This window comes from Neorhizobium huautlense, assembly GCF_030811685.1.
GTDB classification, from domain to species: Bacteria; Pseudomonadota; Alphaproteobacteria; order Rhizobiales; family Rhizobiaceae; genus Neorhizobium; species Neorhizobium huautlense_A.
The window spans coordinates 114034-169809 of sequence record NZ_JAUSRF010000010.1; the positions used below are offsets into that span (position 1 = coordinate 114034).

Annotated in this window: 54 protein-coding genes (1 of these 54 only partly in view); 26 read left to right on the forward strand and 28 right to left on the reverse strand. The window is 59.6% G+C overall.

All coding sequences use genetic code 11. The annotated features are described in order from the left end of the window. The first annotated feature begins 27 nt into the window (after nucleotides 1-27). Nucleotides 28-447 (forward strand): HIT family protein, encoded by a 420-nt coding sequence (locus tag J2T09_RS15940; protein ID WP_306836386.1) that lies wholly within the window; start codon nucleotides 28-30, stop codon nucleotides 445-447. Between the two features lie 30 nt (nucleotides 448-477). After that, nucleotides 478-1431, forward strand: coding sequence for an NAD(+) diphosphatase (nudC, locus tag J2T09_RS15945; RefSeq protein ID WP_306836388.1), 954 nt, complete (start codon nucleotides 478-480; stop codon nucleotides 1429-1431). Nucleotides 1432-1509: 78 nt separating this feature from the next. Here nudC and J2T09_RS15950 read toward each other — a convergent pair whose 3' ends face one another. Both J2T09_RS15950 and J2T09_RS15955 read right to left on the reverse strand, forming a co-directional pair. Further along, nucleotides 1510-2364, reverse strand: coding sequence for a prephenate dehydratase (locus J2T09_RS15950; protein WP_306836607.1), 855 nt, complete (start codon nucleotides 2362-2364; stop codon nucleotides 1510-1512). 5 nt (nucleotides 2365-2369) lie between these two features. Beyond that, nucleotides 2370-3122 (reverse strand): 3-deoxy-manno-octulosonate cytidylyltransferase, encoded by a 753-nt coding sequence (locus J2T09_RS15955; protein ID WP_306836391.1) that lies wholly within the window; start codon nucleotides 3120-3122, stop codon nucleotides 2370-2372. A gap of 153 nt (nucleotides 3123-3275) precedes the next feature. Here J2T09_RS15955 and J2T09_RS15960 point away from each other — a divergent pair, with 153 nt between their 5' ends. Further along, nucleotides 3276-3848 carry a c-type cytochrome gene (locus J2T09_RS15960; RefSeq protein ID WP_306836393.1) on the forward strand — a complete coding sequence of 191 codons (573 nt, stop codon included), beginning with the start codon at nucleotides 3276-3278 and terminating at the stop codon, nucleotides 3846-3848. A gap of 67 nt (nucleotides 3849-3915) precedes the next feature. Here the strand turns inward: J2T09_RS15960 and J2T09_RS15965 are convergent, their stop codons facing one another. Then, on the reverse strand, nucleotides 3916-4860 hold the full coding sequence (locus tag J2T09_RS15965) for an AEC family transporter (protein WP_306836395.1): 945 nt from the start codon (nucleotides 4858-4860) through the stop codon (nucleotides 3916-3918). A gap of 87 nt (nucleotides 4861-4947) precedes the next feature. Then, entirely contained in the window at nucleotides 4948-5625 is a 678-nt protein-coding gene (locus J2T09_RS15970) for an HAD family hydrolase (protein WP_306836397.1), read from the reverse strand. A 240-nt stretch (nucleotides 5626-5865) separates the two neighbouring features. On the opposite strand from J2T09_RS15970, the gene rpiA reads away from it, so the two are divergent. The 3 genes from rpiA to J2T09_RS15985 all read left to right on the forward strand — a co-directional run bounded on the left by rpiA (nucleotide 5866) and on the right by J2T09_RS15985 (nucleotide 8564). Further along, nucleotides 5866-6582: a ribose-5-phosphate isomerase RpiA gene (rpiA, locus tag J2T09_RS15975; RefSeq protein WP_306836399.1), complete on the forward strand. Its 717-nt coding sequence runs from the start codon at nucleotides 5866-5868 to the stop codon at nucleotides 6580-6582. Further along, entirely contained in the window at nucleotides 6579-7139 is a 561-nt protein-coding gene (locus J2T09_RS15980) for a DUF2059 domain-containing protein (protein WP_306836401.1), read from the forward strand. Before rpiA ends, J2T09_RS15980 begins: the two co-directional genes overlap by 4 nt. Nucleotides 7140-7571: 432 nt before the next feature. After that, entirely contained in the window at nucleotides 7572-8564 is a 993-nt protein-coding gene (locus tag J2T09_RS15985) for an adenosine kinase (RefSeq protein ID WP_306836403.1), read from the forward strand. On the opposite strand, the gene J2T09_RS15990 is transcribed toward J2T09_RS15985, so the two are convergent. Continuing rightward, on the reverse strand, nucleotides 8557-9102 hold the full coding sequence (locus tag J2T09_RS15990) for an SH3 domain-containing protein (protein ID WP_306836405.1): 546 nt from the start codon (nucleotides 9100-9102) through the stop codon (nucleotides 8557-8559). The two genes, J2T09_RS15985 and J2T09_RS15990, sit on opposite strands and share 8 nt — an antisense overlap. Before the next feature lie 191 nt (nucleotides 9103-9293). Here J2T09_RS15990 and J2T09_RS15995 point away from each other — a divergent pair, with 191 nt between their 5' ends. Further along, the gene (locus tag J2T09_RS15995; protein ID WP_306836406.1) at nucleotides 9294-10310 is read left to right on the forward strand and encodes a 2-hydroxyacid dehydrogenase; all 1017 of its coding nucleotides are present in this window, start codon (nucleotides 9294-9296) and stop codon (nucleotides 10308-10310) included. Between the two features lie 10 nt (nucleotides 10311-10320). Here J2T09_RS15995 and J2T09_RS16000 read toward each other — a convergent pair whose 3' ends face one another. The 3 genes from J2T09_RS16000 to recF are packed head-to-tail and all read right to left on the reverse strand — an operon-like array spanning nucleotide 10321 to nucleotide 12722. After that, nucleotides 10321-10794 carry a GNAT family N-acetyltransferase gene (locus J2T09_RS16000; protein WP_306836408.1) on the reverse strand — a complete coding sequence of 158 codons (474 nt, stop codon included), beginning with the start codon at nucleotides 10792-10794 and terminating at the stop codon, nucleotides 10321-10323. After that, nucleotides 10791-11561 (reverse strand): molybdopterin-synthase adenylyltransferase MoeB, encoded by a 771-nt coding sequence (locus J2T09_RS16005; protein WP_306836410.1) that lies wholly within the window; start codon nucleotides 11559-11561, stop codon nucleotides 10791-10793. Before J2T09_RS16005 ends, J2T09_RS16000 begins: the two co-directional genes overlap by 4 nt. A 39-nt stretch (nucleotides 11562-11600) precedes the next feature. Continuing rightward, on the reverse strand, nucleotides 11601-12722 hold the full coding sequence (gene recF / locus J2T09_RS16010) for a DNA replication/repair protein RecF (protein ID WP_306836412.1): 1122 nt from the start codon (nucleotides 12720-12722) through the stop codon (nucleotides 11601-11603). Nucleotides 12723-13627: 905 nt separating this feature from the next. Here recF and J2T09_RS16015 point away from each other — a divergent pair. Beyond that, nucleotides 13628-15121, forward strand: a complete 1494-nt coding sequence (locus J2T09_RS16015) for a globin-coupled sensor protein (protein WP_306836414.1) — start codon at nucleotides 13628-13630, stop codon at nucleotides 15119-15121. Between the two features lie 150 nt (nucleotides 15122-15271). Here the strand turns inward: J2T09_RS16015 and J2T09_RS16020 are convergent, their stop codons facing one another. Continuing rightward, on the reverse strand, nucleotides 15272-15475 hold the full coding sequence (locus J2T09_RS16020; protein ID WP_306836416.1) for a hypothetical protein: 204 nt from the start codon (nucleotides 15473-15475) through the stop codon (nucleotides 15272-15274). 48 nt (nucleotides 15476-15523) lie between these two features. Between J2T09_RS16020 and J2T09_RS16025 the strand changes: the two genes are divergently transcribed. Continuing rightward, nucleotides 15524-15766 carry a SlyX family protein gene (locus tag J2T09_RS16025; RefSeq protein WP_306836418.1) on the forward strand — a complete coding sequence of 81 codons (243 nt, stop codon included), beginning with the start codon at nucleotides 15524-15526 and terminating at the stop codon, nucleotides 15764-15766. 12 nt (nucleotides 15767-15778) lie between these two features. On the opposite strand, the gene J2T09_RS16030 is transcribed toward J2T09_RS16025, so the two are convergent. Continuing rightward, the gene (locus tag J2T09_RS16030) at nucleotides 15779-16957 is read right to left on the reverse strand and encodes a low temperature requirement protein A (RefSeq protein WP_306836420.1); all 1179 of its coding nucleotides are present in this window, start codon (nucleotides 16955-16957) and stop codon (nucleotides 15779-15781) included. 151 nt (nucleotides 16958-17108) lie between these two features. Between J2T09_RS16030 and J2T09_RS16035 the strand changes: the two genes are divergently transcribed. After that, nucleotides 17109-17738 carry a LysE family translocator gene (locus J2T09_RS16035; RefSeq protein ID WP_306836422.1) on the forward strand — a complete coding sequence of 210 codons (630 nt, stop codon included), beginning with the start codon at nucleotides 17109-17111 and terminating at the stop codon, nucleotides 17736-17738. Between the two features lie 61 nt (nucleotides 17739-17799). Here J2T09_RS16035 and dnaJ read toward each other — a convergent pair whose 3' ends face one another. From dnaJ to J2T09_RS16055, 4 genes are all read right to left on the reverse strand, one after another. Next, complete coding sequence (gene dnaJ, locus J2T09_RS16040) at nucleotides 17800-18927, reverse strand: molecular chaperone DnaJ (RefSeq protein ID WP_306836424.1); 1128 nt, start codon at nucleotides 18925-18927, stop codon at nucleotides 17800-17802. 98 nt (nucleotides 18928-19025) lie between these two features. Beyond that, entirely contained in the window at nucleotides 19026-20927 is a 1902-nt protein-coding gene (gene dnaK / locus J2T09_RS16045) for a molecular chaperone DnaK (RefSeq protein WP_306836427.1), read from the reverse strand. A gap of 210 nt (nucleotides 20928-21137) precedes the next feature. After that, nucleotides 21138-23747 carry a transglycosylase domain-containing protein gene (locus J2T09_RS16050; RefSeq protein ID WP_373458482.1) on the reverse strand — a complete coding sequence of 870 codons (2610 nt, stop codon included), beginning with the start codon at nucleotides 23745-23747 and terminating at the stop codon, nucleotides 21138-21140. 184 nt (nucleotides 23748-23931) lie between these two features. Continuing rightward, nucleotides 23932-24339, reverse strand: coding sequence for a DoxX family protein (locus J2T09_RS16055; protein WP_306836430.1), 408 nt, complete (start codon nucleotides 24337-24339; stop codon nucleotides 23932-23934). 244 nt (nucleotides 24340-24583) lie between these two features. Here J2T09_RS16055 and J2T09_RS16060 point away from each other — a divergent pair, with 244 nt between their 5' ends. The 3 genes from J2T09_RS16060 to J2T09_RS16070 all read left to right on the forward strand — a co-directional run bounded on the left by J2T09_RS16060 (nucleotide 24584) and on the right by J2T09_RS16070 (nucleotide 25949). Then, nucleotides 24584-24841 carry a DUF982 domain-containing protein gene (locus J2T09_RS16060; RefSeq protein WP_306836432.1) on the forward strand — a complete coding sequence of 86 codons (258 nt, stop codon included), beginning with the start codon at nucleotides 24584-24586 and terminating at the stop codon, nucleotides 24839-24841. Between the two features lie 298 nt (nucleotides 24842-25139). Continuing rightward, entirely contained in the window at nucleotides 25140-25349 is a 210-nt protein-coding gene (locus tag J2T09_RS16065; protein WP_306836433.1) for a hypothetical protein, read from the forward strand. A gap of 234 nt (nucleotides 25350-25583) precedes the next feature. After that, the gene (locus J2T09_RS16070) at nucleotides 25584-25949 is read left to right on the forward strand and encodes a hypothetical protein (protein ID WP_306836435.1); all 366 of its coding nucleotides are present in this window, start codon (nucleotides 25584-25586) and stop codon (nucleotides 25947-25949) included. On the opposite strand, the gene J2T09_RS16075 is transcribed toward J2T09_RS16070, so the two are convergent. Next, complete coding sequence (locus J2T09_RS16075) at nucleotides 25943-26434, reverse strand: YbaK/EbsC family protein (protein WP_306836437.1); 492 nt, start codon at nucleotides 26432-26434, stop codon at nucleotides 25943-25945. The two genes, J2T09_RS16070 and J2T09_RS16075, sit on opposite strands and share 7 nt — an antisense overlap. 492 nt (nucleotides 26435-26926) lie before the next feature. On the opposite strand from J2T09_RS16075, the gene J2T09_RS16080 reads away from it, so the two are divergent. Next, the gene (locus tag J2T09_RS16080) at nucleotides 26927-27136 is read left to right on the forward strand and encodes a cold-shock protein (RefSeq protein ID WP_112729523.1); all 210 of its coding nucleotides are present in this window, start codon (nucleotides 26927-26929) and stop codon (nucleotides 27134-27136) included. A 343-nt stretch (nucleotides 27137-27479) separates the two neighbouring features. On the opposite strand, the gene J2T09_RS16085 is transcribed toward J2T09_RS16080, so the two are convergent. Both J2T09_RS16085 and J2T09_RS16090 read right to left on the reverse strand, forming a co-directional pair. Next, nucleotides 27480-28871: a dipeptidase gene (locus J2T09_RS16085; protein ID WP_306836441.1), complete on the reverse strand. Its 1392-nt coding sequence runs from the start codon at nucleotides 28869-28871 to the stop codon at nucleotides 27480-27482. Between the two features lie 79 nt (nucleotides 28872-28950). Beyond that, on the reverse strand, nucleotides 28951-29382 hold the full coding sequence (locus J2T09_RS16090) for a MarR family winged helix-turn-helix transcriptional regulator (protein WP_306836443.1): 432 nt from the start codon (nucleotides 29380-29382) through the stop codon (nucleotides 28951-28953). A 422-nt stretch (nucleotides 29383-29804) separates the two neighbouring features. On the opposite strand from J2T09_RS16090, the gene polA reads away from it, so the two are divergent. Beyond that, nucleotides 29805-32795: a DNA polymerase I gene (gene polA / locus J2T09_RS16095; RefSeq protein WP_306836609.1), complete on the forward strand. Its 2991-nt coding sequence runs from the start codon at nucleotides 29805-29807 to the stop codon at nucleotides 32793-32795. 865 nt (nucleotides 32796-33660) lie between these two features. On the opposite strand, the gene J2T09_RS16100 is transcribed toward polA, so the two are convergent. The 9 genes from J2T09_RS16100 to mepA all read right to left on the reverse strand — a co-directional run bounded on the left by J2T09_RS16100 (nucleotide 33661) and on the right by mepA (nucleotide 42620). After that, complete coding sequence (locus J2T09_RS16100) at nucleotides 33661-33951, reverse strand: hypothetical protein (protein WP_306836444.1); 291 nt, start codon at nucleotides 33949-33951, stop codon at nucleotides 33661-33663. A gap of 112 nt (nucleotides 33952-34063) precedes the next feature. Continuing rightward, complete coding sequence (locus J2T09_RS16105; RefSeq protein WP_306836446.1) at nucleotides 34064-35197, reverse strand: alpha-D-ribose 1-methylphosphonate 5-triphosphate diphosphatase; 1134 nt, start codon at nucleotides 35195-35197, stop codon at nucleotides 34064-34066. Beyond that, the gene (locus tag J2T09_RS16110; RefSeq protein ID WP_306836448.1) at nucleotides 35197-35907 is read right to left on the reverse strand and encodes a DUF1045 domain-containing protein; all 711 of its coding nucleotides are present in this window, start codon (nucleotides 35905-35907) and stop codon (nucleotides 35197-35199) included. Before J2T09_RS16110 ends, J2T09_RS16105 begins: the two co-directional genes overlap by 1 nt. Nucleotides 35908-36254: 347 nt before the next feature. Continuing rightward, entirely contained in the window at nucleotides 36255-36890 is a 636-nt protein-coding gene (locus tag J2T09_RS16115) for a 2,3-bisphosphoglycerate-dependent phosphoglycerate mutase (protein ID WP_306836450.1), read from the reverse strand. Between the two features lie 27 nt (nucleotides 36891-36917). Further along, the gene (gene dapB, locus J2T09_RS16120; RefSeq protein ID WP_306836452.1) at nucleotides 36918-37754 is read right to left on the reverse strand and encodes a 4-hydroxy-tetrahydrodipicolinate reductase; all 837 of its coding nucleotides are present in this window, start codon (nucleotides 37752-37754) and stop codon (nucleotides 36918-36920) included. Between the two features lie 29 nt (nucleotides 37755-37783). Then, the gene (locus tag J2T09_RS16125; RefSeq protein ID WP_306836611.1) at nucleotides 37784-39541 is read right to left on the reverse strand and encodes an ABC transporter ATP-binding protein; all 1758 of its coding nucleotides are present in this window, start codon (nucleotides 39539-39541) and stop codon (nucleotides 37784-37786) included. 207 nt (nucleotides 39542-39748) lie between these two features. After that, complete coding sequence (locus J2T09_RS16130; protein ID WP_306836454.1) at nucleotides 39749-40771, reverse strand: glucokinase; 1023 nt, start codon at nucleotides 40769-40771, stop codon at nucleotides 39749-39751. A gap of 8 nt (nucleotides 40772-40779) precedes the next feature. Further along, nucleotides 40780-41160: a methylglyoxal synthase gene (locus tag J2T09_RS16135; RefSeq protein ID WP_306836456.1), complete on the reverse strand. Its 381-nt coding sequence runs from the start codon at nucleotides 41158-41160 to the stop codon at nucleotides 40780-40782. A 419-nt stretch (nucleotides 41161-41579) separates the two neighbouring features. Next, nucleotides 41580-42620, reverse strand: coding sequence for a penicillin-insensitive murein endopeptidase (gene mepA, locus J2T09_RS16140; protein ID WP_373458483.1), 1041 nt, complete (start codon nucleotides 42618-42620; stop codon nucleotides 41580-41582). A 184-nt stretch (nucleotides 42621-42804) separates the two neighbouring features. On the opposite strand from mepA, the gene J2T09_RS16145 reads away from it, so the two are divergent. The 8 genes from J2T09_RS16145 (at nucleotide 42805) to pncB (ending at nucleotide 51327) form a co-directional block, all read left to right on the forward strand. Further along, nucleotides 42805-44658: an extracellular solute-binding protein gene (locus tag J2T09_RS16145; RefSeq protein WP_373458489.1), complete on the forward strand. Its 1854-nt coding sequence runs from the start codon at nucleotides 42805-42807 to the stop codon at nucleotides 44656-44658. A gap of 130 nt (nucleotides 44659-44788) precedes the next feature. Further along, complete coding sequence (locus J2T09_RS16150) at nucleotides 44789-45868, forward strand: microcin C ABC transporter permease YejB (RefSeq protein ID WP_306836458.1); 1080 nt, start codon at nucleotides 44789-44791, stop codon at nucleotides 45866-45868. Beyond that, on the forward strand, nucleotides 45868-47016 hold the full coding sequence (locus J2T09_RS16155) for an ABC transporter permease (RefSeq protein ID WP_373458484.1): 1149 nt from the start codon (nucleotides 45868-45870) through the stop codon (nucleotides 47014-47016). The genes J2T09_RS16150 and J2T09_RS16155 overlap by 1 nt, the downstream gene beginning before the upstream one ends. A 64-nt stretch (nucleotides 47017-47080) precedes the next feature. After that, on the forward strand, nucleotides 47081-47356 hold the full coding sequence (locus J2T09_RS16160) for a hypothetical protein (RefSeq protein ID WP_306836460.1): 276 nt from the start codon (nucleotides 47081-47083) through the stop codon (nucleotides 47354-47356). Next, nucleotides 47356-47820 carry a type II toxin-antitoxin system VapC family toxin gene (locus J2T09_RS16165; RefSeq protein WP_306836462.1) on the forward strand — a complete coding sequence of 155 codons (465 nt, stop codon included), beginning with the start codon at nucleotides 47356-47358 and terminating at the stop codon, nucleotides 47818-47820. The genes J2T09_RS16160 and J2T09_RS16165 overlap by 1 nt, the downstream gene beginning before the upstream one ends. Further along, nucleotides 47817-49445 carry an ABC transporter ATP-binding protein gene (locus J2T09_RS16170; RefSeq protein ID WP_306836464.1) on the forward strand — a complete coding sequence of 543 codons (1629 nt, stop codon included), beginning with the start codon at nucleotides 47817-47819 and terminating at the stop codon, nucleotides 49443-49445. The genes J2T09_RS16165 and J2T09_RS16170 overlap by 4 nt, the downstream gene beginning before the upstream one ends. 94 nt (nucleotides 49446-49539) lie before the next feature. Beyond that, entirely contained in the window at nucleotides 49540-49848 is a 309-nt protein-coding gene (locus J2T09_RS16175) for a hypothetical protein (RefSeq protein WP_306836466.1), read from the forward strand. A 174-nt stretch (nucleotides 49849-50022) separates the two neighbouring features. Continuing rightward, the gene (gene pncB, locus J2T09_RS16180) at nucleotides 50023-51327 is read left to right on the forward strand and encodes a nicotinate phosphoribosyltransferase (protein WP_306836468.1); all 1305 of its coding nucleotides are present in this window, start codon (nucleotides 50023-50025) and stop codon (nucleotides 51325-51327) included. A 59-nt stretch (nucleotides 51328-51386) separates the two neighbouring features. On the opposite strand, the gene J2T09_RS16185 is transcribed toward pncB, so the two are convergent. Continuing rightward, complete coding sequence (locus tag J2T09_RS16185) at nucleotides 51387-51782, reverse strand: DUF1236 domain-containing protein (protein WP_306836470.1); 396 nt, start codon at nucleotides 51780-51782, stop codon at nucleotides 51387-51389. A gap of 367 nt (nucleotides 51783-52149) precedes the next feature. Between J2T09_RS16185 and J2T09_RS16190 the strand changes: the two genes are divergently transcribed. Both J2T09_RS16190 and J2T09_RS16195 read left to right on the forward strand, forming a co-directional pair. Continuing rightward, the gene (locus J2T09_RS16190) at nucleotides 52150-53253 is read left to right on the forward strand and encodes a carbohydrate kinase (protein ID WP_306836472.1); all 1104 of its coding nucleotides are present in this window, start codon (nucleotides 52150-52152) and stop codon (nucleotides 53251-53253) included. Between the two features lie 11 nt (nucleotides 53254-53264). Next, complete coding sequence (locus tag J2T09_RS16195; RefSeq protein WP_306836474.1) at nucleotides 53265-54191, forward strand: pseudouridine-5'-phosphate glycosidase; 927 nt, start codon at nucleotides 53265-53267, stop codon at nucleotides 54189-54191. Between the two features lie 59 nt (nucleotides 54192-54250). Here the strand turns inward: J2T09_RS16195 and J2T09_RS16200 are convergent, their stop codons facing one another. Continuing rightward, complete coding sequence (locus J2T09_RS16200) at nucleotides 54251-55189, reverse strand: nucleoside hydrolase (RefSeq protein ID WP_306836476.1); 939 nt, start codon at nucleotides 55187-55189, stop codon at nucleotides 54251-54253. A gap of 214 nt (nucleotides 55190-55403) precedes the next feature. On the opposite strand from J2T09_RS16200, the gene J2T09_RS16205 reads away from it, so the two are divergent. After that, nucleotides 55404-55776, forward strand: the 5' portion of a protein-coding gene (locus J2T09_RS16205) for an MDR family oxidoreductase (protein ID WP_306836478.1). 623 nt of this gene lie beyond the right edge of the window; the window shows 373 of its 996 coding nt (coding positions 1-373); the start codon lies at nucleotides 55404-55406; the stop codon falls past the right edge of the window.

The window sequence follows — 55776 nt, forward strand, 5'->3', positions numbered from 1 at the left end:
GACTGAAAATACCGGAGGATTTCCCCCATGCCATCGTTGCAAAAGGCAGCGTTTCAACTGGACGAGCGATTGGCGCGCGACACCGTGCTTGCCACCGTGACGGGCCTGTGCCAACTCAGGGTGATGAAGGACGGCCGCTGGCCCTGGGTCATGCTGGTGCCGCAGCGCGGCGGTGTTTCCGAGACATTCGAACTCACTCCGCTCGACCAGACCATGCTCACCTTCGAAACCAACATGGTTGCGTCAGCGCTGAAAAAGGTCACGGGCGCGAAAAAGATCAATGTCGCGGCGATTGGAAACATCGTCAGCCAACTCCATGTCCATATCGTCGCACGTTCCGAAGGCGATCCGAATTGGCCGGGTCCGATCTGGGGCTTTGGCTCAGCCGAGCCGCGCAGCGAGACCGACATGAAAGATTTCATCAAAGCGTTGACCGAAGCGCTCTGACTTTAAGAACGCGATCATACGAAGGCCGACATGACGAAAACGCTGTTCGATACCGACGCCCCTCATCCCGAACCGGGCAGCCTGACGGCCTTTGCCGGCAACATGCTTGATCGTCAGGCCGAATACCGGGCGGATGATTGCGTGGAAAAGGCTTTTGCCATCGAGGGCACGCATATTTATGCATTTTCCGGCGCAAAGCTCATCCTCAAGCATGATGACCGGGTGCTGGATCCGCTGTTCTCGGCCTATGAACTGGCCGATCTGCAACCGGATTTCGATAACGCCGTCCTGCTTGGCTACAAGGAAAGTGGAGAGCCGCGTATCGCCGTCCCTGTCGGCATTGCTGCGGATGAACTCGCCAGTCATTTCAAACCTGCCGATGCTCGCGCGCTTTACCGCGACGCGCTGCTGGAAGGCGAAATTCTGGGCGAGGTGGCGCAGGCCGTCAGCCTGCTGAACTGGAATGCCGCCAACCGCTTTTGCGGAAAGTGCGGATCGCCGACCGAACCGAAAATCGGCGGCTACAAACGCGTCTGCACCGCCTGCGATCACATGATGTTCCCGCGCACCGATCCGGTCGTCATCATGCTGACGGTGGATATTGAAAACGACCGCTGCCTGCTCGGTCGCAGCCATCATTTCCAGGAGGGCATGTATTCCTGCCTCGCCGGTTTCGTGGAACCGGGGGAGACGATCGAACACGCCGTGCGCCGTGAGACGTTCGAGGAAGCCGGTATCGAGACCGGCCGCGTGCGTTATCACGCCTCGCAGCCTTGGCCGATGCCGCATTCGCTGATGATCGGCTGTTATGCCGAGGCGACCTCGTCCGACATCACCATCGATCCGCAGGAAATGTCGGATGTGCGCTGGTTTTCCCGCGCAGAGGTGACACAAATGCTCGATGCCGGACCGGACAGCACGTTTTTTGCCCCGCATCCGGGCGCCATCGCCTATCGGTTGATGCGCGACTGGATCGAGTGGTAAAGCCGTGACGGTTGCCCAAAGCAAAGGAAGGCAACGCCCGAAAACGCCGCCTTCCAAAAGCTCGCCAATGCCAAGCGGTTACAACGTTCCACGCATGGCATGGCCCTTGTAAACGCCCAGAATGCGCACCTTCTCCGAAAAGAACCGCAATTCCTCCAGCGCGCGGCGCAAGGCCGGATCGTCGGGATGTCCCTGCACGTCGGCGTAAAACTGCGTGGCGATAAACTTTCCGCCGATCTGATAGCTTTCCAGCTTGGTCATGTTGATGCCGTTGGTGGCAAAGCCGCCCAGCGCCTTGTAGAGCGCTGCCGGAATGTTGCGCACGTTGAAGACAAACGTGGTGACGATCACTTCCGCCGGGTCCTCGCGCGTTGCCCATGCCTCGTCCCGCGACAGGATGACGAAGCGCGTCACGTTGTTTTCCGAATCCTCGACATTTTCGGCGAGAATATCCAGACCATAGAGATCGGCGGCCAGCCGCGGCGCAAGGGCTGCCATCGATCGGTCGCCCGTTTCTGAAACCAGTTTGGCGGCACCGGCCGTATCGCCGGCCACCACGGCCTTCCAGCCATTGCTGCGAATGATTTTGCGGCACTGGCCAAGCGCGTGGATATGGCTGTGCACGGTGCGGATCTCGTCGTGGCTCACGCCCGGCATCACCATCAGCTGGAACCGGATCGGCATGAAATATTCGCCGATGATGTTGAGCCGCGATTCCGGCAGCAGGTGGTGAATATCGGCCACGCGGCCGGCCAGCGTGTTTTCGATCGGGATCATCGCCAGATCGGCTTCGCCGTTTTCGAGCGCGTTGAACGCGTCCTCGAAGGTCGGGCAGGGCAGCGGCTCCATGGTCGGAAACATGTCGCGGCAGGCCATGTCGGAATTGGCGCCGTAATCGCCCTGGAAGGAAATGCGGTTGGTCACGATCATGATGTCCTTCACTTGGTGCGGCCGGCGAGAATCGCGCGGGCCTTTTCGAGATCGGCAGGTGTATCGACACCCAGCGGCACCGAATGCACGATTTCCACATCGATGCGCATGCCGGCTTCCAGCGCACGCAGCTGTTCCAGCTTTTCACGGCTCTCGAGAACGGATGGTTTCATCGACACGAAACGCTCCAGCGCCGCACGGCGATAGGTGTAGAGGCCGATATGGTGGAAAAGCGGGCCGTCGCCATAGGGCGCGGTCGTGCGGGTAAAATAGAGCGCTTTCAGCCGCGTGTCGGAAATCGGTGAACCGACCACTTTCACCACATGCGGGCTGGCCTTTTCATGCTCGTCGGTGATCTCGACCGTCAGCGTGGCGATATCCACATCCGGGTTTTCCATTGGCTTCAGCGAGGCCTGCACCACCTCGGGCTCGATGGTCGGCAGGTCGCCCTGCACGTTTATGATGAATTCGGCTTTTGCGTCCGGGTCCACAAGTTGCACCGCCTCGAAAATCCGGTCCGAACCGGATTGATGATCTGCACGTGTCATCACGACTTCGAAGCCGGCAGCCTTCACGACATCGAACACGCGCTGGTCATCGACAGCAACGATCACGCGGCCCACATTGGCCTCGGTAGCGCGCTTCGCTACCTGGATGATCATCGGTAAGCCATTGATATCTGCCAGGGGTTTGTCCGGCAGGCGGGTCGATGCCATCCGCGCCGGGATAAGAACCAGCGTCTTGTCGGAAGCCAAAGTCATGATGGTAAGCCCTTCAAATCTGGTGCGAATAGTGGCAAAACGTCTCAGTGGCGAGTGCTACATTCGAATTGCACGCGTGGTGCAAAAGACATAGCTTCTCCGCAATTTCAATAGTCCGTCGGCAGTCTGGCGGTAAAGTGGGAGGGTGTCGTCGTGAATCCCTATGTGAATATGGGCGTGGGGGCCCTGTTGGCTTCGGTCTTTGTCCTGATGTCGGTGTCTATCGCATCGGAAGGGCTGTTCCATTCGCCGGTGCCTGAAAAGGCCGGTTTCGAAATCGTCGCGGAAGAAGTGGCAAGCGGCGGCGGGGAGGCCGCAGCACCGGCCGCCGTGCCGATCGCCCAGCTTATGGCGAGTGCCGATGCAACAGCCGGCGCAACCGCCTTCAAGAAGTGTCAAAGCTGTCATGACGTGAGCAAGGGAGGGCCCAACAAGGTTGGCCCCAATCTCTTCGGTCTCGTCAATCGTCCGATCGCAACGCATGAAGGCTTCAGCTATTCCGCTGCCATGAAGACTTATGCCAAGGGCGGTGAGGAAAAGTGGACCTATGATCACCTCAGCCACTTCCTGGCAGCTCCGAAGGCATACATTCCGGGCACCGCCATGGGTTTTGCCGGAGTGAAGAAGGATGAGGAACGCGCCAACCTGATCGCTTACCTGCGCACGCTGGCCGATACGCCGGAACCTCTCCCGGATCCGGCAGCCCCGCCGCCGGCCACCAACTGATCAACTGCTGGAATGCAGAAAAGCCCGGTTCGAAGCCGGGCTTTTTTCATGGCGGATGAATGGGCCGTCAGCCCAGCAGCCACATCCAGAAGCTGACGGTAAACACGCCGAACAGCGTGGTGATGCTGATGGTCGAGGCCGCCATGCCCTGGCCGGCGCGAAACCGCATGGCGATCAGCCAGGCATTGATACCCGTCGGCACCGAGGAGGTGATCACGATTGCCATCGTCCAGGGGGGGGAAAGCTCCAGAAGATGTGCCACCGCAAACACGCAGGCCGGCATCAGCATCAGTTTCAGCGATGCCGTCACGGTGGCAAGACCGAGATTGCCGCGAATGGGGTATTGCGTCAGCGTCATGCCGAGTGAAATCAGCGCCAGTGACGCGGTGGTGGAAGCGATCTGGTCGACAAGGTTCTTGATCAACGACGGCAAGGTCAGATCAAGGCCGTTCAACGCCAGGCCGGCAAACAGCGCGATGACCAGCGGATTGCGGATGAGGTTGGAGCCGACCTGTTTCAGCACGGCTCCGATGCTGCGGCGTCCGCCGCCATCCACTTTTGCAGCCGCACTTTCCATCAGAACCGTGCCGATCACCATCATCAGCGGAAGATGGATGGCGATCAGAATGGAAAGGGCGACGATGCCGTCATTGCCGACAGACAGGCCCACCAGCGGCAGGCCGATGAAGACATTGTTGGCGAATGCGGAAGACATGCCGGCGATCACGCCGATCTTGGCGTCGCGGCCAAACAGATAACGCGCCGCCAGATGCCCTACCGTCCAGGTAATGGCGACGCCGGAAAAGTAGGCGATCCACAAGCGGAAGGGCGAGGCGCCATGAAAATCGGCCTCCGCCAGCGTGCGAAAGATCAGCAGCGGCAGCGGCAGCTTGAAGACGAATTCGCCCAGCGCATCACCGGCCTTGCCGCTGACGAATTTGGTTCTCGCCAGTGTCCAGCCCAGAAGAATGAGAAGGAAGACCGGGGCGACATTCAAAAAGACAGCTGACACGGACAATGCTTTCGGGAGACGGGGGTATGAATGCGTCTATCGCATAAAGCCCGTCGCCACAAATGTATTGCCCGTCTAGCGGCGCCTCTATTTCGCTTCGATCAGCCGTAGCACCATGTCCACCGCCAGTTCCTCGTAACGGTCGATGATGACGGTCGGATTGAGGTCTGCCACCGGCACGTCGGAATAACCGAAGCTGACCGCCACTGACGGCAGATTGGCATTCTGCGCGGCCAGAATGTCGTTGACGCTGTCGCCGATCATCACGCTGCGGGCAGGGTCGCCGCCGGCCTTTTCTATGGTGCGCAAAACGTGGCGGCCGTCGGGTTTGCGAAATTCGAATGTATCACCACCGGTGATCGCCGAAAAACGATCGATCAGCCCGAGATGCGTGAGCAATGGCAGCGCCAGCGCTTCCTGCTTGTTGGTGCAGACGGCTAGGGTCATGCCGGCCGCCTCTAGTCGGTCCAGGCAATCGAGAAAGCCGGGATAGGCTGTGCTCTTGCCCGGCATGCCGGCCTTGTAATGGGCGATGAAGGTGACGAACAGGCGCTCGAGCTCTTCGTCTCCCAGCGGCTTCTTCTTGAGGTCGAAAGCACGGCGGATCATCACGCGGGCGCCCTGTCCGACCAGATGGGTCAGGTCTTCATAGCTCACCGGCTCCATGCCGATCGAGGCTATCGTTTGATTGAGGCTTTCAAGGAGATCGTAATGCGTGTCGATCATCGTGCCATCGAGATCGAAGACGACCAGGGGTGCTTTCACTGCGGGATACCTCGGTTATACGGGATGCGAACGAGTTTGCTGTGGCGGGACTGCGATGGATTTTGCAGTCGTTTTTAGGCAGGGCGTAACCAGATTGCAAATGCCCGCAAAGTATTCGCCAGCAGTCAATGGCCAGTCATTTGAGTGAAAAGCCTGTCGAAATCGTAAGGAACAAGGTCTTTTGTTTGTGGCACCAGCCGTGTAAACAGCAGCAACGAAACGAAAGGGAGCTTCTCGCGCATGGACGCCCGGGAAATGAAGATCAAGGCGGCTACCGCCGCGCTTGAACATGTCGAAGACGGTATGCGCCTCGGCATCGGCACCGGTTCCACCGCGGAAGAATTCGTGCGCCTTCTGGCCGAAAAGGTGGCGGGTGGCCTGAAAGTGCAGGGCGTGCCGACTTCGGAGCGCACCGCACGTCGTTGCGTCGAACTCGGCGTTCCGCTGAAATCCCTCGATGAACTGCCGGAACTCGATCTGACGATCGATGGCGCCGATGAAGTCGACGGCAATCTTGCCCTGATCAAGGGCGGCGGCGGCGCGCTGCTGCGTGAGAAGATCGTCGCCGGCGCGTCCACGCGGATGATCGTGATTGCCGACGAAAGCAAGGTTGTCGAAACCCTCGGCGCCTTTGCGCTACCGATAGAAATCAACCCTTTCGGTTCCGTGGCGACCCGTATCGCCATCGAAAAGCTGGCTTCCAGACTTGGCCTTACGGGCGAGCTGAAGCTGCGCCGTGCCGGTGAGGAAGTCTTCACCACGGACGGTGGACATCATATTTTTGACGCATCTTTTGGCCGTATTCCTGATGCAGAGGCGCTTGCGGGCGCCTTGAACTCTATTCCCGGCGTCGTGGAACACGGGCTTTTCATTCATATGGCGTCTCTCGCGATCATTGCCGGACCGGCAGGGGCGCGGACGCTCAAGGCGAACAACACAGGAGCTAACCTTTCATGATCAGACTAGCGGTTTTCGGCCGTGCTGCCGCCCTGGCAACGCTCGTATCCGGCCTTGCGCTCGGTGGCGCAGCACAGGCACAGGAAATTTCCGCCTCGCACCTGCAGGCAGCTCGCGATGTGATCACCTCGATCCAGGCAACCGAACGTTTCGACAATATCCTGCCGAACCTGGCGGAGCGCCTGAAGGCCGAGTTCATCCTGTCCTCGCCCAACTTCCAGGACAAGATTTCCGAGACCGTCGACGCCGAGGCCATCGCTCTTGCGCCGCGTCGCGCCGATCTCGAAAAGGAAGCCGCCACGGCCTATGCCAAGGCTTTCACCGAGGATGAACTGAAGCAGATCGCCGCATTCCACAGCTCGGCTGCCGGCAAGAAGTTCCTGAGCACGCTGCCGCTGGTTCAGCGCGAACTGGGCCGTGCCGCCGAAATCTGGGCCAATGGCGTTTCGCGCGATCTCACCAGCCAGAGCACAGCCAAGCTGCGCGACGTCGTTGCCGTCGCGCCGAGCCAGCCGTCGGGCGCGGAAGCCGTCAACCCGGCCCCGACACAGCCGTAACAGGCCGGTCTTAGCCGAAATCTCGAACCCGGTATTGCCGGGTTTCGATCCTGAAAAACCTCCGGCGCAATCCGGAGGTTTTTGTTGGCGCATTGGTCTTCGGATAAGCGCGAGACCCAAAACAAAACCCCGCCAGCGATGACGGGGTTTGTCGTCGGACAGTCGGTAATCCTCTGTCCCTCCCGGTCTCGGCCGGGCATCCGGTTCAACTTCCGCCAGTACATCCGTGGTCGGGCGCAAAACCGGTAACGGCGGCTTTGCAGCCCTTGATGGCCGTGCGTCGCGGCCTCCGTTGCAGACAAAACTATCCCGCCTGCATGACAGGCATATGACCCTGGTCAAACATGGCATCAAACATCCGGTTTTCTGCTTTCCTTCGGGTCAGAAACGGCTATGACGGGATAAACCCAATCGCGGAGAAAGCATCGGCATATGAGCAGGTTCGACGTCCTCACCATCGGTAACGCCATCGTGGATATCATCGCGCGCTGCGATGACAAGTTTCTCACCGACAACGGCATCACCAAGGCGGCCATGAACCTGATCGACGCCGAGCGCGCCGAACTGCTCTATTCGCTGATGGGCCCGGCCCATGAAGCATCCGGCGGCAGCGCCGGCAATACGGCGGCCGGCATCGCCAATCTCGGCGGCAAGGCTGCCTATTTCGGCAAAGTTGCCGCCGACCAGCTCGGCGAAATCTTTCAGCACGATATCCGCGCCCAGGGCGTCCATTACGAAACCAAGCCCGATGGCACGTTTCCGCCGACCGCCCGTTCGATGATCTTTGTCACGCCCGATAGCGAGCGGTCGATGAACACCTATCTCGGTGCCTGCGTCGATCTCGGTCCCGAACATGTCGAGGAAGACGTGGTGAAGGACGCCAAGGTTACCTATTTCGAGGGTTACCTGTGGGATCCGCCGCGTGCGAAAGAAGCCATTCTCGAATGCAGCCGTATCGCCCATGAAGCCGGCCGCGAAGTTTCGATGACGCTGTCCGACACGTTCTGCGTCGGCCGTTATCGTGACGAGTTTCTCGATCTGATGCGTTCCGGCAAGGTCGATATCGTGTTCGCCAACGAACAGGAAGCGATGTCGCTTTACGAAACCGACGACTTTGAACTGGCGCTCGACAAGATCAGTGCGGATTGCAAGTTGGCGGCCGTGACCATGTCGGAAAAGGGCGCCGTCATCGTGCGCGGTAACGAGCGTGTAAAAGTGCCGGCCATGCTGATCGACAAGCTGGTCGATACGACCGGTGCCGGCGATCTGTTCGCCGCCGGTTTCCTGGTCGCTTACACGCGTGGCAAGTCGCTGGAAGAATGCGGCAAACTCGGTTGCCTGGCGGCCGGCATCGTCATCCAGCAGCTTGGGCCGCGGCCGCTCGAATCGATGCAGCCGCAGGCTTTGGCCGAAGGCCTTATTTAAAGGCTTCTCCGGGGTAGGCGCCCCAGATTTCACCCTGGTTGACCCAGCCCTCTGCCTCGCCGACTTCGGCGTGGCACCAGTCGCCATTACATTCGCCAATGGTCAGGACCGCACCAGGTTCGACCTTGGCGACGATGCCGCTCGAACCCTCCGGTCCTCGGCGCATGTTGACATAGACGTCGTCGCCCTTGCCGCGCATCCACGGGGCCGCCACGGCGGTGCGGGTGCCGGACAGCAGCGCCTGATTGACCCAGCCTTCGGTGCCGTCGGCATCGCGCACGCGGCGCCAGTTTTCGTATTCCTGGATGATTTCCATCGGCGTGCCGGCCCGCATATACATCCAGGCCACCGCATAATCGGTGCTCGGGCCGATGCGGATATTGACCTTGCGGGATTTCAGGCTGGCGAAACGGGGAAGCGGCAGGCCGCTGGCGCCCTTGGCCGCACCTTGCGCAAAGACCGGCTGCACGAAGACCGGTGCTGCGGCCGTGAGACAAAGTGAGAGGGCGAGAATGGTGTTGCGGATGACGCGACGCATATGTTTGTTAGTCCTAGAAAGTTCCGGCGATGATCCTGCCCCCGCGTCTTCCAGATGCGTCAGACGAACCGAAACGGCTTTTGCCAAACAGTTTCGTTTGTCTTCGCTGACGGGTCTGGTAGAAAACGCTTATCCGGGACAGGATCACAAAACTTGGTTAAGGACCTCTGAACAAACCGTCGAAGGACCGCATGACTTCCCAGGCAATTGGCAAGAAGAAACCCAGGGTCTATCTCACACGTAAACTGCCGGATGCGGTGGAAACCCGCATGCGCGAGCTTTTCGACGCGGAACTGAATATCGACGACACACCGCGCACACGCGAACAGCTGGCCGCCGCCATGGCGCAGGTTGATGTACTGGTGCCGACGGTTACCGATCGCATCGATGCCGAACTGATAGAGAAGGCCGGACCGCAGCTGAAACTGATAGCCGGTTTTTCCAACGGTACCGATCACATCGATGTCGATGCCGCCGCCAAACGCGGCATCACCGTCACCAATACACCGAACGTGCTGACCGAAGACACAGCCGACATGACCATGGCGCTGATCTTTGCCGTCATGCGCCGCTTGGTCGAAGGTTCGCAGGTGCTGATGGACAAACCCGGTCAGTGGGAAGGCTGGTCGCCCACCTGGATGCTTGGTCGCCGCATCGGCGGCAAACGCATCGGCATTATCGGCATGGGCCGCATCGGCACCGCCGTTGCCCGCCGCGCCAAGGCGTTTGGTCTTTCCGTGCATTACCACAATCGCGGGCCGATCAACCCGGCCACCGAAGCCGAACTGGAAGCCACCCATTGGGATAGCCTCGACCAGATGCTGGCGCGCGTTGATATCGTCTCGGTCAACTGCCCGTCGACCCCCGCCACCTTCCATCTTCTCTCGGCCCGCCGTCTTGCGCTGATGCAGCCGTCCTCGATCATCGTCAACACGGCGCGCGGCGATGTCATCGACGAAGCGGCCCTCATTCAGCTGTTGCGTGACGGAAAGATTGCCGGCGCCGGTCTAGACGTTTTTCAGAACGAGCCCGCGATCAATCCCAAGCTTCTGAAACTTGCCAAGGAAGGCAAGGCGGTGCTGTTTCCGCATATGGGCTCGGCAACGCTCGAAGGCCGTATCGACATGGGCGACAAGGTGATCATCAACATCCGCGCCTATTTCGACGGACATCGCCCGCCGAACCGCGTGCTTCCCGGCCGAGACTGATCAGCGGGGATCAGGCCAGCCGCTTCTGCATCTCGATGGACGTCGTTCGGTCAAAGCCCGCATGGCGGTTTTCCGCGGTCTTCTCAAAACCCCAGCGGCCGAATGTGGCATGGTTGCCGGTAAGCTCGATGCGGGTTTCCAGCCTGAGCGCCGGCAGACCCTTTTCGCGGGCCACCTCTTCGGCCTTGGCCAGCAGTTTTCGGCCCAGTCCCTTGCCCTGAAGCGCGGGGGCAATGGCCAGCTTGCCGATATAAAGAAACTTTTCCTCGGGCTTGCAGAACACGCAGCCCACCAGCTTTTCGTTCTCGATCGCCACAAAGGCGACTTCCGTTTGCGCCTTGTAGGCAAGTGCCGCCAGCGTCAGCCGGTTGGCGGAAGAGGGCGGGTCGATGACGCCGTCCATATAGGCGAAAGAGGACAGGATCAGTGCAAAGAGTTCGTCCCAGCGCTGGAAGCCGGTTTCGATACGGATGATCTCGGTCATTCGGCGGCGTCTTTCGTTTTGCGGCGTTTGTATTTGATCGTGTCGAAGCGGGCCGAGAGCGCGTCGTAGAGCAGTAGGCGGCCGATCAGCGGCTCTCCGGTGCCAGTGATCACCTTGATCGCCTCCATGGCCATCAGCGTGCCGATGACGCCGGTCAGCGCACCGATCACGCCGGTCTCCGCACAGGCGGGCACCAGCCCCTCCGGCGGTTTTTGCGGAAACAGGTCGCGATAGGTCGGCAAAAGCACACCGTCCGGCCCGGTCTCATAGGGTTTCAGCACCGTCACCGAACCGTCAAAGCGGCCAACAGCCCCCGTCACCAGCGGAATGCGCGCCGCTTCCGCCGCATCAGCGGCCATATAGCGGGTGTCAAAGTTGTCGGATCCGTCAATCAGCAGATCGAATTTTTGCAGATGATTTGCCGCCCAGACGTTTGAAAACCGCTCCTCGAACGTAATCACCCGCACATGCGGGTTCAGCCGGGCAATCGTCTTGCGTGCGCTCGCCGTCTTTTCCTCGCCCACCGTGCCAGTGTCATGAATCACCTGCCGTTGCAGGTTGGAAAGCGAAACATGGTCGCCATCGGCAAAGGCCAGCGTGCCGATGCCGGCGGCGGCCAGATACAGCAGAACCGGCGCGCCAAGGCCACCGGCGCCGATCACCATCACCCGCGCGTTTTTCAGCGCCTGCTGCCCCGTGCCGCCGATTTCCGGCAGCAGGATATGACGGCGATAGCGTTCGATTTCTTCCGTGGTCAGTGCGTCCATGACACTATCCTACCACCGGCACACGGTTTGAATAGCGGTTCATCCCGCAATGCCGCCATGCTCGACGGTCAGGAACTGTGCGCGTTCGCCCAGTGCCGAAAACATCTCGCGGTCGGTGCCGGTCATGAAAGCCTGCCCGCCGAGATCATGCACCAGATCGAACAATGCCGCCCGCCGGCCTTCGTCCAGATGCGCGGCAATCTCATCTAGCAGCAGAACCGGGGCGTATCCTGTCATGTTGGCGGTCAGCCGCGCATGCGCCAGAATCAGCCCCACCAGCAGTGCCTTCTGCTCGCCGGTGGAGCAGCGTGCCGCATCCATATCCTTGTCGCGGTGGCGCACCAGCAGGTCCACACGGTGCGGCCCGGTCAATGTGCGGCCGGCGGCAGCATCGCGACGACGCCCCTCCTCCAGCATGAAGCAGAAATCCTCTTCGAGATCGGCGAACGGCCGGTCGGCAGCCTCGTCCAGAAACCCGCTCAATTGCAGGTCGGGCGAGGGGAAAGGCGAGGCATCGCTCTCGGCAATCAGGGCCGTCAGCAGGCCCAGCATTTCCCGCCGCGCCGCCGCCATGGAAATCCCGAGCTCGGCCATCTGCACCTCGATGGCCGAAAGCCAGGCCGGATCGAACCGACCTTCGGAAAGCAGCTTGTTGCGGCTGCGCATGGCGCGCTCGTAATCGGCGGCGCGGCGCCCATGGGCGGGGTCAAGCGACAGCACCAGCCGATCGAGAAAACGGCGGCGGTCGGAGGAGGAGCCGGTAAACAGCCCGTCCATGGCAGGCGTCAGCCACAATACGTTCAGATGGTCGGTCAGTTCCTCGACAGAGCGTGCCGGCGTGCCATTGAGGCGCAGCCGACGCGCCTGGCTTTCTCCGTCGCCATCCAGCCCGGTGCCGATCGCCACCTCGCCCTCACGGCCCTCGACATCGGCAAAAACGCTGAAACCGCCGGTGGCGCCTACGCGGGTCACATCGGAAAGGGTGGCGCGACGCAGGCCACGACCGGGGGAGAGAAAGGAGACGGCTTCCAGCAGATTGGTCTTGCCGGCCCCGTTATTGCCGGTCAGCACCACGTGCCGCCCGTCGAGCGAAAGCGAGGCTTCGGCATAATTGCGGAAGTCGGTCAGCTTCAGGCGGGACAGGGAGGTTTTTTCAGCCATCGCGATTCGTGCTTGTCGTTCAGGAGGAGCTAAGGATTTGCGCGCCGGATAGCAAGTTTTGTGTTGGAAGGTGATTACCTTCCTTTAAATCTCGCTTTTTCCGTGGGGCATTCCGCGACCTTTCCTGCGTCATCCCGGCCTTGTGCCGGGATCCAGCAGCGCCGCGTCTGCGGCGCGATAGACTCCATGACGGTGGCCCCGAAGAAATAGTTCTCTCACCGCGCGGACGCGCGGTGGCTGGATTTCTGTGACATACCTCGCGTGAAACGCGAGGGACAGGATGACGCAGAGAAGAGAGCGCATTGCCCCCAAATTGACAAAAGCCCGTGGACGTTTTCGCCCCTCGATTCAACGATATCAACACGTTGACTCCGAGTTCATCCCCGCATTTGCGAGCCGTGGCATAATCCATCCTGCTTCCGTTGCCAGAGTGTTTCGCGAGACGTTCGCGGGCAGACGGAGGCCGGCGCCTTTGGTCGAACCGTAAGGTGCAGCAAGATCAGGGGAGGTGAAACCCGTGGGTGGCGGCGGTAACGCCAAGACCTTATCAAGCCTTCCCCCGGCAGCCATGCCGGGTTCGGTTTAGCCGTGCAAGTGGCAGGTCCGCCCGAAAGGTGGACGCGAATGAAGTCACGCAGTGAGGCGAGGGAAGCACCTGTAGGGGGGACACCCCGAAAAGACGCCGAAGGCCACGCGAACGCAGATTTGTATCTGCAAATACCTCGTGCTGCCGCCGGCAACTGGCGACATAAAAAATCCACTCCCGCTAAAACAACAAGAACTCATAATTAACGAAAGGTCAGTATCCATGGCTAACGGCACGTTAATCAGTCGCTCCCAGAAATAGCGCCAAGGGCAGGTGCAGGGAGAGGTTGCGCCAAACAGTCATTCGATGGGGGAATTTTATGAGCGACCATAAATCGGCACTGAACGAACGTCTCGATTTCGTAAGCCTCGGTGCCGCAGAACGCGGCCATCTGGCCAATGTGCGCCCGCTGGTGGCACAGGCTGTCGATGGTGCGCTCGACAATTTTTACAAAAAGGCCAAGGCGCATCCACATACCGCAAAGTTTTTCGCCAATGATGCGCATATCGCCCATGCCAAGGGCCGGCAGGCGAGCCACTGGGATGTCATCGCATCAGGCCGTTACGACGACAGCTATGTCGAAGCAGTCTCGACCATTGGCCGCACCCATGCCCGCCTCGGGCTCGAGCCGCGCTGGTATATCGGTGGCTATGCAATGATCCTCGACGGCATCATGCGTGCCGTCATCCAGAATGAGATGAAGGGTTTCTTCGTCGAGAAGAAAGCCAAGGTTGTGTCCGAACACCTGTCGGCTGTCGTCAAGGCAGCAATGGTGGATATGGATTACGCCATCTCGGTCTATCTGCAGGTCTTGAGCGATGAACGTGCCAAGGCGGAAGCCGAGCGGGCGGTTGCCAAGGCGGAACAGGATGCCGCGCTGGATGCGCTCGACGCCTGTCTGAAAAGCCTCGCCGGTGGCGACCTGACCTCGGAAATCCGTCAGGAACTGGCCACCAATTTTGCGGCTCTGCGCCAGAATTACAATTCCTCGGTCGCCTCGCTCGATACCGCCATGCGTGATATCGCCGGTTCCGTCGATCAGGTCCGCGCCGAAGTCGGCGATATTTCGTCGGCCGCCGACAACATGGCAAGACGCACCGAACAGCAGGCGGCGGCGCTCGAACAAACTGCGGCAGCGCTGGAAGAGATCACCGCGCTGTCCGGCCAGTCGGCAAGGCGGACAAAGGAAGTCCAGCAGATCATCCGCGAATCCGCCGCCGAAACCCAGAAGAACGGTCAGGTGGTGGAAGAAGCCGTTACCGCCATGGGCGATATCGCCGAATCCTCGCAGAAGATGACGCAGATCATCGGCGCCATCGATGAAATCGCCTTCCAGACCAATCTTCTGGCGTTGAATGCCGGCGTCGAGGCCGCCCGTGCCGGTGAGCAGGGCAAGGGATTTGCCGTCGTCGCGCAGGAAGTGCGTGAACTGGCGCAGCGTTCTGCGGCCGCTGCCAAGGAAATCAAGGAACTGATTGACCGCTCCTCGGGCGACGTGCAGCGCGGCGTCAATCTCGTCAACCGCGCCGGTGAGGCGCTGACCGGCATCGGCACGCGGGTGAAGGCGATCGACGAACATATCGCCTCGATCGCGCAATCGGCGCAGGAACAGGCGTCGGGTATCGATGAGATCAACGCCTCGGTGCGCTCGATGGACCAGATCACCCAGCAGAATGCCGCGCTGATGGAAGAGACCAATGCGTCTGCCCAGAGCCTTGTCGGCATCTCCAACACGCTTGCCGCGCTGGTTGCCCGTTTCCGCACTCGCTCAGTGCAGAACACGCATCAGGAGCGGCCGCGTCTGCAGGCATAAAAAGCCGATATGTCAAAACAAACCGATCAATAATCACGTATTGCGGCATCTGACCGATCAAGGCAAAGAAAGATGGCGCCACGGCATGTCCGGCGCCATTGATATTTTCAGGTTGCGATAATTTCATCAGATTTTGAAAAAATCCATCTTTCAGATCGGACCGATGTTTTGCGTGATTTCAAGTCCAGACGCGGCCTGTTGCTGCAGCGCTTTCTCATGAAAACCAGCCGTGCCGTGACGGCAATGCTGCTCAAGCCGCTGCATTGGCTCACCTGCGGCCTTGCCATGTGCCTTGCGGTTTTCCTCGCCGGTACGCTGATCCTCATTGAGCAAAAAGTCGCCCGCAGCCGTCATACGGCAGCCTGATCAGGGCATTCCGTTTTCCGGCCCGATGGGTTAGGCATGACCCGAACGCAGAGGCAAAAAAGGAAGAGTGCCGTGAGCAATGAGGACCGGTTGATAAAACTGGAAGAACTGGCGGCGCATCAGGCCAAGGTGATCGAGGAACTGTCGGATCAGCTGGCCGAACAGTGGAAGGTCGTCGAGCAGACCCGTGCCAAGCTCGATCGCCTGACCGAGCGTTTTCTGTCGCTGGAAGAAACCACGCTCGACGCCCCTGCCATCACCCGTCCGCCGCATTATTGAGACGAATTCCGGTCAGGCGGCATCGCGTCTCAGGTTCCTGAGCGCCAGGTATTCCCACACCGCCACCATAAGAAGCGTCAGGCTGGCCAGTATCTGGATCAGGAAATTGGCGGCAAAGGGCACGATCAGAAATCCGACGAGCAGCACGGCTATGCCGGCGCAATGTGACCAAGGCATCAGCCGGGACGATACGGTCTTCATCCACAAAGTGCCGGCCAGATAAAGCACCGGCCCGCCAAGTACCGCAATGGCGTGGTTGTAACCGCCCTTTTCCAGCGGATGCGCCAGTGAAAAATCCTCGCCGACCGCCGTCAGGATGATGCCGGCCACGATCGGCAGGTGGCCGTAGGTGAAAAGATAATCGGCGGTCGCCTGCGGCTCGGCATCCTCCTCCGCCTTGTCGGCTGCCCGTTCCTGCCCGTCATGAAAATACAGCCACCACATCAGAACGGTCGACAGGAAGGCGCAGAAAAGCACCAGCGGCGTCATGGTGCTGTCTAAATGGCTGGAAGCCGTCTTGCCGGTGGTCAGAATGGTTTCGCCAAGCGCGATGATCACGAAAAGCGCGCAGCGTTCGGCCAGATGTTCGCCATTAATGTCGAGCGTTTCCTGCGGCGCAGACCCCAGGCCGGGCAGCCAGTAACGGATCAGTGGCGCGATATATTCGATCGCCAGCGCCGCGATCCAGAGTGTTACGCGCATCTCTTTTTCGGCAAGTCCGCCGGCGATCCAGAAGCCGCAAGAGATCACCAGCCACACTGTGATGCGCTGAAACGTGCGATAGGATTCGTCGTCCGTGCCGCTGAAGGCGTAAAGCGCAAACAGCGATCGCGATAGCTGCATACCGGAATAGGCGATCGCGAAAACGAGCCCCAGATCGGTAAAAGCTTTTGGTAGCGCGATTGCCAGCACCACACCAAAAAACATCAGCACGAACAGCAGCAGCCGCACCGGCACGATTTCGGCATCCAGCAGATTGGTGACCCAAGTCGTGTGGATCCACACCCACCAGAGCGCAAAAATGAACAGCAACGCTTCGGCGGCAATGCCAAAGGAAAAATCGGATGCCAGCGTTTCTGACAACTGGATCAGTGCGAAGACGAACACGAGATCGAAGAACAGTTCCGGGAAACTGGCCTTGGTCGAATCCTTGTCGTCCTTGCGGAGCCAGTGGTGCTTTCTGTCGGCCATGAATGTTTTCCGGTAATGTGGCGGGCGGGGTAGGTGCAATCTAGCGCGGCAATGCAAAAGGGCAGGGGCGGGTTGCGCCGGCTGACGAATAATTCTCCGCGCCGGTGGCATTGACCGATGTCAAGGAGAGCGCCGCATGCCATGGTAGATCTTGAGCGCGCCGGACGGTTCCGGTGATCGTTTCCTAAGGTTTTCCGTGACGCCGCTTCAATTCACTCTCGCCATCCTCCTCCTGCTTTGCACACCCGGCCCCACCAACACGCTGATGGCGCTTGGCGGTTATGCGCGTGGCTGGGCAAGGGCGCTGCCTTTGATCCTCGGTGAACTGGGTGGTTATCTTCTGGTCATCATCCCGGTGGCGACGCTGGCCGCGCCGTTTTTCCACGCCTATCCGCAGGCATCGCTGATCGCCAAGATCGCCGCCGTCCTCTGGGTGCTCTATCTCAGCATCCGCCTCTGGGCCTCGACGAAAAAGGCAGATGATTCGAGCGGTGAAATCTCGGTACGGCAGGTTTTTGTCACCACAGTCCTTAATCCCAAGGCGCTGATCATCGCATTGGTGATCATGCCCCATGGCGACCTGATGGTGCTGGCGCCGTGGCTGCTCCTGTTTGCCGGCCTCGTCCTCTTCGCCGCCAATGGCTGGATCGTCTTCGGCCGCCTGATGCGCGGCACGCGCGGTTTCGAAATCAAACCGCTGGTGATCCGTCGGGTCGCTGCCGCCTGTCTGCTATTGTTTGCGATCATCCTCGCCAGCTCATCCATCCAGTCGCTGGCGTAAAAATCGCCCAACAAAAAAGCCGCCCTTGCGAGGCGGCTTTTTGCATGATGATTTCGATCGATCAGTTGTCGAAAAATTCCTTCATGCGGGCAAAGAAGCCCGTCGATTCCGGATTGTTTTCCTTCGACGACAGTTCCTCGAATTCCTGCAGCAGTTCGCGCTGGCGCTTGGTCAGCTTCTGCGGGGTTTCGATGCCGATCTGGATATAGAGATCACCCGTCTGCGAAGAACGCAGTACCGGCATGCCCTTACCCTTCAGGCGGAACTGTTTTCCGGCTTGCGTGCCTTCCGGCACGGTCACGCGCGATTTCGTACCATCGAGCGTGGTGACGTCGAAAGTGCCGCCGAGCGCTGCCGTGGTCATGGAGATCGGCACCGCGCAATAGAGGTCCGCGCCATCGCGCTGGAAGAACTGGTGCGGTGTAACCGACAGGAAGATGTAGAGATCCCCCGACGGGCCACCACGAGCGCCGGCTTCGCCTTCACCCTGCAGGCGGATGCGCGTGCCGTCCTCGATACCGGCCGGAATGTTGACCGACAGCGAACGCTCTTCCGTCACGCGGCCCTGGCCATGGCACTTGCCGCAAGGGTCGGTGATCGTCTGGCCGCGACCGTGGCAGGTCGGGCAGGTGCGTTCCACCGAGAAGAAACCCTGGCTGGCGCGAACGCGACCGGAACCCTGACAGGTACCGCAGGTCTTTGGCTGCGTGCCGGGCTTGGCGCCCGACCCGGAGCAGACATCGCAGGTGATCGAGGTCGGAACCCTAATCTGCGCGGTCTTGCCGGCATAGGCCTCTTCCAGGCTGATTTCCATATTGTAGCGAAGATCGGCGCCGCGTTCGCGACCGCCGGAGGAACGGCGGGCTCGGCCGCCACCCATCATCTCGCCAAAAATGTCTTCAAAAATGTCGGAGAAGCCACCGGCGCCACCGCCCATGCCGCCACCGCCACCCATGCCGCCATGTTCGAAGGCTGCATGGCCGAAACGGTCGTAGGCCGCGCGCTTCTGTGGGTCCTTCAAGGTTTCATAGGCTTCGCCGATCTCCTTGAACTTCTTTTCGGCTTCCGCGTCGCCCGGGTTCTTGTCGGGATGATATTTCATCGCGAGTTTACGGAAGGCGCTTTTCAGCTCCTTCTCGTCGGCTGTCTTAGCCACACCCAGCGTTTCGTAAAAGTCTGCTTTTGCCATGGAGATTTAACCGGCTCCCGAAAGTATTCCGGCTGCACGATGGCAGCCGGATTTCCTGTCAACTATGCTTGTCTGTCTGCCAAAGGGCAAACACACGATCAAGCCGACTTCTTGTCGTCCTTGACCTCTTCGTAGTCGGCATCGACGATATCGTCGTCCTTGCCGCCTTCGGAAGCGCCACCTTCGGCCTGCTGAGCCTCATAGATGGCCTGACCGAGCTTCATGGAAACTTCCATGAGGGTCTGGGTCTTGGCCTGGATGTCTTCAGCGTTCGGCTCGGAAGCCTCAACCGCACCCTTCAGGGCCGTGATGGCGTCCTGAATGGCAGTGCGATCGCTTTCGCCAACCTTGTCGCCGTATTCGGCAAGCGACTTCTCGCTGGAGTGGATCAGGCTTTCGGCCTGGTTCTTGGCTTCCACGCCTTCACGACGCTTCTTGTCGGCTTCGGCATTGGCTTCGGCGTCCTTGACCATCTTTTCGATGTCGGCGTCGGAGAGACCACCAGATGCCTGGATGCGGATCTGCTGTTCCTTGCCCGTGCCCTTGTCCTTAGCCGAAACCTGCACGATGCCGTTCGCGTCGATATCGAAGGTGACTTCGATCTGCGGAACGCCACGCGGTGCCGGCGGCAGGCCAACGAGGTCGAACTGGCCGAGCAGCTTGTTGTCCTGTGCCATTTCGCGCTCGCCCTGCGAAACGCGGATGGTGACAGCGGACTGGTTGTCGTCGGCGGTCGAGAAGGTCTGGCTCTTCTTGGTCGGGATCGTCGTGTTGCGGTCGATCAGACGGGTGAAGACACCACCGAGCGTTTCGATGCCGAGCGACAGCGGGGTCACGTCGAGCAGCAGAACATCCTTGACGTCGCCCTGCAGAACGCCGGCCTGGATGGCGGCGCCGAGAGCGACGACTTCATCCGGGTTGACACCCTTGTGCGGCTCCTTGCCGAACAGCTGCTTGACGACTTCCTGTACCTTCGGCATGCGGCTCATGCCGCCGACCAGAACGACTTCGTCGATTTCGGCAGCGGTAACACCGGCATCCTTGAGAGCTGCCTTGCACGGTGCGATCGTGCGCTGAACGAGATCGTCGACCAGGCTTTCGAACTTTGCACGCGTCAGCTTCAGCGTCAGGTGCTTGGGACCGGAAGCGTCGGCGGTGATGAACGGCAGGTTGATTTCGGTCTGCTGAGCCGACGACAGTTCGATCTTGGCCTTTTCGGCAGCTTCCTTGAGGCGCTGCAGAGCGAGCTTGTCGTTCTTCAGGTCGATGCCCTGGTCCTTCTTGAACTCGTTCGCGAGGTATTCGACCAGACGCATGTCGAAGTCTTCACCGCCGAGGAAGGTGTCGCCGTTGGTCGACTTCACTTCGAAGACGCCATCGCCGATTTCCAGAACCGAGATATCGAAGGTACCACCGCCCAAGTCGTAAACGGCGATCGTCTTGCCGTCCTTCTTGTCGAGGCCGTAAGCGAGTGCGGCTGCGGTCGGCTCGTTGATGATGCGCAGAACTTCAAGACCGGCAATGCGGCCGGCATCCTTGGTTGCCTGGCGCTGTGCGTCGTTGAAGTAGGCCGGAACGGTGATGACGGCCTTTTCGACCTTTTCACCGAGGTAGGATTCGGCGGTTTCCTTCATCTTCTGAAGGATCATCGCGGAAATCTGGGCCGGGGAATAATTCTTGTCCTGAGCCTTGACCCATGCGTCGCCGTTATCGCCCTTGACGATTTCGAACGGCACGAGTGCCTTGTCCTTTTCGACAGTCGGATCGTCGTTGCGGCGGCCGATCAGGCGCTTGACGGCAAACAGGGTGTTGGTCGGGTTGGTGACCGCCTGGCGCTTGGCCGGCTGGCCGACTAGGCGTTCGCCGTCGTCCGAAAATGCAACCATGGAAGGGGTGGTGCGAGCGCCTTCGGCATTCTCGATCACCTTCGCGTCCTTACCATCCATGATGGCGACGCAGGAGTTCGTGGTACCAAGGTCGATGCCAATAACTTTAGCCATGTCTTCTTCTCTCCTTTAAGCGAACCATCGGAACCCCGTGCAGGCATTCCACTGACAGTTCCTCGACTGGGATGGTTTTCCGCAGTCTGCGCTGCGGACATGCGGCGTATATAAGGACGGGTTTTTCCGACTGCAAGGCGGGAATTCACGCGAATGTCAGCAAAAATAGGAGTTTGCGGCACCTATACTTAACAGCGCGGGAAGCAGCCGTCAGCCACCGGTCAGGATGTCGAAAAGTGTGGTCCGGCGCGGCATCGGGTGAGGTTGCTCGTAACCCCGGTTATCCGGCGGAATGTAACCGCCGCCACCGACGTCGCCGGGCGGGACATAATTGCCGTAGTCGCCGCCGACATCGCCCGGAGGGACGGGCGCGCCGCCCCGGCCATCGTAACCGCCGCGATATTCGCGATAGTCCCGGACCTCGCGGTCACGCGGGCGGTATTCCGGCTCGTAACCGGGCTGATATTCGGGGCGGTATTCGCGCTGGTCGTAGCGATCTGCCGGCAAATAACCACGGTCATTGGGGCGGACGCTGGCCTGGGCCGGAGCGTTTTGTTGTGGTCTTGGCTGCTGCTGCGGACGCGGCTGCGCCTGCTGAACGGGTTGCTGCGGACGTGCCTGCTGCTGTGGCTGTGCCTGCATCGGCTGGTTTTGCGGATAGGGGTTCGGGTCCTGCTGGTTTTGTGCAGGCTGTGCCGGCGTCGGTGCAGGTGGGAACTCGCCCGTATCGTCGATCGGGGCCGGATCCGTGTCGACACCCGGCAGGACGCCGGAGATCAGGTCACCCAATGTCGTCTGCTGTGGCGGCTGTTCCGCACCCGGCGGCAGCACGAAGCCGGCACCGCTGCCGTAAAGCGGCGTTGGCGTATAACCGCTCATAGCCGCAGTCATATACTCTTTCCAGGCTTTTGCGGGCAGACCGCCACCGGTCACCTTCTTCATCGGTGCGCCATCGTCATTGCCGAACCAGATGCCGGTGGTGAGGATGCTGGTATAGCCGACAAAAAGCGCATCACGGAACGATTGGGTCGTGCCCGACTTGCCGGCCACCTGCCAGTTCTTCAGGCGGGCATTCTTGCCGGTGCCTTCGAGAACGACGCGGCTCATCATGTTGTTCATGGTAGCGGCAACGGTTTCGCTTAAGACGCGCGGCGGGTTCTGGAAGTCCGACTGGTAGAGAACCTTGCCGTCCGGATCGGTGATGCGGGTGACGATATGTGGCGCCGCCTTGAAGCCGCCATTCATGAACGGGGCATAGGACGAGGTCAGTTCCAGCAGCGACACTTCCGATGTGCCGAGCGCGATCGAGGCATTCGACTGCAGGTCCGAATCGATGCCGACCCGATGGGCAAGCTGGATGACGTTGGTCGGGCCGATCTGCGAGACAAGCTGTGCGGCAATGGTGTTGAGCGAATTGGTCAGCGCCGTCGAAAGCGTCACCGGGCCGCGGTATTTCTGGTCAAAGTTTTCCGGTGTCCAGTTGCCGATCTTTACCGGGCCATCGTTATAGACGGTATCCGGCCGCGCGCCGGCTTCGAGGGCTGCGGCATAAACGAACGGCTTGAAGGCCGAACCGGGCTGTCGCTTGGCGGTCACGGCACGGTTGAACTGGCTTTCGGTGTAATCCCGGCCGCCGACAAGCGCGCGGATGGCGCCGGTGGCATCCACCGAAACGAGCGCGGCCTGCGAGGCACTGACCTTGCTGCCCTCCTTGGTGAGGATGTCCGTCAGTGCCTTTTCAGCTTTTTCTTCCAGCGCCATGTCGATGGTGGTCTCGACATTGACGTCGGTCTTGATGTCGCCGATCAGGCGCTTCACTTCGTCGACGACCATATCGGCGGCATAATGCTGTGCGCCGGACCAATAGCGTTTTGCCTTGGTCGGCGGCTGCGACATTGCGGTCTTCAGGTCGCTCTCTGTAATATACCCTTCCTGCTGCATGGTGCTGAGCACGATCTGGGCCCGGGCTTCCGCTGCTTCCGGATCACGGGCCGGCGAAAGGCGGGACGGCGCCTTGAGAAGACCGGCGATGGTTGCCGCCTCACCAAGGTTCACGTCGCGGGCCGACTTGTTGAAATAGCGCCGCGATGCTGCCTCCACGCCGTAGGCGTTCGAACCAAGGAACACACGGTTCAGGTACATGGCAAGGATCTGGTCCTTGGTGAATTTCTGCTCCAGCCAGAAGGCGAGCAGGACTTCCTGGATTTTGCGCTCGAACGTGCGGTCCGGCGACAGGAACAGGTTTTTGGCCAGCTGCTGGGTAATGGTCGAACCGCCCTGGATCGGCTGTCCGGTCAGATTGTTGACAAAGGCGCGCGCGAGGCCGGCCGGATCTATGCCGAAATGTGAATAGAAACGACGGTCCTCAATGGAGATGACAGCCTGCGGCAGATAAGGCGACATCTCTTCCAGCGCCAAGGCCTCGCCACCGGTCGTGCCGCGGTTGGCGATCAATTGTCCGTCTAATGCCGTAATCTTGATGTTCGGCGGCCTGTCTGGGATCGTCCACGAACTCGCGCTCGGCATTTTCGAGCCATAATATATGACAAGGCCGCCAACGCCGATGCCGGTCCAGATGCCGAGTACGATGCACCAGTAGACAACCGAGCGGATGAAACCGAAAAAGCCACCAGATTGGCGCGGTTCCCTGGTCTTGCGGGAGGATTTTCTGGTCGGCGCAGCGGCCCTGGTTTTGCCCTTGGAGGATTTGCCTCTGCCGGAAATGCGGTCGTCAGCGTCCAGGCGGAAGTCGGAATCCTGCTCTGCCTCGTCCTCGAAGGAAGGCTCGACACGTTCATTTGACTTTGATCTGGATGCCATGCGGACCGGTAATACCCCAATACTGTCGGGCGCCTGCCGATGACGATTGCGTCCGGCGGCGCGCACTGTTCCTCGCCCGATATTTCCAATGAATTGTAAATGCGGCGATTTAACGAGGCATTAAGGGTGTCTGGTGGGGATGGTTGGACGCAGCCTGATTGGCTGCGCCCTCCTTTGGTATGGTTCAGGCCGCCTTGACGGCACGGATGCCGGAAAGCTTGGCATCGAGGCTGAACGGGCCGGCGCCGGCCGCGACAAAATACAGGAAAACGAAGCAATAAACGGCCGCTGCGCCACCACCGTTTTCGGTCGGGAAGAAGCTCTTCGGGAAGTGACCGATGAAATAGGCGGCAGCCATCAGGCCTGACAGGACAAAGGCGGCAATGCGGGTCTGGAAACCGACAAGGAACAGGAAGCCCAACGTCAATTCAAGGAGACCTGCGATCCAGGGAAGGGAGCCTGTCGGTGGGGTAAAGTTGCCGGCCTGGAAATGGAAGATCTTGGCCATGCCGAAGGAAAAGATGACGAGGCCGAGTGCAATGCGCAATGCACTGAGAAGGGCGGGCTGCGCGCTGTTGAGGGTGTTCTGCATAAGGACGACTCCGGGAGGGAAATGACAACGAATCCCTTTGTTTGCTGCACCTGCGAAAAGCAATGCAAATCCACAGCACGTCTTCGTGATGAGCGGTTGGGGTCAATCGTCTCGTTTCAGCATTTCCTTTCGCACTCATCTGGTTTTCGCTTTAAAAGTGATACATGATCCATTTCCGATCATTTCTCGTGGAACCGTTTGGGCGGTTTGCGAGTTGAGGCTAGCCGTGAAAAGGGAAGGTCCGATGCTCGACGTACAGATCAGTAAATCTCAATGGAAAAAACCCGTCTGCGTCACCTTTGGTGAAGCGGGTGAGCAGCTGGTGAAGGGGCCACATGATGCGTTGGCTCTGATGACCGAACAGTGGCCATTTATTCGCGGGGCAGAATTCGTTCGTGCGCGCAGCCTGTGCCGCGCGGCATTAGACGGTCGAAAGACGGTCGAGGAGGCGCGCGTTCAGTTTGAGCAGGCGATCGGCGAGGCGCGTGTCTCCCCCAACTAAGTTTTTTCAAAAGGGGGCGCTAGTCCCCCTTTTTATGGCTCACATTACAATTAAGAGTAAAATAATATGCTAAATCACCCATGATTAGTTGTAGTTGCGTCGTCACTGGTTTTGGCCTCAAGGTGTTTCCCGCTGAGGCTGTGCTTTTGCGCGAAAACTATCTCCGGTAAGCGGAACGGAGATCAGTCCAATTGGTGCCTTTATTTCGGGGAAAGGTAGCCAACGCCTCGCAGACGTTGAGAACGTATGCACTGTAGCCAACGCCCGGCCGGGGAAGCCGGGAGCGATGGAGATTTTCATGCGCACACTAGTACGACAGCCGGTCAATCCCGACCAGCTCAGCCTTCTCCAGCAGGTCTTCGATAATGCCTGCACGGAACACCGCATCAACAAGGATAGCCCGGACGGCGAGGCGCTTGCGCTGATTCTGGTCAATTCGCTGCAGAAAGGCATGAGCGAGAAGGAAGCGCTTTCGCACCTTGCCGAAACCCTGGCGCAGAGCCGCTAGGAACGACAGTTGCAAACAGAGTTTGTGCCTCACGCAAGCCGGCTATCTCGCCGGCTTTTCTTTTTTGGAAACAAGCAAATGGCGCGAATCAATTGCGGCAAAAACGTGATTGACCGACCATATTTCGATTTCTCTCGATATCGCAGGCTTTGTCATCCACAGGTGGAACCTATCCGCCGCTCATCAGTTCACCTTGCTCCCATACGTTGAACACAGCCAAGTTTGGAGGCACCCATGCCAGAGGCAATTGGAATCAAATCCGTCCGCAAGGCGGAGATTTCGGACGATCTGCCGAACGCCACCGAGGTGAACGATACGTTCAAGAGCGAAGTTGCGACCTTGCGCGCGGAGATCGCGACCATCCGCGAAAAGCTCTCGGAAAAGAGCGGTGAGGCTTATGATAACGTATCGCGCCGCGCCAGCAATGCAGCACATTACGTTCAGGATGAAGCGGTATCGGCTGCGGGTGCGATCCGCGAGCATCCGGCAGCCGCGACAACCCTGTTCACGTTGATCGGAGCCATCGGTTTCGGCATCGGTTATCTCGTCGCATCGACCACGGCCGAGCAGAAGCAGGCCTGGTATCGTCGTTATTACTGAGTTTTTTTCTCAGTAGCCGGTTTCGGCATATCGCAGACATCGACCCAGATGGCGGACACCAGCTCCGCCATCTTTTCAGGCGCGATCCGAACCGCCGAATTTGTCGCGCCTGCGGCTGGAACAACGATCGTGTGGTCCCTCAGCGAAACATCGCAATAGATCGGCACTGGCGCAGGCAATCCGAATGGGCAGACGCCACCGATCGGATGGGTGGTGATCGTGGTGACCTCTTCGCCGCCGAGCATGCGCGGCTTTGCTCCGAAATGATCCCGAAATTTGCGATTGTTCAGACGACGCGTTCCGGCTGTCACCAGCAGCAGAACAGTGTCGTCGGCGCGCAGGCAGATCGTTTTGGCGATCTGGTCCGGCTCGACGCCATGTGCCTCCGCGGCAAGTGCCACCGTGGCCGAACTTGCCTCGGTTTCTATGACGTTAATGTCAGGAGCGTGGGTGGCGAAAAACGCCTGAACGGATGAGAGCGACATCAACGCAGCCTAATGCTCTGGCATGATGGCGGCAAGCGTCAAGAAGATATGCGCCAAGTGCATGGCTGCGCTGCGAAACTCTGTCTGTTTTTTGGGCGAATTTCACGTATCTTATAAACATCGAAGCGACGCACTCCTCCTCCCAGTGTCGCTCGATTGGACTGGCAACACCTCCTCCTCCCGGTTGCTAGTCAGTATTAAGGACCCGGCGCACCTCCTCCCGCGCCGGGTTTCTTATTTTCGGCGTTTGACGTTCGTGAAATTCAGTTGATCTGATGAGGATTGGTGCAATTTGAGATTGCGCCTGCGACACCGCTGTGTCTTGACATCCAGCCGGCTCAAATATACCTGCCTTGGCATCGATATTTGTTTGCAAGCGGCACCTACGGCGTCACCACGCTACGAGACCTTTCCTTCAAATACGAGAATCGAAACCCATTGCCTCAATGCGGCAATGGGCAAGCTTATATTTGCGAGTGAAAGGACTTCGTAATGGCTAGCGGTACTGTAAAGTGGTTCAACGCGACCAAGGGTTTTGGCTTCATCCAGCCTGACGACGGCGCACAGGACGTATTCGTGCACATCTCGGCCGTTGAGCGCGCCGGCATGAACGGCCTCAAGGATGGCCAGAAGATCAACTTCGAACTGGTTACGGACAAGCGTTCGGGCCGCGTTTCGGCTGACAATCTTCAGGCTGCCTGATTGGTGCCCTCTCCGGCAGATGCCGGAGATCGACGAATTTGAGACGCGCTCCTCGTGGGCGCGTTTTGCATTCTGGAGCACGGCATGCCGCTGCCTGTATCGATCCAGAACGCTTTTTTAGATGTTAACGAAATATTAACCATTTCAGCCTAGGATCACTTCATAGCCGCGGGGCAAAAGCCCGCCGGATTGAGAAGTGCCGATCCCGTTCGTTTGACCACGGATGTAATGGCAGGCAGGAAACGGGATACGAAAGGTCGGGCTTGCCCGACCTTTTTGCTTTTGGGGTTATGCTTTAACCCGAAAGGGAGGAGGCCCGGCGCAGCGCCGAGCCACCAAAAAATCAGCGCTTGGCGAGCGCTTCGATGATGCGTGCCCAGGAGCGTACGCCCTTGTGGAACGACTTCAATTCATACTTTTCATTCGGGGAATGGATGCGGTCGTCGTTGAGGCCGAAACCGACCAGCAGCGAATCCATGCCGAGCATCGTCTGGAAATCACCGACGATCGGGATCGAGCCGCCCATGCCGATAACGACGGCGGGTTTTGCCCATTCGTCGGACAGTGCGTTTTTCGCCTTGGTCAGCGCCGGTGAATCGTAGGAGAGCTGGATCGCCGGCGATGCACCGTGCTCATGGAACTCGACCGAGCAATCGGTCGGGATCTGCGAGCGGATATAGGCGCGGAAGGCTTCGCGGATCTTTTGCGGATCCTGCGTGCCGACGAGGCGGAACGAAATCTTGGCCGAGGCCTTGGCGGCGATGACAGTCTTGAAGCCGTCACCGGTGTAACCGCCCCAGATGCCGTTGACCTCGCAGGTCGGGCGCGCCCAGGTCAGCTCCAGAACCGAACGGCCCTTTTCGCCAGCCGGTTCCGACAGGCCGATCTCGCCGAGAAAGTTTGCTGAAGAACGGCCCAGCGTTTCCCAGCTGGCCTTGATGTTTTCCGGCGTTTCCTCAACACCGTCATAAAAGCCCGGGAGCGTAATGCGGCCGGTTTCATCGCGCAGGCCGGCAATGGCTTTGGTAAGGATATGGATCGGGTTGGCGGCCGCACCTCCGTAAAGACCGGAATGCAGGTCGCGATCGGCGGCGGTGATGGTGATCTCTTCGCCCACAAGGCCGCGAAGTGCCGCGGCAATTGCCGGCGTATCGCTGTCCCACATGCCGGTATCGCAAACCAGAGCGAATTCGGCCTTCAGTTCCTCGGCATTGGCTTCGAGGAACGGTTTCAGCGACGGCGAGCCGGACTCCTCTTCGCCTTCGAACAGGATGGTGACGTTGATCGGCAGCGAGCCATGCACATCCTTATAGGCACGGCAGGCTTCGACAAAGGTCATCAGCTGGCCCTTGTCATCGGCTGTGCCGCGGCCGGTCAGGACCTTGCGGTCATTGCCGAGATCCTTGATGGCCGGCTCGAACGGGTCGTTTTCCCAAAGCTCGATCGGATCGACCGGCTGCACGTCGTAATGGCCGTAAAACAGCACATGCGGTGCATCCGGCGTGGAGGCGCCATGGTGGCCGACGACCATCGGATGACCGGGCGTTGCGCGCACGGAAGCCTCGAAGCCGAGCGACGTCAGTTCCTTGGCCAGCCAATCGGCCGCCTTGGCGCAATCCGCCTTGTAGGCCGGATCCGTGGAGATGGACTTGATACGGACGAGATCGAACAGGCGATCAAGAGCTGCCGGAAGGTTTTCGTCGGCGCGCGAAAGCACTGGGGAAAGATCGGTCATGGAAAAGATCCTGCATTCTGAAAGACTGGCCGGACCCTAATCCCTTTCGCGATGATTTGGAAACAGTCTCAGCTCTGTCTCAAAGTTTGCGAGCATTCTCCACTGCCATGCGCATATATTCCAGCATCAGTTGTCTTTCGAAACTGCGAAAGCTGCCGAGCAGGGCGTTTTCCGCATCGGAAGCGGCATTGATGGCCTCGCTTTCCAGCGCCCGGCCGCGTTCGGTCAGGGAAACGATCTGCGCGCGTCGATCGGTCGGATGGGGCGTGCGGGTGATCAGGCCATCGCGTTCCATGCGCGACAGCGTATTGGCAAGCGTTGCCTGTTCGACGTCGAGGCGATCGAGGATCTGTTTCTGGGTCAGTCCGTCTTCCTGCCAGAGTTCGACGAGAACGGGAAACTGACCGGGAGAAAAGCCCAGCGTCGCGGCCCGCTGCTGCAGTGATCGTGCAAAGCCCTTGGCCAGCTGGCCTGCCAGGTAGGTCGCCGAATTCGAACGATCGAAGGCCATGGGAGAATCATCCTTCCGGATGCGAGGGCGCGGGACAGATCAAGTGTATAGCCTGCCATGCTTTAGCGAAACCTGCGCAGGCAAGATATATGAGCGAATTCGGATTGTGGTCCGCAAAAAGCGAAACCGCCATGACCGGGAGGGGGATCGGTCATGGCGGTTCTTATAAGCGGCAAAGGCCCGGAGAGGGGGAAAGGCCCTTGCCCGGTCTGAAGCGGCGGGGGACGAGCCAGCTTTCAGACGACGGCGTGATCAGGCGCCGTTGATTATGAAATGTGAGGTGGATTGCGGCTTTTCAAGGGAGAAAGAAATTACAAATCCGTAATAATACCCTTCTGCGGGTTTTCGGGAGCGGTTTGCAAAGGCGGATATCCTGCCAAGTTTCATTGGACGCCACCCGCATCGCACGATATCTCATGACCATGAAAAAAGGCGATCATCTCTTCCTAGTCGACGGCTCCGGTTTCATTTTCCGGGCCTTTCACGCGCTTCCTCCGCTGACCCGCAAATCCGATGGCCTGCCGGTCGGTGCGGTATCGGGTTTCTGCAACATGCTGTGGAAGCTGCTGACCGATGCGCGCGATACCTCGGTCGGGGTCACGCCGACGCATTTTGCGGTCATCTTCGATTATTCCTCGAAGACGTTCCGCAAGGAAATCTATGACGCCTACAAGGCCAATCGTTCCGCGCCGCCGGAAGAACTGGTGCCGCAATTCGGGCTGATCCGCCAGGCGACCCGCGCCTTCAACCTGCCCTGCATCGAGACCGAAGGTTTTGAAGCCGACGATATCATCGCCACTTATGCACGACAGGCGGAAGCTGTTGGCGCTGACGTTACGATCGTCTCGTCCGACAAGGACCTGATGCAGCTCGTGACATCCACGGTCCATATGTATGACAGCATGAAGGACAAGCAGATCGGTCTGCCGGAAGTCATTGAAAAATGGGGCGTGCCGCCGGAAAAGATGATCGACCTGCAGGCGCTGGTCGGCGATTCGGTCGATAACGTGCCGGGCATTCCGGGTATCGGCCCGAAAACGGCGGCCCAGTTGCTCGAAGAATACGGTGATCTCGAAACGCTGCTTTCGCGTGCCGGCGAGATCAAGCAGGTCAAGCGCCGCGAAAGCATCATCAATTTTGCCGATCAGGCGCGCCTGTCGCGCCAGCTGGTGGAGTTGCGCACCGACGTACCGCTGGAGCTCGATCTCGACGCTCTCGTGCTGGAGCCACAGGATGGGCCCAAGCTGATCGGCTTCCTGAAGGCCATGCAGTTCGGCACGCTGACGCGCCGTGTCGCTTCCGCCTGTGATTGCAATGCCGATGAGATCGAACCCACCGAAGTGACGGTCGAATGGGGTGAGGCGGCACGTGGACCGGATCTGGATGCCGGTACTGCTGCTTCTGCCGATACAGGCGGTGCAGGGGCCGATGCGCCGGCCAGCCCGGCAAAGGCCGCTGTCGCCAAGGGCACGGGCGAGGCGACGCCGGCTTCGTTGGCAGAGACGCGCGTTGCTGCCTTCGGCAATGCCAAGATCGATACGACGGCTTACGTAACGATCCGCGATGTCGACGTGCTCGACGAGTGGATTGCGGCCGCCCGCGAAACCGGTCTGGTCGGCTTCGACACGGAAACCAATTCGCTCGATCCGATGCAGGCCGAACTTGTCGGCTTCTCGCTCGCCATTGCCGATAATGCCGAAAACCCGTCCGGCCAGACAATCCGCGCCGCCTATGTTCCGCTGACGCACAAGACCGGTGTCGGTGATCTTCTAGGGGGCGGTCTGGATGAAAACCAGATCGATCCGCGCAAGGCGCTTGATCGCCTGAAGGCGCTGCTGGAAGACCCTTCGGTCCTGAAGGTCGCGCAGAACCTGAAGTTCGATTATCTGCTGATGAAACGCCACGGCATTACCGTCGAAAATTACGACGATACGATGCTGATGTCCTATGTGCTGGAAGCCGGCAAGGCCAACCACGGCATGGACGGATTGTCCGAACGCTGGCTGAACCACAAGCCGATCGCCTTCAAGGACGTCGCCGGTTCCGGCAAGAGCGGCGTCACCTTCGATTTTGTCGCTATCGACAAGGCAACGGCCTATGCGGCCGAAGATGCCGATGTCACCCTGCGTCTCTGGATGGTGCTGAAACCGCAGCTGGCGGCTGCCGGTCTCAACCGCGTTTACGAGAGGCTGGAGCGCCCGCTGGTGTCGGTTCTGGCCGATATGGAAGAGCGCGGCATCACCATCGACCGGCAGATCCTGTCGCGTCTTTCCGGCGAGTTGGCGCAGAAGGCGGCGGCCTTCGAGGATGAAATCTACGAACTGGCCGGCGAACGTTTCAACGTCGGTTCACCAAAACAGCTCGGCGATATCCTGTTCGGCAAGATGGGCTTGCCCGGTGGTTCGAAAACCAAGACCGGCCAGTGGTCGACCTCGGCCAGCGTGCTGGAAGATCTTGCCGCCGAAGGGGCGGAACTGCCGCGCAAGATCGTCGATTGGCGCCAGCTGACCAAGCTGAAATCCACCTATACCGACGCGCTGCCAGGTTACGTTCACCCTGAAACCAAACGCGTGCACACATCCTATTCGCTGGCCTCGACCACGACGGGACGCCTGTCCTCGTCCGAGCCGAACCTCCAGAACATTCCGGTGCGCAATGCCGAAGGCCGTAAAATCCGCACGGCTTTTATCGCCACGCCGGGCCACAAGCTGGTCTCTGCCGATTACAGCCAGATCGAATTGCGCGTGCTCGCCCATGTCGCGGAAATCCCGCAGCTGACCAAGGCATTCGAGGATGGTATCGACATCCATGCCATGACCGCATCGGAAATGTTCGGTGTGCCGGTGGAAGGCATGCCGGGGGAAGTGCGCCGCCGCGCCAAGGCGATCAATTTCGGCATCATCTACGGCATATCCGCCTTCGGTCTTGCCAACCAGCTGTCGATCGAGCGTTCGGAAGCCGGCGATTACATCAAGAAGTATTTCGAGCGTTTTCCGGGCATCCGCGACTACATGGACAGCACCAAGGCGAAGGCGCGTGAAGACGGTTATGTCGAAACCATCTTTGGCCGGCGCATCAACTATCCGGATATCAAGTCATCCAACCCTTCGGTGCGCGCCTTCAACGAACGTGCGGCCATCAATGCGCCGATCCAGGGCTCCGCGGCCGATGTCATCCGCCGTGCCATGGTGCAGATGGAGCCGGCCCTCGAAAAGGCGGGCCTCGGCGAGCGCGTGCGCATGCTGCTGCAGGTGCATGACGAACTGATTTTCGAGGTCGAGGATGCGGATGTCGACAAGGCGATCCCGGTCATCACCTCGGTGATGGAAAATGCCACCATGCCGGCGCTTTCCATGCGCGTGCCGCTGAAGGTGGATGCGCGCGCCGCCAGCAATTGGGATGAGGCGCATTGATCCATGCATTGCACGGGCGGTCTGCCGGATGGCGGGCCGTCTGGGCTTTTATTGTCCCCATGGAAAGGCTCCGGAAATTGAGCAGAGTCCACCCTTGGTGATCTTGAGATTTTCAAAAAACTCCCGCGGCCATTTTGTGTTCTGGGCGGGTCATGCGGTCGGGGCACTGAAAGCTGCCTCGTAATTTAGTGAGTAATTGACACCTCTCAGTGCCCCGTTCGACGGTTTTTGCCCGCGACTTCGGTTCCTCTGCGAAAGCCGTGCCCGTGATTTCTCACGAACCGGCGATCATGTGTGCCGCACAGGCACGCCCGGCGCGCTTCTTTCGGGCCTCAGAGGCATTGCGAGGTTTGATGCCCGCAACACCTCCCCCGTGTCGCCGGAGGAGAACCAGTTTCCGCGAACCCTGTTGCTGGAGACTTACGTCTTTTCTCCAACACCAGCGCCGGCTCCAACTCGCCGGGACGCCTCCCGGTGTATCCACGATGGAACGGGAGAATTGTAGGCACGGGTTTTGGGAGGGTGGACGAGGTGGGGTTCAACTTTTTTACAAGTCGTTGATTTCGCTTGGAACTATTTTCCGGAAATAAGGCAATTGGGGCAACGTGGTCTATTTGCGACATGGGCGTTACGGCGGGAATCCGGCCGCCACGCGTCTGCGCGGTGAGAGAACTCTCTCTTCGAGGTAGCTGTGCGTGAGTTTTGCTCGCCGCAGACGCGGCGCTGCTGGATCCCGGCTCAAGGCCGGGATGACGAGGGGAGGGGCCGGGAAGGCGAGGGGAGGGGCCGGGAAGGCGAATACGAGAGGTCAGGATGACCAAGGGAAGGTCGGATTGGACCCGATGCGCATTCCGCAATGAACCGCTCAATGGCCATCAGGAAACAGTGAGAGAAGGGCGGTCGACAGCAGTTGTTGGGCATACCGCTCCGCCGAGTGAGAAGCCTCGGGCGACATGCCCATTTCCGAACAGCGCTGCTGCACGGTTTCGACGATCAGGCCCATGATGCCGCGCGCCTGTTCGGCATTGCCGTTTTCCGATGTGTCCAGTGCAAGGGCAAGGCTGGTCATCGATACGATTTCGAGAACGACCATGCGGGCCTCGAGATCGAAAGCCGCCTGTTCGGCGCTTCTCACGTTTCTGGCTGTCTGCTTCATATTGTGTTCCCCTAATATAAAAGGAGAGCTAGAGCGTTGGCTGAAACTTTAAAGCGAAATATCGGAAGATTTTTTAAACCTCACGCCGCTGTGAATCGAAGATCAGATTTCCTCAGGCAACCCGCTTTCCCTGCCTCCACACGGCGCGGCAGACCGGAACACCGCTTTCACGGTGGACGCGCACCAGATCCGCGCGCAGGCCGGTTGCGATGCGGCCGCGGTCATCGAGGCCGATCGTGCGGGCCGGCATGGCACTGACCATGGCAATCGCATTGGCCAGGCTGACCGTCTCGATCTGGTCCGCGAGGAGGAAGGGGGCGTGCAGCAGGCTGAAGGGCACGTAATCGGACGACAGGACGTCGAGAACGCCAAGGCGGGCGAGGTCGCTTGCGGCGATATTGCCGGAATGTGATTGGCCACGCACCACGTTCGGCGCGCCCATCAGCACGGCAAGGCCCGCCTTGTGGGAGGCCTCGGCAGCGGCGATGCTGGTCGGGAATTCCGCCAGCCGCACACCGTGGCCGATCGATTCGTCGACATGGTCGAGCGTGGCGTCGTCATGGCTGGCCAGCGCGATGCCGGCTTCTGCGCAATGGCTGGCCAATGCATCACGGTGCGGGGCGGCATACCGTTCGGATGCCTCCAGACGGCGTTTGACGAAGGCATCGAAGGCTTCGTCGCTCAGGCCCCGCTTGATCTTGTAGTAGAAGATATACTGATCCATCGTCTGGAACTGACGCTGACCGGGCGCATGGTCCATCAAGGACACCAGCCGCACGGCCGGGTCACCTTCGAAATCGGAAAACTGCTCGACCACATCAGAAGTCGAGACCTCGCACCGAAGATGCAGGAGATGTTCGGCGCGCAGGCGTCCTTCGCGCCCTGCCGTTTCGATCGAGTTCGCCAGTTCGCGCATCTCGCCGCGGGCAAAACCGCCTTCCTCGCCGGACCCCATGCGCAGGCAATCGAGCACGGTGGTGATGCCGGAGCCGGCGACCTGCGTATCATGCGCCTGGATGGCTGCAATCGCATTCCATTTCAGCCCGGCGCGGGGCGAGAAATGGGTTTCCAGATGGTCGGTATGCAGTTCCACCAGACCGGGCAGGAGATAATCGCCTTCAAGATCTTCGCCCGTCTGCGAAACGCCTTCCGAAATATCGGTGATCAGCCCGTCACGGACCTGCACGGAGCCGTGCAGGATATCGTTTTCGAGAACGATGCGGGCATTGCTGAAAACCTTTTCCATCAGGCAAAAGCCCTCCGATCCTGGTTATTTTTCAATGGTACCCGATGCAGCACGGAAAATGGTGCGCCGCGCTGTGGTTCCACGAACACCGTCAGGGCATCGATCCGACGCGGCGTGCCGGTGAAGGCGGCAAAGCGCTCGGTCAGCAACGCATGCATCGCTTCGCGCCTTTCCTCAGGCACAGGGCCGGTCAGCGTCATGTGGAAACGAAACTCCTCCATGACATAGGGATAACCAAACTCGTGCAGGTAGTTGCGCTGCGCTTCGCTGAGCTTTTCCGGCTTGCGACGGGCGATATCGGCGTCCGAGAGCGGTGCGCGAAATGGCTCGAAATGTTCGACGATGCTGCCCGCAAAATCCTGAAGGATGGGGTTGGGCTCACCCGGCACCAGTGCGAAGAAAGGGCCGAGACCGGCGACGACCAGTTCGGGAATGTCGAAGGCCTCAGTCTGAGCGGCGAATGCATCGACGGCGGCGACAAGGCTGGCTTCATCCTTGCCATCGGCAAGCGAAAACGGTGCTTTCAGCGTTGCGTGGAAAGCGTAGCGGCGCGGATCGGCGGTGATGGTGCGCCACTCGTCTTCGGCAAGGCCGGTATCCGCCGGGGCTGAAAGGTCGCGGCCTTCGTAGGCATCGCGGCCGAGCCAGAGGCTTGCTGCCTGCGTCAGCGCATCATCCTTGGAGGGGGTGAAATAGATCGCATAACGCATGGAGAATCTGTCCTCGAAATCAGTGTTCGGCCAAGGGTATAGGCCTTGGACGACCGGTTGTCGCGAAAGCATTTCACAGGCTCGTGACAAAGCTGCGTCGCGGCCGATGAAACCTTTTGCACCTCCTGTACGTTTCCACAGGGTAATAAGGAGACAGGTCAATGGAAGAAGCAAGCATCATGATCGGCACCGTCATGGCAGTCTTTGCGGCCAGCGGCGTATTGTCGGCCTATTGGTATTCCCGCCACGAGGATTGATCGGCGATCATATGGCATTTGTCATTCAGAACGGAAAAGGCCGCGTCGGGTGACGCGGCCTTTTCTGCATGATTACGTCGGTTCGGTCGCTCAGTGCGCCTTGGACATGTCGCCCAGAACCGCCTTGGAGGCGACGCTCGAATCGGCATTGACCGTGTAGACGATCGGCACGCCGGTCGCGAGGTTGACATCCAGGATCTGTTCCTTGGTCAGGCGGTCGAGAACCATGATCAGCGAGCGCAGCGAATTGCCGTGCGCGGCAACCAGAACCTTCTCGCCCTTGAGGACGCGCGGGAGGATTTCCGTCAGGTAATAGGGCCAGACGCGTGCGCCGGTATCGCGCAGGCTTTCGCCGCCCGGCGGCGGCACGTCATAGGAACGGCGCCAGATATGGACCTGTTCCTCACCCCACTTGGCGCGGGCATCATCCTTGTTGAGGCCGGACAGATCGCCGTAATCGCGCTCGTTGAGCGCCTGGTTGCGGATCGTTTCGAGACCGGACTGGCCGAGCTTGTCGAGCACGATCTTCAGCGTGTTCTGGGCGCGCTTCAGATCCGAGGTGAAGGCGATATCGAACTTGATGCCGGTTTCGGCCAGCGCCTTGCCGCCGGCTTCGGCTTCTTCAATGCCGAGCGGGGTCAGGTCCGGGTCGCGCCAGCCGGTGAACAGGTTCTTGAGATTCCAGTCGCTCTGCCCGTGGCGAACGAGGACGAGTGTGCCGGTCATGTGGTCATTACCTCCAGTATGTATGTGTCAGTTCGAAAGCCCAAGCACGTCGAGCATGGAATAAAAACCCGGCTTCTTGTCGCGTGCCCAAAGTGCCGCAGCAACACCGCCGCGGGCAAAGATGCTGCGGTCACGTGCGGTGTGGGAGAGTGTCAGCATTTCGCCTTCTCCGGCAAACAGCACCGAGTGATCGCCGACGATGGAGCCGCCGCGCAGGGTAGCAAAACCGATCTTGCCGGCTTCACGCGCACCGGTATGGCCATCGCGTACCCGCACCGAATGGTTGGCGAGCGCGATATCACGGCCACGGGCGGCAAATTCGCCGAGCAGGAGGGCAGCACCGGAAGGCGCATCGACCTTGTGCTTGTGGTGCATTTCCATGATCTCGATATCCCAGCCCGCCGCCGGCAGCGCTTTTGCCGCCTGTTCGACGAGCACGCCGAGAAGATTGACGCCAAGGCTGGTATTTGCGGATTTCACGACACGCGCATGACGACCGGCGGCAATGATCTTTTCATTGTCGGCTTCCGAGCATCCCGTCGTGCCGCAGACATGCACGATGCGTGCCTGTGCGGCGAGACCGGCATATTCGATCGAGGTTGCCGGCGTGGTGAAATCCAGAACGCCATCGGCATGCAGGAAGGCCTGCAGCGGATCGGTGGTCAGGGGAATGCCGAGAAAGCCGACACCGGCCAGTTCGCCGGCATCCTTGCCGATGAAGGGTGAGCCTTCACGGCCCACCGCCGCATGCAGGCGAACCCCTTCGGTCTCCTGAATGATGCGGATCAGCGATTGCCCCATTCTGCCGGCTGCGCCCACGACCACGAGCTTCATGTCGGTTTCGGTCTTGGGCGTTGCAGGCATTCAGGCAGGCTCCGTATTGATGCAGTCGTTCAGTCTTCGGTCGCAGGCGCTTCGATCGGCGAAGCCTGCAGATTGTTGAGGCGAGCGTAGAGGCCGTCCTTGCGGTTAGCAAGCTCCTCGTGCGTGCCCTGTTCCATTACCTGTCCCTCGTTCATCACCACGATCCTGTCTGCCTTGACGACGGTAGACAGGCGGTGGGCAACGACGATGACGGTGCGATCCTTCATGGCGACATCGAGTGCCTTCTGGACAGCAGCTTCCGATTCGTTGTCGAGCGCCGACGTTGCTTCGTCGAGCAGCAGGATCGGCGCATTGCGAACCAGTGCGCGGGCGATCGAAAGGCGCTGGCGCTGGCCGCCCGAAAGCGTGATGCCGTTTTCGCCAACCGGCGTGTCGTAACCCTTGGGCTGCGCGAGAATGAAATCATGCGCATGGGCAAGACGAGCCGCGTCTTCGATTTCGACGTCCGTCGCCTCGGGTCGGCCGTAGCGAATATTGTCGCGGATCGAGCCCTCGAACAGGTAGGGCTGCTGAGAAACATAGGCGAGCTGGCGGCGCAGCGAGGTTTTCGTGACCTTGGCGATATCCTGTCCGTCGATCAGGATCGCGCCTTCCGTTGGGTCATAAAACCGCGGGATGAGCGCGATGATCGTCGATTTTCCGGCGCCGGATGGGCCGACCAATGCCGTGGTCTTTCCACCTTCGGCAACGATATCGACGCCTTTCAGAATGGCGGCACCGTCGCCATAGGCAAAACTGACGTTTTTGAGCTCGACCCTGGCTTCCGTGACGACCAGATCGGCGGCATCGGCCACCTCGCGCTGCTGCGGCTGCAGGTCGAGCAGCGCATAGATCATGCGGGCGTTGACGACCGCGCGTTCGATCTGCACCTGTAGCTTGGCAAGGCGTCGGGCCGGGTCATAGGCCATCAGCAGCGCGGTGACGAACGAGAAAAAAGCGCCTGGCGGCACATTGTCGTAGATCGAGCGGAAAGCGGCATAGGCCAGCACGCTTGCGATCGACAAGCCGGCGAATGATTCAGTCAGCGGCGAGGTGCGTTCCGACAGGCGGGCAATGCGGTTGGCGCGTTTTTCGGCCGTCGCGATGATGCTCTGGACCTTGTTGTCCAGTTGCTGTTCCATCGTGAAGGCCTTGACGATGGCGATACCCTGCACGGTTTCCTGCATGGCGCCCAGCACATGGCTGTTGACCTCGATGGCTTCCTTTGTGGCGGTGCGCAATCGGCGTGACACGTAACGCAGGGCATAAATAAGAGGTGGAGCAACGGCGAACACGATCAGTGACAGAACCCAGTCCTTGCTGATCATCACGCCGATCAGCGCGACGAGTGTCAACAGGTCGCGGGCAGTCGACGTCACTGTCAAATTGAGCACGTCGCGGATGCCGCTGACGTTCTGGCTGATCTGGGCGGCCAGACGAGCTGAGCGGGCTTCACTGAAGAAACCGACCGACAGGCTCATCAGATGCGTATAGAGGCGGCGCTGATAACGGGCGACGATATTGTTGCCGATCTTGGCGAGCGCCACGGCCTGGCCATAACCTGCAAAACCACGCAACACGAAAACGGCGAAGATGGAGCCACAGATTAGCACGACGAGGTCGGCGCGCTTGTTGGCAAACGCTTCGTTGACGACCGATTCCATGATCCAGGCCGTGAACGCAGTGCTGCCGGCGACGACGATCAGACAGGCAATGGCAAAGGCATAACCGCGGATATGGTCACGTCCGTTTTCGGCGATAACCCGCTTCAGCGTGGCGGTCACCATGCCGGTATCGACTTCGGTTTTTCTTTTCTTGTGCGCTTTCAACAAGCCTTCCAATCACCAAAACTTTGACGCAAAAGCGCCCCTGTTGGACGCGCGTCTTAACCAGTTGGTAGCGTTTTGGCTAGCCGAGCCAAGATATTCGGAGGCCTTGTTGCATTTGTGCAGGCCAACCGGGCACGCGCAAAGGTGCCCGGTCACATTACATATTTACCGCTGCCAGCGGCGTTCGTCCATGGAAACGCCATAGGCGGAAGGCTTGCGGGCAAAACTCGCAAGGCCGGCCAGCGCTGCCTGCGGATGGGTGACAACGAAGGTCGGAATGGTGGTGAGCAGTTCGGTATGCGGCGCCTTGTCCTCGAAGGCGGCGCGGAATTCCGGCTTTTTCAGCGCGGCCAGTATTTTCTGGGAAATGCCGCCGGCAAGATAAACGCCACCGCGCGCCATGAAGATCAGCGCCATGTCGCCCGCCACGCGGCCGAGATAGGTCGCAAACAGCGACAGGGTTTCCACCGCTTGCGGATTGGAACCGTCAAGGCCGGCAGCCGTGACGTCGGCAGGCTCGTTTAACGATGCTTCGACGCCATCGGCCTTGCAGATCGCCTGATAGATATTGACCACGCCGCGACCGCTGAGGATTTCTTCGGCCGAGACACGATCCTCGATGCGCTTGAGATGCGGGAAAATGGCAAAATCCCGCGTCGAGCGCGGGCCGACATCCACATGTCCGCCTTCGCCCGGAACCGGGAACCACATGTCGCGGGCATGCACAAGGCCCGCAACGCCAAGACCCGTGCCGGGGCCGAGAACGACGCGCGAAGCCATGTGTGGCTGATCTACCGGGCCGAGGGTTTCGCGATGTTCCGGACCAAGCTCGGAAGCCGCCAGTGCCTGGGCCTCGAAGTCGTTGACGATGAGAACGTCATCGAAGCCGAGTTCGGAAATCATTTTTTTCGGCCGGACGATCCAGTCGCAATTGGTGAGGTCGATCTCGTCGCCATCGATCGGGCCGGCAACAGCCAGAATGGCCGAGCGCGGTTTCAGATCACTGCCATCCAGCACGACTTTTTGAATTGCCTCATCGATCGTTGCGTAATCGGCCGTCTTGACGCTGACAAAGGGTGTCGCTGCGGCCGTCGCATCCGCCAGAACGGAGAAACGGGCATTGGTGCCGCCGATATCGCCGAGAAGGATGGGAAAGGGCAGTGCATCGGTTTTCATGCTGTCGGCCATGGGAAATGTCAGCCTTTCTGGAAATCGATAAATTTTTCGGCGGACGCGCGGTTGAGCGCCATCGGGATGTCGTAGACGGTGGCAAGACGCGTGAGTGCCTTGACGTCGACATCATGGGGGAGCGCGGAAAGCGGATCGATGAAGAAGATCAGCATGTCGACCTCGCCGGTCGCAATCATCGCGCCGATCTGCTGGTCACCGCCAAGCGGGCCGCTTTTCAGGCGTGTGACGTCGAGGTTGGGCGCTGCGTCCAGAACCCGGCCACCGGTCGTGCCCGTGGCCACGATCCTGAATTTCGCCAGTGACGCCTGATGGGCGCGGGCGAAATCCGCCATGTCGTCCTTTTTCAGGTCATGCGCGATCAGCGCAATACATTGCTTGTCCGACATGTTTTCTCCTCGCCCGTGGAACTTATAGGGCTTTTGCCTGCGATTTCCATAGCGTCTGCCAGCTTCGGCAGGGCGCCATGGATTTCTAGAGCGGTTCATCGTTAAATGGAATCAGTTCTGTTGGCTCAAACGGAGTCGGATGGTCGCATGGCCGGCGCGCGTCGTAGCCAAAGCATACGGCCAAGCCGGCCATGCGATCAGACGGCCCGTTTCAGCCAACCCCGGTGGTTCGCTTGCGAACCACTTGGGCCGGGCATCTTTCCGCCGGGATCAGCGGCGATCGGCTCGCACGTACCGGGAGGTATGCACTTCGCCAATCGCCACTGCCCCAACGAAAACCTGCTCCGGCAGAACTGTTTCCATTTAACGATGAACCGCTCTAGACCGGAGATCAGGTTTTTGCCAACAGGCATCGTCACTTAGTTGGAAGGCCGCGCACGCGGGAGCGGCACGTCGGCCGGGGGGGCGTTGGTGATCGCAGCCGCACCACCATCCGGCTGGACGGCCGAGGAGCGTGGGGCAACGCGCGTGCTTCCGCTGGTAACGGCGGCAATCGCCGGATCATCCGGAGCGGAAAGCACGGCGGCGCAGGCTTTTGGAAGATCCGACAACATGACCTGACGCGGCTTGACGGGTTTTTCGCTCGGATCCTTCTTCGGCTTGGCCCAAGGCTCCGGCGTGAACCACCACGCGAGCGATTTGTCGCAGCCATCGCCTGCCGGCACCGATGTCTGCGGCCTGCAATTCGCATCGCCTGTCGGGCAGCGCATGCGGATATGAAAATGCTCGTCGTGACCATAGATCGGCCGCACCTTGCCGAGAAGAGAGCGGTTTCCGGTCCAGGTCTCGCACAGCTTCTTCTTGATGGCCGGATTGACGAAAATCCGCTCCACATCGGGATAGCTTGCCGCCTGCATGACCAGTTTGGCATGCGTAAAGGTCCAGCGTCGCTGATCGACGGTCAGGAACTTGCTCTTGTCGAGCATGGAGGTGAAGGGCAGTTTTTCGCGCTCGGCCGCCGTCATGTGCCGCTCCGGCATCGGCGTGAACCAGATATCGGCATCGAGCCCGATCTGGTGCGAGGCGTGGCCGGTCAGCATCGGTCCGCCGCGGGGTTGGGAAATGTCGCCGATCAGGATGCCTGACCCCCAGCCCAGCCGGGCCGCGTCCATGGAAAAACGCTGCAGAAGAGCGACAAGCTGCGGCTGGCCCCAGCGACGATTGCGCGAAAGGCGCATGGCTTGCCATGTCGGTCCATCCTCGGGCATGGCGACGGCGCCCATCTGGCAACCTTTTGCATAGGACCCGATCGGCGTGGAAGCGCCATCCGACGGAAGAGCGACATGGCCGAACAGCTGCTTGGCGGGCGTTCCTTCCTGCGCGAGAACTGGCTCCATCATGGCGCTGCAAAGCATGACTGCTGCCGTCAGGCCGCAGAAGGTTCTGGAAATCGCTGTCATTCTCATCTGCCGCAAATCACTCTGTTGCTCTGGTTTTACCGTGAAACCGGATTTTGGTGAAATGGAGATGCACGATGGTGGCGTGTATCTTGCCGATAATACGCTTGTGAGAGATGCGCTCCTGTTTTTCGCCCTGTTTTGCCTTATGCTTTGCCGCAACGCGAAAATGCAGAAGAGGTTTCGAATGGCTTGGTCCCGGCTGAAGACAGGTTTGGCAATCGTTATGGCAACGACTGTCGCGGCAGTGTCGGGAGTGCAGGCGCAGGATGCAGGGCAGGAGCCGAAATGGCGGCATGGGGTGTCTCTCATGGACGAGCCAAAACTGCCGGCGGATTTCAAGCAGTTTCCGTATGTTAATCCCGACGCCCCGAAGGGTGGGGTGCTGAATCTGTCTGGTGATGGAACCTTTGATTCGTTCAATCCCGTGCTCGCATTGCGTGGAAAGCCAGCGTCGGGCTTGTCCATGGTGTTCGACACTCTTCTCAAGTCGAGCGAAGACGAGGTATCGACCTCCTATGGGCAATTGGCTGAAGCATTGAGTTATCCCGACGATGTATCGTCGGCGACTTTCCGGCTGCGAGCCGCAGCAAAGTGGGCTGACGGACAATCCGTGACGCCCGAGGACGTTGTGTTCAGCTTTGAGAAAATCAAGGAACTCAACCCCACGCAGGCAGGTTACTATCGCCACGTCATATCTGCGGAAAAGACGGGTGAACGCGAAGTCACCTTCCGTTTTGACGAGAAAAACAATCGTGAACTGCCTTCGATCGTTGGCCAGTTGTCGATCGTTCCAAAACACTGGTGGGAAGCGAAAGACGCCAAAGGCCAGCCGCGTGACATCTCCAAGACGACCCTAGAACCGGTCATGGGGTCCGGGCCCTACAAGATTGTTGCTTTCTCGCCCGGCTCAACCATCCGTTACGAGCTGCGAGACGATTACTGGGGCAAGGACATTCCCGTCAATCGCGGCCAGTATAATATCAAGACCATCAACTATACCTATTTCGCTGACAATGATGTGGAGTTCGAGGCATTTCGCAGCGGTAATATCGACTTTTGGCAAGAGACGCAGGCCACCCGCTGGGCGACACGTTATGACTTTCCAGCTTTCAAGGATGGTCGGGTCAAGCGCGAGGAAATACCCAATCCATTCCGCGCGACCGGGATCATGCAGGCGCTTGTTCCCAACACCCGTCGAGATCTCTTCAAGGATCAGCGCGTTCGAAAGGCTCTGAACTACGCCTTTGATTTCGAAGAGATCAACCGCACCATGATGTACAGCCAGTATGTGCGGGTAAATAGTTTCTTCTTTGGAACGGAACTGGCGTCTTCGGGTGTCCCCGAGGGCAAAGAACTCGATATCCTGAACAGCATCAAGGACAAGGTGCCTGCTGCCGTTTTCTCCAAGCCCTATACAAATCCCGTTGGCGGCGATCCTCAGAAAGCGCGCGACAATCTGCGACAGGCCGTGGGCCTGCTCAAGGAGGCCGGCTGGGAACTCAAGGGTAACAGGATGGTCAACGCCAAGACAGGCGCACCTTTTTCCTTCGAGATTCTCTTGAGCAGCCCCCAGCTTGAGAGAATCGTTCTGCCTTTCACACAGACGCTGAAACGCATTGGTATCGATGCCCGCATCAGAACGGTGGATTCGTCTCAATATACAAATCGTGCACGAAGCTTCGATTATGACATGACCTGGGTTGTCTGGGCGCAGACGCTCAATCCCGGCAATGAGCAGCTATATTATTGGGGCTCTAAGTCGGCCGAAACGGATGGCACGCGCAATTACGCGGGTATCATCGATCCCGGTGTCGATGACCTGATCAACAAGGTGATTTTCGCCAAGGATCGGGATGACCTCATCGCCTCGACGCGAGCGCTCGATCGGGTGCTGCTGTCGCATGATTATGTCATTCCGCTCTATTACATGATGGCGATGCGCGTCGCCTATTGGGACAAGTACCAACGGCCACAGAACCTGCCTGAATACGGTATCGGTTTTCCCGATGCCTGGTGGTCGAAAGACGCGGCCAAGTGAGCCGGCCGCCGCGGGGCTTGCCTTGCGCAAGCCCAACTGGTCCAAATGACCCGATGATTCGCATGAATACAGAAATGCCGTTTTCGCCGGCCTCCGGTGAAACGCACACAACGACGATCAGGGAGCGCTGATGGGCGCCTATATTCTCCGCCGCCTTCTGCTGATGATCCCGACGCTGATCGGTATCATGGCGGTTTCCTTTATCGTCATCCAGTTTGCGCCGGGCGGCCCGGTTGAGCAGGTCATTGCGCAGCTGCAAGGCTCCGATGCCGGTGATCGGCTGTCCGGTGGCGGCAGCGATTTTGCCAGCCAGGGCGGGGATGAGGGGCAATATCGCGGCGCGCAGGGGCTCGATCCCGAATTCATCAAGAAACTCGAGCAGCAATTCGGCTTCGACAAGCCGCCGCTGACGCGTTTCCTCGACATGATGTGGAACTATGCCCGTTTCGATTTCGGCGAGAGCTTTTTCCGCAATACGCCGGTTATCGACCTTATCCTCGACAAGCTGCCGGTTTCGCTGTCGCTCGGCGTCTGGATCCTGTTGTTTTCCTACATCATTTCCATCCCGCTCGGCATCCGCAAGGCGGTGACGGACGGATCGGCCTTCGATATCTGGACATCCGGCATCATTATCGTCGGTTATGCGGTGCCGAGTTTTCTATTCGGCATCCTGCTGATCGTGCTGTTTGCCGGCGGGTCGTTTTTCGACTGGTTCCCGTTGCGAGGCCTTGTCTCCGACAACTTTGCCGAATTGTCCTGGTGGGAAAAGATCCTCGATTATTTCTGGCACCTGACCTTGCCGCTGATCGCGTTGTCGCTGTCGGCCTTTGCCACCACCACGCTTCTGACCAAGAACTCGTTCATCGACGAAATCAAGAAACAGTATGTGACGACGGCGCGCGCCAAGGGCCTGAACGAAAGGCAGGTGCTTTACGGACATGTTTTCCGCAACGCCATGCTGATCGTCATTGCCGGTTTTCCGGGGGCCTTCATCTCGGCCTTCTTCACCGGCTCGCTTTTGATCGAGAACATCTTTTCGCTCGATGGGCTCGGTCGTCTGGGCTATCTCGCCATCATCAACCGTGATTATCCGATCGTGTTCGGTACGCTCTACATTTTCTCCCTGATGGGCCTCGTCATCAGTCTCGTCTCCGATCTGATCTATACCTGGATCGACCCGCGCATCGATTTCGAGCGGAGGGATGTCTGATGGCCAATGCGTCCGTGACGACTGCCGCCGCACAGGCTTCGGCACCGCCAAAGGGTTTCTGGTCGCCGACCAGCCTGCGCCGCTGGCAGAATTTTCGCGCCAACGGGCGCGGTTTCTGGTCCTTCTGGATCTTTCTCGTGCTGTTTTTCGCCAGCCTGATGGCGGAGTTCATCGCCAACGACAAGCCGATCATCGCCTCCTACAAGGGCGAGATCCTCTATCCGGTTCTGGTCGATTACCCGGAGGAGAAGTTCGGCGGCTTTCTGGCCACCACTGATTATCGCTCCGAATTCATTCAACAGGAAATCGAGGGCAATGGCTGGATGATCTGGCCGCCGATCCGGTATTCCTATCAGACGGTCAATTCGCAGATCCCGCATTCGGCCCCGACCAAGCCTTTCTGGCTGATGGACAAGGCCGACCGTTGCAGTGCCTACCCACAAAAGGATGCCGATCCGAACTGCCATATCGGCAATCTCAACTGGCTCGGCACAGACGACCAGGCGCGTGATGTCGCGGCCCGGTTGATCTACGGCTTCCGTATCTCGGTCCTGTTCGGGTTGGCGCTGACCTTTGCCTCGGCCGTGATCGGCGTTCTTGCCGGCGCCGTGCAGGGTTATTTCGGTGGCTGGACCGATCTTCTGATGCAGCGTTTTATAGAAATCTGGTCGGCCATGCCGGTCTTCTACATCCTGCTGATCATCGCCGCGATCCTGCCGCCGGGTTTCTTCATCCTGCTCGGCATCATGCTTCTGTTCTCATGGGTGGGCTTCGTCGGCGTGGTGCGAGCGGAATTTCTGCGGGCCCGCAATTTCGAATATGTGCGGGCGGCGCGTGCGCTGGGCGTCGGCAACTGGACGATCATGATGCGCCACCTTCTGCCGAATGCCATGGTGGCGACACTCACCTTCCTGCCCTTCATCCTGTCCGGCTCGATCGCGACCCTGACCTCGCTCGACTTCCTCGGTGTCGGCATGCCGCCTGGCTCGCCGTCGCTGGGTGAAATGATCGCGCAGGGCAAGAACAATCTGCAGGCCCCCTGGCTCGGCATCACGGCCTTCATGGCCATGTCGGTGATGATGTCGCTTTTGATCTTTGTCGGCGAGGCGGTGCGCGATGCATTCGATCCGCGAAAGGCGTTCCGGTGAGCATGGTTCGTCAAACCACCGGATCTGCGCTAGACTGGCGTGAGACATCACGGGGCGAAAAGCCATGAACAAGATCGTTCGCGAGCATTACCCGGTTGCCAACCTTCCCGAAGACCTGCGGGAGGGGCTGGATGTGCATGCCAGGGTGCGCGTGGTGGTGGAGGTCGATGGGCCGTCTCCACTGACGGAACCGGATTTTTCCGTCGATAATGAAAAACCGCTGACGGTTGAAGACATTCTCGAAATCCGTCGACGGCTTTTTGCCGACGGGAGGCCATCCGTAACCGCCCAGGAAGCGGTAGCCCGTATTCGGGAGCTTCGCGACGAATGGGATTATTGATGGCGGGTGTCGGGCGTATCTATATCGATACCAACGTCTTCATCACCGCATTCGAAACGCAGGGTGATCTGGCGGAGAAGGCTGCCCTGCTGCTGGCAAGCCCGGTCCTTGTCCCGCCTCGGTTCGTGACGAGCGAGCTGACTTTGGCTGAATTGCTTGTATTGCCGTATCGCAAGACGGATACCGCATTGATCGATCTCTACGGAAAACTACTTGCCCATGGTCCCTGGTTGGACGTGCAACCGGTGTCGCGGGATGTTCTGTCGGATGCCGCCAAGCTGCGGGCGGTCAATCCTGCCTGCAAGTTGCCCGATGCCATCCATCTGGCGACTGCGCGTCGGTTTGGTTGCTCGCATTTTCTGTCCGCAGATAAGGGAATGCGATCAAGCGAGCACGTGCCCGTCACCATTCTGAAGCCCGACGAAGCCACTCTTGCCTCCCTTCTCGAAAGCCTTGCCGAATGACTGAACCGCTTCTCTCTGTCAAAGACCTGTCGGTTGCCTTCCACCAGGGGGGAAAGACCTCGCTGGCGGTTGACCGCGTGTCCTTCGATATCGCACCGGGCGAGGTGATGGCGCTGGTCGGCGAATCCGGCTCCGGCAAATCGGTGTCTGCCAATTCGATCCTGCGCCTTCTTCCTTATCCGGCGGCGAGCCATCCATCGGGTGAAATTCTGTTCGGTGGCAAGGATATGCTCAAAGCCAGCGATGCCGAGCTTCGGCATGTGCGTGGTGACGACATCACCATGATCTTTCAGGAGCCGATGACATCGCTCAATCCGCTGCACTCGATCGAGCGGCAGATCGGCGAAATTCTGGCGCTGCATCAGGGCATGAATGTTGCCTCTGCCCGCGTGCGCACGCTGGAGCTTCTCCATGAAGTCGGTATTCGCGAACCGGAAAAGCGGCTGAAGGCGTTTCCGCATGAATTGTCCGGTGGCCAGCGTCAGCGCGTGATGATCGCCATGGCGCTTGCCAACCGTCCAAAACTGCTGATCGCCGACGAGCCGACCACGGCGCTCGATGTGACCGTGCAGGCCCAGATCTTGGAGCTTCTGAGCCGGTTGAAGGTCGATTACGGCATGTCGATCCTGTTCATCACCCATGATCTCGGCATCGTCCGCAAATTTGCCGATCGTGTCTGCGTGATGACCAAGGGCAAGATCGTCGAGACGGGTGCTGTCGAAGACGTTTTTGAAAACCCGCAACACGAATACACCCGCCATCTTCTCGCGTCCGAGCCGCGCGGTGAACCGCCGGTGACCGATCCTGCTCGCCCGGTGGTGATCGAAGGCAAGGACATAAAGGTCTGGTTCCCGGTCAAGGCCGGTTTCTTCCGTAAGGTGGTCGATCACGTGAAGGCGGTGGATGGCGTCGACCTGACGCTGCGGGCTGGTGAAACGCTGGGTGTGGTGGGTGAATCAGGTTCCGGCAAGACGACGCTGGGCCTTGCTCTTGCACGGCTGATCTCGTCCAAGGGGCGTATCAGCTTCATCGGCAAGGAAATCGATGGCCTGTCCTTCAAGGGCATGCTGCCCTATCGCGACCGGCTGCAGGTGGTGTTTCAAGATCCGTATGGCTCGCTCAGCCCGCGCATGTCGGTGGGCGAAATCATCGCCGAGGGCCTGAAGGTGCATGAAAAGTCGCTGTCGGCAGCGGAGCGTGACCGCCGAGTTGCTGCCGCGCTGGATGAAGTGGGGCTCGATCCGGCCACCCGCTGGCGTTATCCGCACGAATTTTCCGGCGGTCAGCGGCAGCGTATCGCCATCGCCCGCGCCATGGTGCTGAAGCCGCGTTTCGTCATGCTCGACGAGCCGACCTCGGCGCTCGACATGACAGTGCAGGCTCAGGTGGTCGATCTGCTGCGGGATCTGCAGCAGAAACATCAGCTTGCCTACCTGTTCATCAGCCACGACCTGAAGGTGGTGAAGGCGCTGGCCAATGAAATGATCGTCATGCGGCTTGGAAAAGTCATGGAAGCCGGCCCATCGGAGCAGATTTTCAAGGCACCGCAGAATGATTACACGCGCGCGCTGATGGCGGCTGCCTTCAAGATCGAGGCGGCCGAGGTGATGGTGGCCAACCCGTAGCGGCGCAATCAGCCCGGAACATTCACACGGCTAATCGGTTCTTCTGTCAGGATTGTCGTCGCTGAACGGCGGCAGATTTTTGAAGGAGGAGACGATGAACAGCCGTTTCGATCCCAAGGAAGCCAAACCGATCGATACCTTGCCGCCGCGTTTCGGCACGCGTGATACGGTCAAGGAAATCGAACAGCCGCTGACACCGACGGATGCCCGACAGGGTGCCAAGGGCATGCCGGTTCTGAAAGTTCTCATGGCCGGCATCGTTCTGGCGCTGCTGGCATGGGGCGGTGCGGAATGGTGGGGTGCCGAAACGGCGCCACCGGCCGAACAGACGGCGACACCGCCCGCCGGCCCGGCTGAACCCGCAAATCCGAGCGAGGCTCCGGCACCTGCCAACACGCCCTGACCCAAGGTCAGGTTCAATCCGGATACAGGACACATCAATCGATTTGATGGTCCTGCATCTGGACTTTGCCCCATGTTTTGCCGATAAATTGTGCCGCGAGCGTGAAAACACGCTCTTACCTTAGGCAGGCAAGGGCGTTCTCTCCCGATTCCGGGGTGCGCCGCAGGGGCAGGCATGACGAAGACCGATATCGCAACCCGGGTCTATAACCACGCCTTCAAACTCGATCCGATCATTCGCAGTCTGATCGATACCGATTTCTACAAATTGCTGATGTTGCAGATGATCTGGAAACTGTATCCGCAAACGGATGCGACGTTTTCCCTGATCAACCGCACCACGCGTGTGCGTCTGGCAGATGAAATCGATGAAGGTGAGCTGCGCGACCAGCTGGATTACGCCCGCTCGTTGCGTCTCACCAAGAAGGAAATGATCTGGCTGGCGGGTAACACATTTTATGGCCGCAAGCAGATCTTCGAGCCCGAATTCCTGACCTGGCTGGCCGCCTATCAGTTGCCGGAATACGAGCTTTCGAAACGCGACGGCCAGTATGAACTGACCTTCCACGGTCGCTGGGTCGATACCACGATGTGGGAAATTCCAGCGCTTGCCATCATCAACGAACTGCGTTCCCGCGCCGCCATGCGTTCGCTGGGTTATTTCACGCTCGACGTGATTTATGCCCGTGCCAAGGCAAAGATGTGGGAAAAGGTGCAGCGCCTGCGCGAGCTGCCGGGCCTGCGCATTTCCGATTTCGGCACCCGTCGTCGTCACAGTTTTCTGTGGCAGCGCTGGTGCGTCGAGGCGTTGAAGGAAGGCATCGGTCCGGGCTTTACCGGCACCAGCAATGTTCTGCTCGCCATGGATTCCGACCTCGAAGCCGTCGGCACCAATGCGCATGAACTGCCGATGGTGATGGCGGCCCTTGCCGATACCGACGATGAGCTGCGCGCAGCACCCTACAACATCATGAAGGACTGGAACCGGCTTTACGGCGGCAACCTGCTGATCGCGCTTCCAGATGCTTTTGGCACGGCCGCTTTCCTGCGTGATGCGCCGGAATGGGTGGCGGACTGGACCGGTTTCCGCCCCGACAGTGCGCCGCCGATCGAAGGCGGTGAAAAGATCATCGAGTGGTGGCAGAAGATGGGGCGCGATCCGCGCCAGAAAATGCTGATCTTTTCGGATGGTCTGGATGTCGATGCGATCATCGATACCTACCGCCATTTCGAAGGTCGCGTGCGCATGAGCTTTGGTTGGGGCACCAATCTCACCAATGATTTCATGGGGTGCGCACCGACCGCCATCGATGGTCTCAACCCGATCTCGGTGGTCTGCAAGGTCAGCGATGCCAATGGCCGACCGGCGGTCAAACTTTCGGACAATCCGCACAAGGCGACGGGCGAGGCTTCCGAAGTGCAGCGCTACTTGAAGATTTTCGGTCAGGAGGACCGGGTGGAACAGGCCGTTCTGGTTTGATGTATCACTGAAGAAGAGGCCGCCCCGCATATGCGAGTGGCCTCTTCTCTTTTCAGCATTTACTCAATAACCTGAACAACGGTATGGGTGCGCGGATCAACGATCACGCGCTGTTCGTTGACGACGGCGTAACCGTAACGGTCATTGCTCGGCACCGGCGTCAGGATCACGGTTTCGGGGATAGGCTTGCCGACGACCACTTCCTGCTGAACCACGACCGGAGTCGGAGCGGGCTGTTCCTGCACATAGGTGACAACTTCACGTGGCGGCGGATCGATGGCCGTGCCGATGATCGCACCGGCAACGCCGCCGACTGCGGCACCCACCGGACCACCGACGATCGCGCCGGTTACCGCGCCGCCGGCAGCGCCACTTGCGGTGCCTTCCTGGGCATAGGCGGTGGTGGCAAACACAGTGGCCAGAACAGCGGCAGACGTCATGATGATCTTACGCATTGGTCTTCTCCTCTCTTGGGTTCACCAATGGCGAAAGAACACGGCTGGCGAATTTCCGTTCCTGCCTGTCGATAACGAATCGTAAAGATCTGAAACCCGAGAGCGGCGGGAGATGCCTGGAGGGTCAGTTCAAGTTATTGATTTAAAACAATTAAAAAATTCATCCAGGCAGATCACATTGCAGGGCTTTATGCCGGTTGCGTGGGAAGTGCCGCCAGATGCAATCGCGGCCTTTTCCCGGCAAACTGCCGGCAAATATGCGGCCGGACAGCCTGCCTGCCGATCCGAGGCGCCAGAAAACAATTGTTGACATTATAGTCAAAAGTTTTAGTGAGGCGCAAACAGGTTTCGGAAGGTTTCGGATCTCATGGACGAACTCGCACCGCAGGAGGCGGCGGTTCTGGCCCTCATCAAGGTCAATCCGTTTGTCGGGCAGCAGGAAGTTGCCGATCAGCTCGGTCTCGCCCGCTCCACCGTGGCGGCGCATATCGTGCAGTTGGTGCAGAAGGGGCATATCCTCGGCCGCGGTTATGTTCTGGCAAGCGGCCAGCGGGCCATTTGTGTCGGCGGCGCGGTGCTGGATCGCAAATACAATGCCCGCGCGCCACTGGTGATGGAAACCTCCAACCCGGTCGATAGCGGCCGTTCCTTCGGAGGCGTGGCGCGCAATGTCGCGGAAAACCTGGCGCGGCTCGGCACGGCCACCGGCTTTGTTTCCATGGTCGGTGATGACGAGACGGGCCGCGCCATTCTCCATTATTTGCAAGATTGCGGCATCGATATCAGCCAGGTGGCGATGACATCGGAACGGCCGACGGCGGAATATGCGGCGATCCTCGATCCGGCCGGCGATCTGGTGCTCGGCATTTCCGACATGAGCATTTTTGATCTCATCGGCCCCGCACAGATCGACAAGGCATGGCCGCATCTGGCTGCCGCAAGCTGGGTATTTGCCGATTGCAATCTGCCGCCTGAAACGCTGGCCTCCCTTATTTCCAAGCGCCGTGATGCCCGTTTCCGGCTGGCGATCGATGCCGTCTCCACCCCGAAGGCTGCACGTCTGCCGCGCGATCTGACCGGTATCGACCTGATCTTCATGAATATCGATGAAGCCAATGCGGTGCTGCGCCTTGATGAGGTGATCACCGATGCCGGCGAAGCCGCACTGGCGCTACAGGCTGCGGGCGCTTCGGAAGCCGTGGTCACCATGGGCGCGCGTGGCATCGCCGTTGCCGGCCGCGAAGGCTTGAAATTTTTCCCGGCCGTCGAAGCCCGCCCGGTCGATATGACCGGTGCCGGTGACGCGATGATTGCCGGCACGCTGCATCGCCTGCTGGAGGGCGATGATCTCTACCGCGCCGCCCGCACCGGCGCGCTTCTCGGAACACTCACGACGGAAAGCCCGGCCAGCGTTCATAGCGAACTGTCTGAACGTTTTCTTGCCGCCAACATGCATCGCCTCGATCGCTGAAAGGAATTTTCATGTCCCTCATCAAACCAAAGCTCAGCCCCGAAGTTGCCGACACGCTGGCATCCGGCGGCCCGGTCGTGGCGCTGGAATCCACCATCATCACCCACGGCATGCCGTTTCCGGCCAATCTCGAAACCGCTTTCGGTGTCGAGCAGGTGATCCGTGACAACGGCGCCGTGCCCGCTACCATCGCCGTTGTCGATGGCGAGCTGCGCGTCGGTCTGGAGCCGGACGAGCTGGAAGCGCTGGCCAAGGCGGAAAGCGTGGTCAAGGCGTCGGGCCGCGACCTCGCCGTTGCCATGGTGCGTGGCCAGTCGGCCGGCACCACCGTTTCCGCCACCATGCTGATGGCCGATCTTGCCGGCATCGATATTTTTGCGACCGGCGGCGTCGGAGGCGTGCATCGCGGCGCCGAGCAGACCTTTGATATTTCCGCCGACCTGACCGAGCTTGGTCGCACGAAGACGGCTGTTGTCTGCGCCGGTGTCAAATCCATTCTCGATATCGCCAAGACGCTGGAATATCTCGAAACCCAGCGCGTGCCGGTCATCGCTTACGGCACGGAAGAGTTTCCGGCCTTCTTCACCCGACAGAGTGGTTTCAAGGCGGATCACCGCCTCGATACGCCGGAAGAGATCGCTCGTGCGATGTTTCTGCACCATCAGTTGGGCACCGGCACCGGCCTGTTGATTGCCAACCCGATCCCGGAAGCGTCAGCGCTGACGCATGAATTCATCGACGGCACGATTGCCGATGCGGTGAAGGAAGCGGATGAACGCGGCATCGGCCGCAAGGAACTGACGCCCTTCCTGCTCGCCCGTATCAACGAGTTGTCGGGTGGTGAAAGCCTGAAGGCGAACATCCAGCTGGTGCGCAACAACGCAGCACTGGCCGCGCGCATGGCGGTTGCCTATGCGCCGTTGAAGGCCGGTCGCTGAGCCAGACCAAAGAGGATAAGGAAAGGGCCGCTCGATGCGGCCCTTTCTGCATTGTGGTATCAGCGCAGTGTTGCCAGCCGTTCGGTCAGTAGCGCAAAAAAGCCGTCGGCATCGACCTTGCCCATGAACAGCGCGTTTTTCGGACGATCCGTCACGCCCCACCAGTCGGCAACCGTCATCCCTCTGGTCAGTTCCGACGCGGTTTCCACTTCGACATTACACTCGCGGCCGGCATAAAGCTCCGGCTTCAGCAGGTAGGCGATGACGTTCGGGTCGTGCAGCGGCCCGCCTTCACTGCCGTATTTCTCCACGTCGAAACGCTCGAAATATTCCAGCCAGCCGGCAACGGCTTCGCCAACCGGCGTGCCGAAATCGCGGAAGGCGGCGACGCGCGGCTTGGTGGTCAGCACCTTGTGGGTGACGTCCAGCGGGAGGATGACAACGGGCGCACCGCAACCGAAGGCGATCTTTGCCGCTTTCGGATCGACATAGATGTTGAATTCGGCGGCCGGCGTGATGTTGCCGCCTTCGAACAGGCCGCCGCCCATGGAAACGATACGTTTGATGCGCTTGGCGATCTTGGGTGCCTTGGTGAGTGCGGTGCCGAGATTGGTCAGTGGGCCGAGCGTGCAGATGGTGACCGTGCCTTCCGGCTCCGACATCAGCGTGTCGATGATGAAATCGACGGCATGTTTGTCCTGCAGCGGCATGGTGGGTTCGGGCAGTGTTGCGCCGTCCATGCCGGTCCAGCCATGCACATATTCGGCGGTGACGAGAGCGCCTTCCATCGGCTTGTCACAGCCTGCAAACACCTTGATATCGGCACGACCAGCCAGTTCGCACACCTTGCGGATGTTCTTTTCCGTCAGCGCCAGCGGCACATTGCCGGCGGCAGCGGTGATGCCGAGGATTTCGATCTCGGGGCTCGCCAGTGCCAAAAGGATCGCCAGCGCATCGTCCTGGCCGGGATCTGTATCGATGATGATCTTTTCCGCCATGGGACACTCCTCCAAAACATGTGAAATGAAACGTGCCTCCGGGCTACGCGAAGCGGGGGACTGGCGCAAGCCTGCATTTGACGACTTGCGCAAGCGCAAATTGCGACCTTAAGTCATCGCCGCGAATGAAGCGGGCCATATATGCTTGCCGGTGACAATTGCGGTTTCTTTTCAAAGCATCGCCAGCACAGGCCAGCACATGAAGGAGCGAAAAATGAGCGAAACCTTTACCGCCATGGTCATCGACACGATCGACGGCAGACCAAAAGGTTCGTTCCGCGAGATGACGGTCGCCGACCTGCCGGATAACGATGTGCTGGTCGAGGTCGCCTATTCAACGCTCAATTACAAGGATGGGCTCGCCATATCCGGCAAGGGCAAGATCGCCCGCCGCACACCGCTCATCGGTGGTGTCGATCTCTGTGGCACGGTGGTGGAATCCCGTGTGCCTGAATGGAAGGCCGGCGATCGGGTCATGGTCAATGGCTGGGGCCTGTCGGAAACCGAATTCGGCGGTTATGCGCGGTTTGCCAAGCTCAAGCCGGAATGGCTGATCCGCCTGCCGGATGTCTTTTCCGAGGCGCAGG

Bases quoted from the DNA above. Each gene is read 5' to 3' on its own strand.
- dnaJ (WP_306836424.1), bottom strand. From the start codon at position 18,927: ATGGCAAAAGCAGACTTTTACGAAACGCTGGGTGTGGCTAAGACAGCC.
- J2T09_RS16150 (WP_306836458.1), top strand. From the start codon at position 44,789: ATGGGCGCCTATATTCTCCGCCGCCTTCTGCTGATGATCCCGACGCTG.
- rpiA (WP_306836399.1), top strand. From the start codon at position 5,866: ATGGACGCCCGGGAAATGAAGATCAAGGCGGCTACCGCCGCGCTTGAA.
- J2T09_RS16015 (WP_306836414.1), top strand. From the start codon at position 13,628: ATGAGCGACCATAAATCGGCACTGAACGAACGTCTCGATTTCGTAAGC.
- J2T09_RS16195 (WP_306836474.1), top strand. From the start codon at position 53,265: ATGTCCCTCATCAAACCAAAGCTCAGCCCCGAAGTTGCCGACACGCTG.
- pncB (WP_306836468.1), top strand. From the start codon at position 50,023: ATGACGAAGACCGATATCGCAACCCGGGTCTATAACCACGCCTTCAAA.
- J2T09_RS16135 (WP_306836456.1), bottom strand. From the start codon at position 41,160: ATGTCGGACAAGCAATGTATTGCGCTGATCGCGCATGACCTGAAAAAG.
- J2T09_RS16020 (WP_306836416.1), bottom strand. From the start codon at position 15,475: ATGACGGCTGCGGGCGACTTTTTGCTCAATGAGGATCAGCGTACCGGC.
- J2T09_RS16055 (WP_306836430.1), bottom strand. From the start codon at position 24,339: ATGCAGAACACCCTCAACAGCGCGCAGCCCGCCCTTCTCAGTGCATTG.
- J2T09_RS16050 (WP_373458482.1), bottom strand. From the start codon at position 23,747: ATGGCATCCAGATCAAAGTCAAATGAACGTGTCGAGCCTTCCTTCGAG.
- J2T09_RS16085 (WP_306836441.1), bottom strand. From the start codon at position 28,871: ATGACCGATCTTTCCCCAGTGCTTTCGCGCGCCGACGAAAACCTTCCG.
- J2T09_RS16160 (WP_306836460.1), top strand. From the start codon at position 47,081: ATGAACAAGATCGTTCGCGAGCATTACCCGGTTGCCAACCTTCCCGAA.
- J2T09_RS16005 (WP_306836410.1), bottom strand. From the start codon at position 11,561: ATGGACGCACTGACCACGGAAGAAATCGAACGCTATCGCCGTCATATC.
- J2T09_RS16110 (WP_306836448.1), bottom strand. From the start codon at position 35,907: ATGCGTTATGCGATCTATTTCACCCCCTCCAAGGATGATGCGCTGACG.
- J2T09_RS16200 (WP_306836476.1), bottom strand. From the start codon at position 55,189: ATGGCGGAAAAGATCATCATCGATACAGATCCCGGCCAGGACGATGCG.
- J2T09_RS16090 (WP_306836443.1), bottom strand. From the start codon at position 29,382: ATGGCCTTCGATCGTTCGAATTCGGCGACCTACCTGGCAGGCCAGCTG.
- dnaK (WP_306836427.1), bottom strand. From the start codon at position 20,927: ATGGCTAAAGTTATTGGCATCGACCTTGGTACCACGAACTCCTGCGTC.
- J2T09_RS16105 (WP_306836446.1), bottom strand. From the start codon at position 35,197: ATGGAAAAGGTTTTCAGCAATGCCCGCATCGTTCTCGAAAACGATATC.
- J2T09_RS15980 (WP_306836401.1), top strand. From the start codon at position 6,579: ATGATCAGACTAGCGGTTTTCGGCCGTGCTGCCGCCCTGGCAACGCTC.
- J2T09_RS16165 (WP_306836462.1), top strand. From the start codon at position 47,356: ATGGCGGGTGTCGGGCGTATCTATATCGATACCAACGTCTTCATCACC.
- nudC (WP_306836388.1), top strand. From the start codon at position 478: ATGACGAAAACGCTGTTCGATACCGACGCCCCTCATCCCGAACCGGGC.
- J2T09_RS16125 (WP_306836611.1), bottom strand. From the start codon at position 39,541: ATGGTGACCGCCACGCTGAAGCGGGTTATCGCCGAAAACGGACGTGAC.
- dapB (WP_306836452.1), bottom strand. From the start codon at position 37,754: ATGCCTGCAACGCCCAAGACCGAAACCGACATGAAGCTCGTGGTCGTG.
- J2T09_RS16170 (WP_306836464.1), top strand. From the start codon at position 47,817: ATGACTGAACCGCTTCTCTCTGTCAAAGACCTGTCGGTTGCCTTCCAC.
- J2T09_RS15985 (WP_306836403.1), top strand. From the start codon at position 7,572: ATGAGCAGGTTCGACGTCCTCACCATCGGTAACGCCATCGTGGATATC.
- J2T09_RS16115 (WP_306836450.1), bottom strand. From the start codon at position 36,890: ATGACCGGCACACTCGTCCTCGTTCGCCACGGGCAGAGCGACTGGAAT.
- J2T09_RS16185 (WP_306836470.1), bottom strand. From the start codon at position 51,782: ATGCGTAAGATCATCATGACGTCTGCCGCTGTTCTGGCCACTGTGTTT.
- J2T09_RS15955 (WP_306836391.1), bottom strand. From the start codon at position 3,122: ATGACTTTGGCTTCCGACAAGACGCTGGTTCTTATCCCGGCGCGGATG.
- J2T09_RS16075 (WP_306836437.1), bottom strand. From the start codon at position 26,434: ATGTCGCTCTCATCCGTTCAGGCGTTTTTCGCCACCCACGCTCCTGAC.
- J2T09_RS15995 (WP_306836406.1), top strand. From the start codon at position 9,294: ATGACTTCCCAGGCAATTGGCAAGAAGAAACCCAGGGTCTATCTCACA.
- J2T09_RS15990 (WP_306836405.1), bottom strand. From the start codon at position 9,102: ATGCGTCGCGTCATCCGCAACACCATTCTCGCCCTCTCACTTTGTCTC.
- J2T09_RS16060 (WP_306836432.1), top strand. From the start codon at position 24,584: ATGCTCGACGTACAGATCAGTAAATCTCAATGGAAAAAACCCGTCTGC.
- J2T09_RS16145 (WP_373458489.1), top strand. From the start codon at position 42,805: ATGGCTTGGTCCCGGCTGAAGACAGGTTTGGCAATCGTTATGGCAACG.
- J2T09_RS15940 (WP_306836386.1), top strand. From the start codon at position 28: ATGCCATCGTTGCAAAAGGCAGCGTTTCAACTGGACGAGCGATTGGCG.
- recF (WP_306836412.1), bottom strand. From the start codon at position 12,722: ATGGCTGAAAAAACCTCCCTGTCCCGCCTGAAGCTGACCGACTTCCGC.
- J2T09_RS16100 (WP_306836444.1), bottom strand. From the start codon at position 33,951: ATGAAGCAGACAGCCAGAAACGTGAGAAGCGCCGAACAGGCGGCTTTC.
- J2T09_RS16025 (WP_306836418.1), top strand. From the start codon at position 15,524: ATGACCCGAACGCAGAGGCAAAAAAGGAAGAGTGCCGTGAGCAATGAG.
- J2T09_RS16155 (WP_373458484.1), top strand. From the start codon at position 45,868: ATGGCCAATGCGTCCGTGACGACTGCCGCCGCACAGGCTTCGGCACCG.
- mepA (WP_373458483.1), bottom strand. From the start codon at position 42,620: ATGACAGCGATTTCCAGAACCTTCTGCGGCCTGACGGCAGCAGTCATG.
- J2T09_RS16175 (WP_306836466.1), top strand. From the start codon at position 49,540: ATGAACAGCCGTTTCGATCCCAAGGAAGCCAAACCGATCGATACCTTG.
- J2T09_RS16080 (WP_112729523.1), top strand. From the start codon at position 26,927: ATGGCTAGCGGTACTGTAAAGTGGTTCAACGCGACCAAGGGTTTTGGC.
- J2T09_RS16130 (WP_306836454.1), bottom strand. From the start codon at position 40,771: ATGGCCGACAGCATGAAAACCGATGCACTGCCCTTTCCCATCCTTCTC.
- J2T09_RS16065 (WP_306836433.1), top strand. From the start codon at position 25,140: ATGCGCACACTAGTACGACAGCCGGTCAATCCCGACCAGCTCAGCCTT.
- J2T09_RS16000 (WP_306836408.1), bottom strand. From the start codon at position 10,794: ATGACCGAGATCATCCGTATCGAAACCGGCTTCCAGCGCTGGGACGAA.
- J2T09_RS16070 (WP_306836435.1), top strand. From the start codon at position 25,584: ATGCCAGAGGCAATTGGAATCAAATCCGTCCGCAAGGCGGAGATTTCG.
- J2T09_RS16190 (WP_306836472.1), top strand. From the start codon at position 52,150: ATGGACGAACTCGCACCGCAGGAGGCGGCGGTTCTGGCCCTCATCAAG.
- polA (WP_306836609.1), top strand. From the start codon at position 29,805: ATGAAAAAAGGCGATCATCTCTTCCTAGTCGACGGCTCCGGTTTCATT.
- J2T09_RS16030 (WP_306836420.1), bottom strand. From the start codon at position 16,957: ATGGCCGACAGAAAGCACCACTGGCTCCGCAAGGACGACAAGGATTCG.